Raw genomic sequence first — 57671 nt, 5'->3', positions numbered from 1 at the left:
TCCCAAATGCGCAAAACCATTGCAAGGAGGCTTGCCGAAAGCAAGTTTACCGCACCGCACTTTTACCTTACCATGAGCATCGATATGGATAGTGCTGTGGCAAACCGCGCAAAGCTCAATGAGATATCCAAGGTAAAAATCAGCTTCAACGATATGGTGTTGAAAGCAGTAGCCGTTGCATTAAAACAACATCCAAAAGTAAATAGTAGTTGGTTGGGCGATAAGATCAGGTATAACCACCACGTAAATATCGGGGTTGCGGTCGCTGTTGATGAAGGTCTTCTCGTGCCCGTTATCAGGTTTGCCGATACGAAAGGATTAAGCCAGATAGCAGCCGAAGTAAAAGATTATGCACAGCGCGCCAAAGACAAAAAACTACAACCATCAGATTGGGAAGGCAGCACATTTACCATCAGTAATCTGGGTATGTTTGGAATAGATGAATTCACTGCTATTATCAATCCACCTGATGCATGTATTCTTGCGATCGGCGGTATCTCACAGGTGCCTGTTGTTAAAAACGGCCAGGTGGTACCAGGTAACGTTATGAAAGTTACGCTTAGCTGCGACCATAGGGTTGTAGACGGCGCATCAGGAGCTGCATTCCTGCAAACGGTCAAGAGCTTGCTTGAAGAACCGTTAAGAATGCTGATCTAACAACAAATAAATTAATGATAGAGGCGGGTATTTTACCCGCCTTTTTTTTGTTTATACCAGCGAACCACTGCGATTAGCCAACAAGCAGTAGCGGACATGCAGGTGAGACCTGTCTAAACGCAACCGTATTTGTACAATAAAAAGGACCGTCATTTTCGATGACGGTCCGTTCTTAAGAGGTTTGATGAGGGACTATTTTTCGTAAGGGAAATTACGGGCCACTTTACGCATCATGCGTTCCATTACGGCGTTTGCTGAGCTGGTCACATCTTCATCCATTTCTTTGTAAAAGCGCCATAGCATTTCACCGTCTTTGCCATTGTTGATTTGCATGGTCAGGGCTCCACTTCCAACCTTACCGGTGCCTGCACCAAGTAAAATGGTTTTGGCGATTGCTCCTCCCTCACTGCCTGTTTTGGCATATGCATAGCTCGACTTGATAACAGCATCTACACCCAGGACTTTACAAACTGAGTCCTGTGTTAACTCATTAAACTTGTCGTAAATGCCTTTTTGCTTAAGAAGTGCATTGGTTCTTTCAACATCCTGGAAGGTTACTGTAAAATCTTTTGCCTTGCGAAGCAGGTAGGTATACATTCCACTTTGCATGTTTACCGACATACTTTGTTCTTCGGTTTTGTTTGCTGCCGCATCAAAATTCTTCGGCAACCTTTTATAGCTAACGGTTGCATTAAAAGGCAGGATAGCTACAACTTTGTGTTTTTGAATTTCAGTCTTTAACACTGGTGAATTGAACACCTGTTTGCTTGCTTCAAATTGAGCAGATGATGATTTTGCGAGTGTCAGCGTTATAATTGCTGCGAATAAGCGTTTCATGTTTTTTTTCGTTTTTCTTGATACAAAGCAAATGAAACTTTTGAGTACGTCAAATGCGGAAACGCAGAATCACATGTTTATGTGTCGGGGTCAAGAAACGAAAAACGCAGGCCTTTTCAGGTGCCTGCGCTTAGTTTTTTCTTCACGAAACTTGCTGAAGAATTTCGAAAGAGCGTTATAATTTAAGACCTAATGAAAAGCTTAAAACACGATTTTTGTTCCGGTCATTTGCACGATCGCTTGCACCTGAGTTAAGCTTTGCAAAACCATAACCATAGTTTGCGCCAATGATTACCTTACCAAGATCAAGACCACCGAGAACATTAAGACCGTAGTCGAAACGCTTTAGCTTACCAAAACCTGCATTTTCCTCGTACGAAGTCGTAGGATCGTCATCACTGAAACTGATGTCTGAATCCCTGCTAAAACCAACCCCAAGTATTTTACCCTCGGTTTTGTTTTTACCTGCTATGCCCATTGCGGCATAAGGTCCTGCACCAACGAAAAGGCTCTTGTTACCCAGGGGTATCTTGCCGACAACGTTTACCGGTAGTTCAAGGTAAATTGGGTTTGAGGTAGCCTGCCAGTAGTTCCTGTCATTGCTGGAACCAACACTTGATTTTGTTCCTTTACCGGTAACCAATAGTCCTGGCTGTAACGATAATCCTTCTGATAATGCCAGATCTGCTACTACTCCAGCATGAAAACTAGTCAATGTATTGGCATCATCTACACCACCATTGCTGCTGTTGGTAACATTTGCGAGGTTCACGCCACCTTTGATAATTAATCCACCCGGATTAGCTGAGCGCTTCACCTGCGCAGTAGTACTTAGTGCAACTGCACAAACTAAACTAAGGCTTAGAAAAATTTTCTTCATAGTAATACATTTTATACCTGTTAGGCCAACAGCGTACCAAAAGACCTCTGCATATTCAAAGACTTTGTTAAAGGGGTTCTTACCCCGGGTAAGCTGATCATGTTTAATATTGCCTGAGGGAGGGGTTAATCATCTAGGATCTTGCTTATAACAACGACCCTAAATGCTTGATTAAGATCACCAACCCTGCTTAAGGCGGGAGGTTAAACAGAGGGGAGGATGATGTGGGCATTCGAAGCGTCCACATTAACAAACCTCGGGACCTTTACGAGTGTTACTTTAGGTCGCTCACATTGTTTCCTTCCGGTGTTGGGACGAATCCTCCCCAGTTTGTTTAACAACAGAGTACATAACATTCTACAAGGTTGTCAAATGATGTATCCTCTGCTTGTAATATCCTGATTAATGACAATAAACTTTCAAATGTTATTGAAAGTTCAGAAAACATTTCTATATATGAGTATGAAACTATCCGAGGCTAAAGCACAGTTCATTCAAAGCTGGGGCATTTTGGGAAGCCAGTGGGGCATTAATAGAACCATGGCGCAGGTACATGCCCTCCTACTTGTATCTGCTGTACCGTTGACGACAGAGGACATTATGGAGCAACTCAGCATTAGCCGTGGAAACAGCAATATGAATGTTCGGGAACTCATTGACTGGAACCTCGTTTCCAAGGTTATTGTTGCCGGCGAACGCAAAGAGTATTTCACCGCCGAAAAGGACATCTGGAAAGTGGCAACAAGGATCATGTACCAAAGAAAAAAACGTGAGCTTGATCCGCTGACTGATGTACTTACTCAACTAAGCCAGGTTGATGGAGATCCGGCTGACCCGGAAATGGTAGCCTTCACAACAACTGTGGCCAACCTTCAAAAATTCAGCAACCAGGCGCAAAGCACGTTGAATACAATGATCAAGGCAGAAGAGAATTGGTTTTGGGGAAGTTTTCTTAAGCTGATGAAATAGTGATAAGAACAACTAAATACCATTGCTCAAGTATTATCAATAGCACTTTATGAAACGCATCAAACAAATCGATTGGTGGGTCCAGGTTGGAATGTTAACGGCTATTTGGATCATATTTATTTTTCATCCTGACCTGCTCCTTACTGGCTATACGGTATTGGCGGGATGGCAGGTTTCTGGAATGATTTACCATGAAGTAAAAGGCTGTTATACCGGTAAATCAATGCCCCGGTTTTATTATCATAGAACCGCCCTGATTTTGCTTATTGTGTCAATGTTTCTCTTACCATCACAACCCCATTTTACTTCGGTGCTCTTGATTGTTGTACCGGTTTTGTCATTGTTCTACACGGTTATTTGTTACAAGGAAACATACAGGTATATGATCAGGCCACTTGACCTGATCTGAGTCACAAAATTTTTTTCTGCATTTACGTTTTGATTAACTACTGAAGCTTTAATTGGGCGAGGTATCGTTGATAAAACCCTTCCGTTCGGATTGCACCGGGTTTGCCTGGAAACATCCGATGCGGGCGATAGCATTCCCATAATTGAAAACTTATATCATGAACAATAAACGGGTGATCATAGCTGGTGGTTCCGGCTTTATCGGCAGGTACCTTGCTGAACACTTTGCCAAAAACTTTGAGGTAGTTGTGCTTAGTCGGGCAAAGACGAACGCAGTAAATAATGGTTATAAACAGGGTGCTCAGCAACAAGCATCCAGGCAGAATATCAGAACGGTGAAGTGGGATGGAGAAAGCCAGGGCGGGTGGGCAGATGAGATTGATGGAAGCGAGCTGGTAATTAATCTTTGTGGAAAATCAGTGAACTGCAGGTACACCAGCGCCAACCGCGAAGCCATACTTGAAAGCAGGATCAGGTCTACCCTGGCAATTGGTGAGGCAATTCGCGGATGCAAAAGGCCGCCTGCATTATGGATAAATGCTGCGTCGGCAACAATATACCGACATGCAAACGACCGCCCACAGGACGAAGCAAGCGGTGAAATTGAAAACGACTTTAGCGTTCAGGTATGCAAGCAATGGGAAGCCACCTTTTTTGAACAGGTCACCAATGGTACACGCAAAGTTGCACTTCGAATTGCCGTAACGCTTGGACCCGGGGGTGTAATGATACCCTACTTTAATCTTCTGAAATGGGGCCTTGGTGGAAGGCAGGGCTCAGGCAAACAAATGTACAGTTGGGTACATATAGAAGACGTAGCAGGAGTAATTGAATTTCTGACCGGGAACCCACAGCTCGATGGAGTCTATAATGTTTGTTCGCCAAAGCCCGTAAGCAATGCCACATTTATGAAAACATTGCGGCAAGTTACCGGCCACGCAATTGGGCTGCCGGCTTTCGAATGGATGCTGAAAATAGGGGCAGTATTGATCGGAACAGAAACGGAGTTGCTGCTAAAGAGTAGGTGGGTGGTGCCAACCAGGCTTTTACAAGCAGGTTACCATTTTAAATTCAATGAACTCTCTGCAGCTTTTAAACAAATCGTAAGTCAATCTTGCCGAAAACAATACCACCTTTTTTAGCAGTCCGGCCGGCTTAACACTTACCTACATTCATTTGGTGGTTTAATTGTTGTAGTTTTTTACACTAAATTATTCCATGATGAAAAAGACCATGGTACTGGGTGCATCGGAAAATCCGGGACGATACAGCAATATGGCTGTCAGAAAATTACTCGCGCACCAACATGCTGTAGTAGCCATCGGGCGCCGTCCGGGCACCATCGGAACTGTTGAGATTATAAAGGGCCAGCCCGATCAGGCAGACATTGATACCGTTACACTTTACCTTAACCCTGCAAACCAACGGGAATATTACGACTACATACTTTCACTTTCACCCAAACGTATCATCTTCAATCCGGGTACGGAAAATGACGAGTTATATAAACTTGCTAAACAAAAAGGTATACAAACGATGGAAGCTTGTACCCTTGTAATGCTCAGCACGGGCCAATACTGACGCTTGTGCAAATACGATCGATGCGTTGAGCACTAATCACCTGTATCCTTTCATTATTAAAAATGCAGCAGTAACGTCTGGCCATAAAAGGACGCTCATGAATTTTTAGTTTGATATACAGGAGCGGGTTGCAGGCATGTCTATGTATTCTCGGCTAAATCCCCGACTGGTATTGGTTTTCGCTGCATTCACTTCAAGCAATCGCTGTCCACAGCGGTTAATAAATACTTAACACCAATTTTTGTTGACTTACGGTTTTATGGGTAAATTACAAAAACCCATTTTTATATGCTTTGGAGAAAATTCAGTGGCGAGCCAATTGACCTTCCAATCATTAATGCTGTAGAGTCAGCTATCAAACGGGAGACCGCAAGAGGTTTTAAGCTAAAAGTTTGTATTGGTACCGATAGCCAGGTAAAGGGACACGAAACGGAGTTTGCAACGGTGATCGTGTTTTTGCGCGAGGGCCATGGCGGTTTTATGTACATCCATAATGAAAAGAGCCGCCAGCAGTATACCATTAAAGAAAGAATGCTGGTGGAAGTGGCTAAGAGCATAGAGATTGCCTATGAACTCTGTAACCTGTTTACCACCTATGATGTGGACATGGAAGTACATGCGGACATTAATACCAACCCACAATTTAAAAGCAACGATGCACTAAGGGAAGCTATGGGATACATCCTGGGGATGGGTTTCGCCTTCAAAGCCAAACCAGAAGCCTTTGCAAGCAGCAGCTGCGCCAATAAGGTGGTAAACTAGCTTGTAAACCAGCTTCGCAGTTGTTTGCAGAAAAGCCCTACCGCTTCGATGCGGTCTGCTGCTTTTGCGGTTCCGGGATTCAATTGCAGGTGACAACACCTGCGCCGGCGGAACAATTGCGGAGGCCGACATCATTCCTGCTTATGTCTAATCGCAGGTGACAACACCTGCGAGGGCACCGCTACACTACTCCTGCTTACTCAAGTCGGAGGTGACGACACCTGCGACGGCGGGAACCCCTATACCTCAATACCTAATACCTTATTACCCAATACCCAAGAACTACTTTCCCCTTTCGCAAGTGACAACACCTGCGCCGGCGCGAACCCAATACCTCAATACCCAAGATCTAAAAATACTCCCATCCCAGGTGACAACACCTGCGCCGGCGCGAACCCCATACCTTAATACCCAATACCTCAAAACCCAATACCCAAAAATTACTTCCCTCCTTCCTTCCATTCACTATTACACGTTTCAATAAACCCCAGGATCTTATCCCTGCCCATGTTTTTGACGGCACTGGTTACGAAGTTCTGTGGCAGGAATTGCCATGTTGCCCGCATGGCGGCAAGAAAGGCTTTTACATTTGCCGCCACGGTTCGTTGGTTTTCTTTATCAGCTTTTGTAAATACCAGCGAAAAAGGTGTGTTCCATTTTCCCAGCATATTTACAAAATCGAGATCAATTTTTTGGGGCTCATGACGGCTGTCGATTAATATAAAGACGTTCACGAGGTTTTCTCGTTTGCGTAAGTAGTTTTCAATCATCTGCTCCCAGCGGCGCCTGTTGGTAATGGAAACTTTTGCAAAGCCGTAACCCGGCAGGTCAACTATATACCAGGGGTCTGGCTTTGTATGTGGGGCGTGTTTGTCGGGAAGGCTCTCAATGGTAAAGTGGTTGATCATTTGTGTCTTGCCCGGGGAGCCTGACGTTTTCGCCAGCTTCTGGTTGTTGCAAATACTGTTAATCAGCGACGACTTTCCAACATTACTTCTACCGATAAACGCATATTCAGGTCGGTCTGCGGCGGGGCAGTTTGAAATATCCGGGCTGGAAATAAGGTATTCGGCCGTTTTGATGATCATGGTCGCAAGGTACTAAGGAATATGATTGTGGCAGAACTGCACCTGTTTAAGAGGGATGTTGCACCCGCGGTTTTGTTCAATAGGGCTTTACCGTACAAGCGAGCGTGGCAACGGCAGCTCCATCTCTGCCCGTATGCCGGCTCCAAAAAAAAACACCTTAATGCCCAACCGGTGACCAACTTTTTCCCCATGATCGTGACCAAAAGGGGCTGAATTTCTGTTGTAAGCGTAACTTTTCAGGTGCTATTCCCTTACATTTGCAGCAAAATTGGTAGAGTTAACATAAATACTTGCAATATGGCAAATAACGGGAAGGTTAAACAGGTTATCGGGGCTGTAGTTGACGTACAGTTTTTTGGTAAACTGCCTGAAATTTATAACGCTTTGGAATTGAAGCGGGAAAATGGAGACACCCTGGTAATGGAAGTTCAGCAACACCTCGGGGAAGATAGTGTGCGTTGCATAGCAATGGATGGCACGGAAGGATTGGTGCGCGGGACAGAGGTGATTGATACCGGGATTGCGATTGCAATGCCAATCGGAGAAGGCATTAACGGACGCTTGTTTAATGTTACCGGAGACCCAATCGACGGTTTGCCTCCTGTAAGTAAGGTAAACGGACGACCAATACACAACAAACCACCGTTATTTGAAAACTTAAGTACGGCAACAGAAATACTTTATACAGGTATTAAGGTAATCGACCTGATTGAGCCTTATGCCAAGGGTGGTAAAATCGGCCTGTTTGGTGGTGCCGGGGTTGGAAAAACGGTACTTATCCAGGAGTTGATCAACAACATCGCTAAAGGTTATGGTGGATTGAGCGTATTTGCCGGTGTGGGAGAAAGAACCCGTGAGGGAAATGACCTGATGAGAGAAATGATCGAAGCTGGTATCATGAACTACGGCGACGATTTCAAGCATAGCATGGAAGAAGGTGGTTGGGATCTTGAAAAAGTTAACCTCGACCTGCTTAAAGAAAGTAAGGCAACCTTTGTTTTCGGACAAATGAATGAACCTCCCGGAGCACGTGCGAGGGTGGCCCTAAGTGGTCTTACCATTGCCGAATACTTCCGTGATGGTGATGGAACCGGAAAAGGAAGAGACATCCTGTTTTTCGTTGATAATATCTTCCGTTTTACACAGGCGGGATCAGAAGTATCGGCCCTGTTAGGACGTATGCCATCCGCGGTAGGTTACCAACCAACGCTGGCTACCGAAATGGGATTGATGCAGGAAAGGATTACCTCAACCAAAAATGGTTCAATTACCTCCGTTCAGGCGGTATACGTACCTGCGGATGACCTTACTGACCCGGCGCCGGCAACTACCTTTGCGCACCTCGATGCCACAACGGTATTGAGCCGGAAAATTGCTGACCTTGGTATTTACCCCGCGGTGGATCCTTTGGATAGTACCAGTCGTATTCTTACCCCTGCCATCGTGGGCGATGAACACTACGATTGTGCAAACAGGGTTAAGCTGATATTGCAACGTTACAAGGAGCTTCAGGATATCATTGCGATCCTTGGATTGGATGAGCTTAGTGAAGAAGACAAACTGACAGTATCAAGAGCACGTCGTGTGCAGCGTTTCCTGTCACAACCTTTCCACGTGGCTGAACAATTTACTGGTTTGAAAGGTGTGTTTGTAAGCATTGAAGATACCATCCGTGGTTTTAATGCCATCATGGACGGCGAAGTGGATGAGTATCCGGAAGCAGCCTTCAACCTGGTAGGAACACTCGAAGATGCCGTTGAAAAAGGTAAGAAAATGATTGCTGCAGCTCAGGGCTAATCAGCTGTACAAATCAAACTAGCTAACATCTAAGTACAATTATGACTTTAGAAATTCTTACTCCTGAAAAGAAGCTTTACAGCGGTGAAGTTTACGGTGTGCAGTTACCAGGAATTGATGGTTTATTTGAAGTGCTCGACAGGCACGCGCCAATTGTAAGTGCACTCACAAAGGGTAACTTGAAGGTGCTGAACAGCAAAACGAGTTCATCTAACTATACTATACAAGGCGGCTTTGTTGAAGTAATCAATAACAAAGCAACCGTACTTGTAGAAGGCGCTGTAGCATTGTAGTAATATTTATACGTTTTTACGACCCCGGGCAGTAATGCTCCGGGGTTTTTTGTTTTCAAGCCTTTAGCTTACGCCTAAAACCCTGCGATTGCCACGTATTAGAGGTTTAATTCAAACCCCAATTTTTCAGCTGTAGTTGGCTATGCTTTCAAAAACAGGCATTTAGCGAAACCCTTGTTCAGGCTGTATCTCACCTGGTTTTTTCCAGGCCGGTTTTAAGATTTTGTCAACGTATGCAGGCACCTGTTTTGCGTAAGTATCGTGTACCATCAATTAAACATAAAGAAGAGAACTATGAGAAGCAAATTTGCAATTGTGACCACAGCGCTAAGCATGATGATTGCGTTGGTCAGTTGTTCCAAGGACCCGTTGGCCAACCTGACAGAAGAGGAGTCGAGGATTTATATTACCAACTATGATTCAACAGCGCAATTCAGCGCATATAAAACCTTTAGTATTTCCGACACTGTTGCGGTAATTAATAATGGCCAGGGGTCAAAACAATCAAACGCTACCGACCTGGCTTTTGTGAACGCCGTAAAACAAAACCTGCAGGCACGCGGCTTTACCCAGGTAAGCCGTACCTCTAATCCTGATCTTGCGGTAAACGTAAGCAGGATCTACAACACCAGCGCCGGGGTTGTGCGCTATAACGATTACTACGACTACTATGGTAATTTTTACGATCCTTTCTATTATGGCTACGGTGGTTTCGGCTACTATTCACCGTATAGCTACGCAAGTTATTCTGTAACCGAGGGAGCACTTACCATTGACTTGCTGGACCTTAAAAATGCCCGTTCCTCAAACCGGATCAACGTTATTTTTACCGGCCTGATTCGTGGTTCAGGAATATTTAACAGCAGCACGGCCGGCGAGCAGGTGAAAACCATTTTTGATCAATCTCCTTACTTAAAAACCTTATAAGTTAAACGAACAAGATTATGAAGACAATCCGAATTATAGGTCTGTTGGTTGTTTTTGCTACTGCGGTGAATTTTGCTGTAGCGCAGGCACCTGGCAGGGTTACCATGAAACTTAATTATAACGCCGCTATGCCGGTCGGTAGCCTGAAAAACGATTACATCACCAACACATCGTTTAGGGGCGCATTTGGTGAAATTGGTTATTGGTTTAATCCGAAAGTAAGCCTGGGATTGGGTGTGGGCTATCAATCCTACTACCAGAAGTATGGTCGCCAGGTTTACAAACTTGAAGATAACCAGACTGTTTCTGCTGTGCTTAGCAATACGCTTGAGGTAATGCCCGTAACCATCAACGGTACGTACTTGCCATTAGGTGGCTCGGAAGCAGCAGTTCAACCCTACGTTAGTGTTGGCGCCGGCCTGAACATTGTTAACTACCGCCAATACCTTGGTAAGTTTTCCGATGGCAAGCCAAATACTGCCTTTACAGCTAATGCAGGGGCGGGGGTGTTCATCCCGGTTAATAAAAGTAAAAGCACCAGCATTCAACTTGGTGCAAGCTATAGTATGACCCCATACACCAAAAATGGTCTTACCAGCCTTAACAATGTTGGCGTAAACGCAGGTGTAATTTTCCCGCTTAAATAGGCGCGGGATAGGACAACTGTAATGGAGTTTTAAAAATGTGTGTTTTTAAGTTGAGCGCTCTACCTGCGGGTAGAGCGCTTGCTTTTGAGAGAAGTTTGTCCAAAACACCGTGTGAGTTGATGCACCTTTGCTTTGACCCACTCAATGCTAACTTAATTAAGTTGGGGATCAATAGGATAATTTACCATTTGCTGGTATTCCCCACCAAGTTGTTTAAGTGCTACTTTCCAGGTGTTGTTCACATCAGGTGAAAATATAAGTTCTTCAGTGGCTTTACTGGTAATCCAGCTTTTGGTTTTCATCTCTTCTTCAAGTTGCCCCTCGCTCCACCCGCTGTAACCAATAAAAAAGCGAATATCGTTACGGTTAACCTTACCTTCTTTAAGCAATTCGGTAACTTCTTCGAAATCCCCACCCCAGAAAATTCCGTCAGCTATTTCAAAACCTCCTGTAATCAACCCGGGTAGCCGGTGTAAGAAATGCACCGTATCCAATTGAACCGGCCCGCCATAATAAACAGGAAAGTTAGTATCGGGTATGTCGGCGATTAAATCACCGAGGCCTTGCTCGTACTTTTTATTCAGTACAAAGCCAAAGCTACCCTGTGGCTGGTGTTCACAGATTACGACCACCGAGCGCATAAAGTTTGGATCCTTAAGAAAGGGGTCTGATATCAGAATGTCCCCGGATGCTATATTGTCCATAAATGAAAATTAAGACGAATTGTTTTTTATACATAATAAAATTCTGAATACCCGCTGCAAATGCTCCGTTAAAAAGCAGGAAGATCGGTGAAACACTAAGCAATGCCTCTATATTTGTAACCCGATGAAGAGAATTTTCCCCATCATTGTCATACTGATTTCTTTATCCCTGTTGGGCATCATCATGCTCCAGGTCAGTTGGTTTAAAGACATGATCGAGCTCCGGCAGGGGCAACTGATTTCAAAGGTCGAAGAGGCCGGAACCATGGTTGCAAATGAACTCAGCGCTAAAGCTTCCATCGCACCATCCTTTAAACTTCCAAACAATTCAAAGATCGGTTTAGTTCCGCCCGATGATTTTGCGCTTGGAATGGGCAGGTCAACCATCGCCCAGCATTATGCTTACTTCGAAATCAATGAGAAGCTTCAAAAAGCCTTTGAAGAAAAGGGCCTGAAAGATGTGAAATTCGAATTTGCAATCACATCCAATTCCAACTCCTATAATGTGGAAATGCAATCCAGGAACTTCATCAACGAATTCGAAGATTCTGCACATAATAAAACCAAAATCTTTGCCATTAATCCGGAGTCGGGTTCAGTCATGGAAGGCCTCGTTCCGTTTGAACACCTGTTCGTAATCGTTCCGGATTTTAAGACCCAGGTATGGGAATCGCTGCAATGGATGATTGTTGTTGCACTCTCTTTTACGCTCATCATTATTGCGGCCTTCGCCCTTACTGTACATACGCTGTTGCGACAGAAAAAGTTGAGTGAAATCAAAACCGATTTCATTAATAATATGACGCATGAATTTAAAACACCCCTTGCTACCATATCGCTTGCCGTTGATGCGTTGAAAAACGAAAAAGTGGTTCAGGATGTAGAAAAACGAACCTACTTCAACAACATTATTAAGGAAGAAAACAAGCGGATGAACAAACATGTCGAGACCATCCTGCAGGCTGCGCTGCTCGACAAACAGGAGCTGAAGTTAAATATGCAAAAGGTGCATGCGCACGACCTGGTGCACAAGGCCCTCAACAACCATCAACTACAATTACAGGATAAGCAAGGCCAGGTAGATCTCCAGCTCAATGCAGTAAACGACGTTATTGAAGCAGATGAAGGACACTTTACAAACCTGATTTCAAACCTGATTGATAATGCCATAAAGTATTCACGCGAAAACCTTGTCTTGAGGATCTGCACTTCGGATACGTCAAAAATGCTCGTTATAAGAATCGAGGACAATGGCATTGGTATGAACAAAGAAACCGTAAAACGCGTGTTTGAAAAATTTTACCGGGCACATACCGGTAACGTTCATAATGTAAAAGGTTTTGGGCTCGGCATGAGCTATGTAAAAACCGTTATCGACGTGCATAAAGGAAGAATAAAAGTCGACAGTACACTTGGTAAAGGAAGTTGTTTCACCATAGAAGTTCCATACGCAGAATAATTTTTTGGTGACCAGTTGGATCACTTTGGGCGACATCGTTGCTACGTCCGCCCGGCTGGCCCCGCCCGGATGACGCCGTTCGGACGGGCATTCGGACGGGCTCAGTTCAATGGCAAACCAATGTTCTGCTTTAGCTTCCGTCACCCGCCGCTTTTCTATACACAAGCTTATTCACCCTAGGGTTTCCGTTGGGTATAGCAGGCAACCGTCGCCATAGCTCAAGAACCGGAAGTCATTCTCGAACGCATAGTTATACAAATGTTTCCAACGCTCTCCGGTGATGGCAGCAATAAGCAGCAGCAGGGTAGATTGAGGCTGATGAAAGTTGGTAATTAATGCTTTTGCGACCCGCAGTTTGTAACCGGGAGCAATAAGGATGCTCGTTTTTGTAATAAGCCTTTTCACATTTTTCCGCTCCATCCAGTCCACCACTCTTTGCAGGCTCTCTTTCGCGGGAACATCACTGTGTAGCTCATAAGGGTCCCATTGTGCCACGGCCAATGCTTCAGGGTCGGCGAAACCAGAACCCAGTTTAACCCCGATCCAGTACAAACTTTCCAGTGTTCTGAGCGAAGTTGTACCAACCGCAATAACACCCTCAACCACGCGATCAATAATCTTCGTGATGGTGTCCCGATCTACATCAATGAATTCCGCATGCATAAGATGGTCGGCAATCCGGGAAGCACTTACAGGCTTGAAAGTTCCTGCACTCACATGTAGGGTAACAAATTCGCGGCTGATCCCTTTTTGCTCAAGTGAGTCGAAAATGGCTTCCGTAAAATGTAGGCCGGCGGTGGGAGCAGCCACGGAGCCTTCATGTTTGGCGTAGATGGTTTGGTAGCGCTCGCGATCCGATGTTTCCACGGGCCTGTGCAGGTAAGGTGGTAAAGGCATTGAACCGGCAACTTCAAGAATTTGTGAGAAGCTAAGGTCTTTAGGTTCCCATTCAAATGCAACAACAAAGCAATCTGGTAAACGCTCCGCAATTGAAGCCCGCAAAAGAATGCTCGTATGTGTTACCTGGAGTTCCTTTTCAAGTACGAGACCGTGTTTCCATTTACTTGCACCACCGATCAGGCATTTCCATCGCACAACGCCCACTTCTGCCATTGCGGTGCTTATGTTTGGGTATTCGTCGGCAGGTTCGAGGCAGAACACCTCAATTAACGCACCCGTTTGTTTCTGAAAAAGGAGCCGCGCCTGTACAACCCGGCTGTCGTTAAACACAAGCATGCTTCCTGAAGGGAGAAACTCAGTCAGCGAAGCATAAGTACTGGACTCAATTTGATCGTGCTGATATACCAGCAACTTGCTGGCGTCCCTATTTTCGAGTGGAAACCTGGCAATCCGTTCATCCGGCAGGTGGTAAGTAAAGTCTTTAATCTGGAGTTCTTTCGGGTGCGTCATACGTGAGGCTCAAAGTTAAACGCGTTTGGTAAAAGGTTCGAAGCGCATTTAACTGCCTACGCAGCTAAAATAAATCTAAAGTGTAATGGGTTTTAGAATAATACGGTTTCGACTTTTCGATCATCGTTAAATCCCGTCAAACTTCCGTTCACAGCAACACCAACCAATTTAGCCCGTTATTGTGCAAATGGTTCTCTTTTAAAAGATGTTGAAAATGAATTACTTAGAGCGTCTTTGCACACTATTTTAGGTTTATCCACACCTATTCACAAGCTATCCACTAAAATGTGCACGTAAATTCCATCAAACGCAATGTCAGCACAGGTTTGGGCATAATGGTACCTGTGGATAAAAAGATGCAAATTTCATTTGCATCAAAAGTGGGAAAAAGTGTTATTTTGTGTAGAATAATGGGTTTTTAGGCTCATTTACATAAATGACACACTTCCTCGGCGAATATGAAGCTACAATCGACTCCAAAGGTCGCTTCCTTTTGCCGGCCGGCTTTAAAAAGCAGTTGCCGGAAGGGGAGAACAGATTCGTCATCAGCCGCGGTTTCGAAAAGTGCCTCACCCTCTATCCTCAAAAAAGCTGGGAGCCTCTTATTGCTAAGATTAGCCAGCTCAACGACTTTGATCCAAAGGTAAGAGAATTCAGAAGGCAGTTTTTGGGCGGCGCCACGGAAGTAGAGCTCGACACAGCAGGTAGGATGTTGTTGCCGGCCACGCTCAAAGAATTTGCTGGTCTCAGCAAAGACATCATTTTGGTGGCTGCATTAGATAAGATAGAAATCTGGGATGCAGATAAGTATAAAAAGCTCTTTGAAGATTTTTCACCAGAGGCCTTTAGCATTCTCGCGAAAGACGTGATGGCAGATGGCTCACCTGAAAACTGGAGGGTTTAATGTCAGCCGCCGAAAATAATCCGGGGTCAGGAAGTGCATCCGGTAAACAGGGCGATTACCATGTGCCCGTGTTATTAAAAGAGAGTATCGATGCGCTGATGATTAAACCGGATGGAATTTACGTGGATTGCACGTTTGGCGGTGGCGGACACAGCAGGGCAATCCTGCAGGCGCTGGGGCCATCGGGCAAGTTAGTCGCATTCGACCAGGATGCGGATGCACAGCAGAACCTGCCTGACGACGAGCGGATCATTTTTGTGCCAAACAACTTTCGTCATTTGCAGCGCTTTTTGAAGCTAAACAGGATCGGATTGGTTGATGGGATCCTTGCGGATCTGGGAGTAAGCAGCTTTCAGTTTGATGTGGGTGACCGTGGATTTTCTACGCGTTTCGACGGTCCGCTCGACATGCGCATGGATCAACGCCAGGAAGTTACGGCAGCGCAGGTGGTTAAAAAGTTTAGCGAGCAGCAGTTGCACAAATTGTTTGAGCAATACGGCGAGGTGACCAATTCTAAAACGCTGGCGAAGCATATTGTTGATCACCGAGGTCAGTCACCGCTTACCACAATTGCACACTTTAAAACGATGTTGAGCCCGGTGGTAAAAGGAAATCCAAATAAATACTTCGCCCAGGTTTTTCAGGCGCTCAGGATAGAAGTAAACGATGAAATGGGCTCGCTTAAAGAACTGCTGGAGCAAGTGCCGGGAGTATTATCCACCGGCGGCAGGGTTGCGATCATTACGTTTCACTCACTGGAGGACCGGATCGTAAAGAACTTTTTTAGAAAAGGCACTTTCAATGAAGTTGAGGAAAATCCTTTGCTACAGCAGGACGACAACAATCAACTAAAGATTATAACAAAAAAGCCGATTGCAGCTACCAATGCCGAAACCGGGAGCAATCCAAGGAGCAGGAGTGCAAAGTTGAGGGTTGCGGAAAAGATTTGAGCAGCACGAGCCTGCAGGAGGAGTTAGTTTACCCGGCTCCAATCGGTCAATTTAATTACAACTGATGCAATGCGCGCATGAACACTGAAGAGGAAATACCAAAGCGAAAGACAGGTCTTGGAAAAAGGAGTATACGGCAGTTCTTCAATTACCGCTGGATATTAAAGAACATTAGTTTTTTCATCTTCCTGTCGGTGTTAGCGGTGTTGTACATCGCAAACGGGCATATGGCCGACAACCGGATCAGGAAGATAAACGACACTGCACGCCAGTTAAAAGACCTGCAGTACGAATATAAAACAGTAAAAAGTGAGATGATGTTCAGGAGCAAAGAAACTGAAATTGTTAAAGCAGCTGAACCGCTTGGATTAACAATGGACAGCTTGCCACCGGTCAGGATCAAATCAGTAAGCAGTAAAGAAAACTAATGCTACGGTGGAGGTAAAAAAAGACATACTGTGGAGAGTGAACCTGGGTTTCATTATAATGGCTGTCGTAGGTATGTTAATACTGGGAAAGGCGTTTTATATACAACAGGTACAGGGTGATTACTGGCGTGGTATGAGCGATAGTCTTCACCAGAAAATTGTTGAACTCGATGCTGAGCGTGGTACGATATACAGCGAGGACGGAAGTATGCTCAGCACCAGTATACCACAATTCGATATATACATCGACTTTGTTGCTGATGGTCTACGGGAAAAAAATGGTAAGCGTTTCCGCGAGAATGTGGACTCTTTAAGCATTTGCCTGTCTAAGCTCTTCCAGGATCAAACTGCATCCACCTACCGGAAAATGTTGCAACAGGGTTACCGGGAAAAGGACCGCTATTTTTTACTTAAACGTAAGGTATCGTTTAAGCAATACCAGCAGCTCAGAACGTTTCCGCTGGTCAGGCTGGGAAGAAACAAAAGCGGCTTTGTAGCAGATACGAAAACAATACGGTTAAACCCTTATAAGTTGCTTGCATCCCGTACCATAGGACTGTTGAGAGATAGCAACAAAGTAGGGTTGGAACTTACTTACAACCATTATTTGCGCGGTGTAACTGGTAAACGTTTGGTCAGGTACATATCGGGCGGAGCAAGCGTACCGGTAGATGATCTCGAGATAGAACCACAAAATGGTAAAGATGTTGTAACCACCTTGGATGTGAACATCCAGGACGTTACTGAAAACGCGTTGATGAAGATGATGGAAGGTAATGAGGCGGAGCATGGATGTGCCATTGTGATGGAAGTGAAAACCGGGAAGATCAAGGCAATCGCTAATCTCGGTCGCGACAAAACAGGCAAGTATTGGGAAGACTATAATTATGCAATTACACCTTCAGAACCCGGCAGTACGTTTAAGCTCGCCACCATGCTCGCCGTTCTGGAAGATAAGAAAGCTACCCTAAACACCCAGGTTGACCTGCATGGCGGCGAATGGAAAATTTTTGGCCAGGTTGTATACGACAGCGAAAAACACGGGCTAAATAAGGTAACACTAAAGCAGGCTTTTGAGCATAGCAGTAACGTGGGGATGGCAAAGCTCGCATGGATGCACTATGGTGCATCACCAAAACAATTTCTTTCACACCTGAGCAAGCTGCGTTTAGATACGCTTACAGGTATCGACATCAACGGCGAGATTGGTCCGCGCATTTATCGTCCGGGCAACAGGAGCTGGTCGCGCACAACCCTGCCCTGGATGGGGTTCGGTTATAACCTTATGGTTAGTCCCCTGCAGGTATTGTCGCTCTACAACGCTGTGGCGAACAACGGGGTGATGCTTCGGCCCTACCTGGTAAACGAAATCAGGGAAGATGGCAGCGCCATAAAAACATTTGAACCAGTTGCAGTTAACCCGCAAATCTGCAGTAAACAAACGCTGAAGGCGCTTCAGGCTTGTCTTGAGGGAGTAATGACCAATGGAACAGGTAAGGCACTTGAAAACAGGAATTACAAGATCGCGGGAAAGACAGGAACAGCGCTGGTAGCTAACGGTAAGCGGGGCTATATCGACCGCATTTACCAATCTTCTTTCGCAGGCTACTTTCCGGCTGATCGTCCCGAATACAGCATTATTGTTACGATTAAGAATAAGCCGCGTGCCCTTAAGTTTTACGGTGCAGCAGTTGCCGGGCCGGTGTTCAAGGAAATTGCCGATCAGCTTTTTTCACTAAAGATTGCTCATCAAAATCCGGCATTGCCCTATGCAGCCTTAAAAAAGATGGACAGTGCAAATTATGCTTATGCCGGGTACACAAAGGACATTAAAAAGGTTGTAACAGCATTGAAGCTGGATACCAAAGAAGGAGAAGGAAAAGGAAATTATAGCCGCATGGTAAAGCAGGGGAATGCAAGTGTGATTGCCCCTGCGTCAATCTCGATGAAACAAATGCCTGCCTTGCATGGAATGGGTCTTAAAGACGTGGTTTACCTATGTGAAAACCTGGGTATGAAAGTAAGCGTTACGGGCAGGGGGAAAGTGGTTGAACAATCGGTAGCACCTGGTCGCGCAATCGCAAAAGGTCAAATTATTAGTGTACAGTTAAACTAACGATGCTGCTGTTACAGGTAGCAGTTTTAAATGGCAAAACTACAGGACATACTATACCATGTGCGGTTGCAGTCTGTTCAGGGTTCTACAAACCTTGATGTGCTGGACGTACAGATCGATAGTCGGAAAATCAAACCCGGAGCGTTGTTCATCGCTATCAAAGGAGCGCTGAGTGATGGTCATGCGTTTATTGCGCAATCGATACAATCAGGTGCAGTGGCTGTGGTATGTGAAGACGTGCCTGCTAACATCATTGAAGGTGTAACTTATCTACAGGTAAGCAACTCCAATGAAGCGGTGGCGCATATAGCCCATAATTTTTATGGTCTTCCCTCCAGCCGCTTGAAACTAATTGGGGTAACCGGAACAAATGGAAAAACAACAGTAGCAACGTTATTGTTCAAACTTTTTACAAGGCTGGGATATAATTGTGGATTGATCAGCACGGTGCAAAATCAGTTGGGTAATAAGGTGCTGCCTTCTACCCATACCACCCCAGACGCGGTGAGTTTGAATGCGCTGTTAAACCAAATGCTGGAAGCAGGATGTTCGCACGTATTTATGGAAGTGAGCAGCCACGCCATTCACCAGCATCGAACTACTGCACTGCAGTTTGTCGGTGGCCTGTTCACAAATATTACACATGATCACCTGGACTATCACAAAACGTTTGATGAGTACATCAAAGTAAAGAAGCGGTTTTTCGATGAACTCTCCTCCTCTGCGTTTGCTATCTCTAACCTCGACGATAAGCGTGGTACCGTGATGTTGCAGAATACAGCTGCAAAAAGATTTTATTATAGTCTGAAAGCGATGGCCGAGTTTAAGGGGAAGATTCTTGAGAATAGCCTTACTGGTTTGGTCATGACGGTTAACGACAGGGAGGTTCACCTTAGGTTGATCGGGGAGTTCAATGCTTACAATTTACTGGCAGTGTATGGTGCAGCGATTTGTATGGGAGAAAACGGCGAAGAGGTATTGACAACACTAAGCATTTTAACCGGCGCAGAGGGCCGATTTGATTATATCATAAGTCCGGGTAAGATAATCGGTATCGTCGATTATGCACATACTCCCGATGCTTTGCAAAATGTACTGCAAACCATTAAAAAACTTCGGAAAGGATACGAACAGGTCATTACGGTTGTTGGCTGCGGCGGCGACAGGGACACCACGAAAAGACCTGTGATGGGCGAGGTTGCCTGCGAGTACAGCGACAAGGTGATCTTCACCAGCGATAATCCAAGAAGTGAAGATCCGCAGGAGATACTGACGGATATGCAAACAACACTCGGAAGCGCAGCAAGACGAAAGTCCATTTCAATAGTAGATCGGCGTGAGGCCATCAGAAAAGCGATTAGTCTCGCGCAACCGGAAGACATAATACTGATTGCCGGCAAAGGGCACGAAAAGTACCAGGAGATCAAAGGAGTAAAACAACCCTTTGACGATAAGGAGATTTTGAAACAAGTGTTTGAAGAGTTGGAAAAGTGATTGGGTGAACCAAAGAATAGATAAACATAGACCGTCGTCTATGTGCCAAAGATATTATGCTGTACCACCTTTATGAATGGATGACCAGAGAAGGGCTAAAATTTCCCGGTAGCGGGTTATTACAGTTCATCAGCTTCCGTGTGTTGCTCGCGATTTTTCTGTCGCTGTTTATAACTACAGTATACGGTAAGCGATTGATCAACTACCTGCGCAAAAAGCAGATTGGAGAAACCGTGCGCGACCTGGGTTTGCAGGGTGAACAGGAAAAGAAGGGTACGCCAACTATGGGCGGTATCATCATTTTGCTTGCTATTATCATCCCCACGTTGCTCTTTGCCAACCTCGAAAAAACTTATGTGCGTTTGATGTTGCTAAGTACGGTATGGATGGGTATCATAGGTTTTATAGATGATTACCTGAAGTTGAAAGCCAAAAAAATTGCAAAGGAAAAAGGGATCAATTATAAAAAGACCGACGCTGATGGGCTGGCGGGTATGTTTAAGATTCTTGGACAGGTGGGGCTTGGGATTATTGTCGGAGCAACCCTGTACTTCAGTCCGAGTGTAACCGTTGAGCGCGAAATCATATCACAAAAATCATCGGAGGCCATTCGCCCGGGAGAGCGTAAGAAAGACGAAGTAACACGGGTTCTGAATGGCAAGGTGCACCGGTTTGTTACCGTACAAACCCCCATTACAACCATCCCTTTTGTAAAAAATCACGAGTTCAATTATAGTAAACTGTTGCCCGAAGGATTGCGGCAGTATACATGGGTTCTTTTCATATTGATTGTGACATTTATCATCACCGCGGTTTCAAATGGGTCGAATATCACCGATGGGCTTGATGGCCTGGCGACAGGTGTATCTGCTGTAATTGGGATATGCCTTGGCATTTTTGCTTACGTGAGTGGCAACCTGCGTATGGCGGAATACCTCAACATTATGTTCATCCCGAATCTTGATGAGCTAAGTGTTTTTATTGCGGCATTTATTGGTGCATGTGTAGGCTTCCTATGGTACAACGCTTTTCCAGCGCAGGTATTCATGGGCGACACCGGTAGTTTAGCAATAGGAGGCATCATTGCCGCGCTTGCAATAATTGTTAGAAAGGAATTGTTGATACCGATCATCTGTTTTGTGTTCCTGATAGAGTTGGTAAGTGTGATTTTACAGGTGAGCTATTTTAAATACACCAAGCGCAAATATGGTGAAGGCAGGCGAATCTTCAAGATGAGTCCACTGCATCATCACTATCAGAAAAAAGGATACCATGAGAGTAAAATTGCTGTGCGTTTCTGGATCGTGACCATCCTATGTGTTGTCTTTTCCATCATGAGTTTAAAGATCAGGTAATACCAACGTCGGGCATCAAAAACAATGGCAATAATCAACCAAATGGACAACAGCGCTAATACCTGCAGTACCTCTTCAATTGATCCCAGGCATCAATTGGTGATACTCGGTGGTGGAGAAAGTGGAATTGGGGCCGCTCTCCTGGGTAAGCTAAAAGGCTATGAGGTGTTTGTTAGCGATAAGGGGATAATAGCGGAAAAGTACAAGGCTGAACTCATCAATCACAACATTGCATTTGAAGAAGGTGGTCACAATACAGAACGAATTCTTAGCGCAAGTGAGATTGTAAAAAGCCCTGGAATACCTGACAAAAATGAGCTGATACAGTTAGTACGTGAAAATGGGATCCCGGTAATTAGTGAGATAGAGTTGGCTTACCGGTTTAAGGGAGAAAGCAAGATCATCGCAATAACGGGAAGCAATGGTAAAAGCACCACAACTGCATTAACCTACCATATGTTTAAAACTGCAGGATTTGATTGCGCATTGGTAGGGAACATTGGTTACTCTTTTGCAAAGCAAGTTGCCGAAGACCCAAAGCAGTATTATGTAGCAGAGATTAGTTCTTTCCAATTAGACGATATCGTCGATTTTTCAGCAGATGTAGCCGTGTTGCTCAATATAACGGAAGATCATCTAGACCGCTATGATTACAAGTTTGAAAATTATATCAACAGCAAGTTCAGGATAATTCAGAACCAGGGCCCGGGTGATTATTTCATCTATAACCTGGACGATGAGGTGATCATGGAGCAAATTCAATATCGTAAAATAATATCAACCCAACTGCCATTTAGCATGAAACAGGAAGTAAAAAAAGGAGGCTACATCAAAGCGGATCAGATGATGCTAAGAATTAAAGAAGAGCGTGTAAGCATGAGCATCTATGATTTTGCTTTGAAGGGGAAACACAATCAACACAATACCATGGCCGCCGGGATCGCCGCCTATATACTGGGCATAAGGAAGGAGAAAATAAGAGAGGCAGTAAAAACTTTTGAGAGCCTGGAACATCGCTCTGAACACGTAGCAACGGTCAGGGGGGTTGAATTCATCAATGACAGCAAAGCGACCAATGTGAACAGCACATGGTACGCCTTGGAAAGTTTGAATAAGCGTACTGTTCTGATACTCGGTGGTATTGATAAGGGTAATGATTATTCGCTGATCGAACAACTGGTCAGGGAAAAGGTAAAAGCAATCGTTTGCCTGGGTCTTGATAATAAAAAAATTCACCAGGCCTTTAAAGATGTGGTACCAACAATCATTGATACCGATAATGCCACCGATGCGGTTAAGAGTGCATTCAGGCTGGCTGAAAAAGGTGAGGCAGTGTTGCTTAGCCCTGCTTGTTCAAGCTTCGACCTGTTTAAAAATTATGAGGACCGTGGACAGAAGTTTAAAGCAGCTGTGCGTGAGTTATAAATAGATGTGTATTCATGAGTGATCTTAAAGACATAAAATTTTCAGACATGCCTGCCATGGAAACCTTTGGCAGCGGTTTGCTTAAGCGTACCAAAGGTGATCGCTACATCTGGGGCATTGTAATACTGCTCGCGGTAACATCGTTGCTGGTGGTTTATAGCGCAACCGGATCACTTGCGTACAAGATGTATAAGGGCAACAACGAAGTATATCTTTTCAAGCAGTTTGCCTTTATTGTTACCGGTATCATTGTCATCTATTTCGCACACCGGATTAATTATACCCTGTATTCACGTATCGCCTTATACCTGTTTCTTGCATCCATACCGCTACTCATATTCACGTTTTTCTTTGGTGCGCGTATCAACGAAGGCAGTCGCTGGATCATGCTACCGGTAATCAGGATGACGATACAGACCAGTGACCTTGCAAAGCTTGCCCTGTTTATGTACCTGGCACGCCAGCTTAGCCGTACCCAGGATGTGATCAAAGATTTTAGAAAAGGATTTGTTCCCCTCATTGTTCCGGTGGGGATCATTTGTGCATTGATCGCCCCGGCTAACCTTTCTACGGCATTGTTGGTCGGCGCTACAAGTCTTATCCTGATGTTTATCGGAAGGGTAAATACAAAACACATTTTGGCAACCATCGGTATTGCAATGATACCATTGCTGGTACTGGTGCTGGTTGCGGTGGCTACCTATACCGATAAGGCCGATACGATGGACGGCAGAAATACCGGTGTAGCAGAGCAGGTGAAATCAGTTGGACGCGTAGGCACCTGGATCAAACGCGTACAGGACTTTATCTATGCAAAAGAAGATGAAACACCTTACCAGGTGCAACAGTCGAAGATTGCGATTGCAAAAGGTGGGGTATTTGGAATGGGACCAGGGAACAGCCAGCAAAGAAACTTTCTGCCGCATCCTTATTCAGATTTCATATATGCCATCATTATTGAAGAATATGGCCTGATGGGAGGAGGGGTGATAATATTTATTTACCTCGTTTTCCTCTTGCGATGTATCAGTATTTTCAGGCGGTGCCCTTTTGCATTTGGTGCATTCCTGGCAATGGGTTTAAGTTTTACCCTGGTAATCCAGGCAATGGCTAATATGGCTGTTACGGTTAATCTTGTTCCTGTAACAGGGGTAACGTTACCGTTGGTAAGTATGGGAGGCAGTTCCTTTTTGTTCACATGTGCCGCCATTGGTATCATTTTAAGTGTTGCAAGTAACGTTGAGAAACTTGAGTCGCCGGTTGCTATTGCTCAGGAGGACGAGGGTAAGAAAGAAGACGGGGAGGAAACGCCGGCAATCGCTTAGGTGATCGTAAGATCCCGGAGTTTAGAACAACAATTTGGGCATATAAAAACATGCGGTAAAACATAAAAAGAGGATGCAGGAAAATGATCAACGTAGTATGGTAAACAGCACCGGTGACCCAGAGGCGGAGCTACGGATCATAATAGCTGGTGGTGGTACAGGCGGACATATTTTTCCGGCAATTGCAATTGCAAATGCATTGAAAAAACAACGCCCGGGGATAACCATTTTGTTTGTTGGTGCAAAAGGAAAAATGGAAATGGAAAAGGTTCCGCTGGCAGGCTACCCGATAGAAGGGCTGGATATTGCCGGCTTCAACCGAAGCTCTTTGATAAAAAATATCAGTCTTCCTTTCAAGCTTTTAAAAAGTTTTTGGCAGGTGAGGCAAATATTTAAAGCGTTTAAACCTCATGCAGTAATTGGCGTAGGTGGTTACTCCAGTTTTCCGGTTTTGAAACAAGCACAGTTTAAAGGTGTGCCCACTTTTATTCATGAGAGCAATTCGTTTGCGGGAAAAAGCAACATTATGCTGGGTAGGCTGGCAACCCGGGTTTTTGTGGCGAGTGATGGTATGGAAAAGTTTTTTCCTGCTGCCAGGCTTACCATTACGGGTAACCCTGTACGAAAAAGTATAACTGAACTAAGTGTAAGCAGGCACGATGCGATACAGTCTTTTGGGCTAGACACCAACAAAACTACAGTGTTGATCGTGGGTGGAAGTCTGGGTGCCAAAAGTATTAATGACGCAATTGGTAGCAGCCTGCGTCAGTTGGCCGACGCCGACCTTCAGTTGATGTGGCAAACCGGTAAAACAAATGCCGAGGTGTACAGAACGATGTCAACAGGCTATCATAATGTTTATACCAGTGAATTTATCACCGGTATGGAAACGGCATATGCTGCTGCCGACCTGGTAATCTCACGTGCGGGCGCTATGGCCGTTGCGGAACTATGCGTGGTTAGTAAGCCGGTCATTTTTGTTCCGTATCCCTTTGCGGCCGAAGATCATCAGACCGTAAATGCCAAACACCTGGCGGATCGAAATGCAGCGCTGGTTATTGCCGACAAGGAGGTAAAAGAAAAGCTTGTTCCTCAACTGATCGCCCTTGCAAAAAACAAGGTGCTTCAACAGGAGCTCAAGGAGAACATTGCGAGGCTTGCTATTACAAATGCCGACGAAGTGGTAGCAACACAGGTGTTATCAAACCTGGCTGCAAACACTACAAAAGAACGTAACTCGAATTAAAAGTTGAATAAAGAATGACTGCAATTAAAACGATACAACGCCTCTACTTCATTGGGATTGGTGGCATTGGTATGAGTGCAATTGCACGATATTTTCTTTCCCTTGGGGCAGTGGTAAGCGGTTACGACCGTACGCAAACACCCCTGACTGATGCATTGGTTGCTGAAGGCGCAAGTATTCATTTTACAGAGGACGTTGAACTTATACCAAAGGAAGTAGACCTGGTTGTTTATACACCTGCAGTGCCTGCTCACCATGCTGAATTAATGTATTACTGGGAACATGGTTATAAGGTGGTAAAACGTAGCGACGTATTGCAGATTATTACCGAGAGTTCTTTTAATATCTGCGTGGCAGGCACTCATGGTAAAACAACGATCTCAACCATGATCGCACATGTTCTTCGTCATTCAGGATATGGCTGTAATGCTTTTCTCGGCGGGATATCTACAAACTACCAAACCAATTTCTGGAGCAATGCGCGGAATGTATGTGTGCTTGAGGCAGATGAATATGACCGGTCTTTTCTGAAATTGGTTCCCGATATCGCCGTGATCAGTGCAACGGATCCCGACCACCTCGATATTTATGGTACCCCTGAAGAAGTTGAAAAAGCGTTTGTTGAGTTTGCGGGAAAACTGAAGCCCGGAGGTTGCCTGATCAGTAAACATGGATTGAATAAAGCGGAAGCTTTTCAGGCGGCTGAACACCTTACTTATTCGCTTAACCATGCCGGTGCGACCGTTTATGCCGAAAAGGTAAAGGTTCTGGATGGCGCTTACGTTTTTGATGTTATCAGTAACGACTGGCACCTCAATAATATTGTATTGCAGATGGGAGGATTGCACAACGTAGAGAATATTATTCCTGCAATCACCATAGCGAAAAGGCTTAACATCCGCGATGAGAAGATACGCGCAGCAGTTAAAAGTTTCGAGGGCGTAAAGCGCAGGTTTGAATTCATCATCAAAGAAAGTGGCCGGGTGTTTATCGACGATTACGCACACCATCCCGAGGAATTGAAGGCGTTGATAACTGGTGTAAAAAGCCTTTATCAGCAACCGATGGTGCTCGTATTTCAACCGCACCTGTTTAGTCGCACGAAAGACCTTGCGGTTGAATTTGCACAAAGCCTGGATATGGCAGACGAGGTAATCTTACTGCCCATTTACCCCGCGAGGGAACAACCTGTTGAAGGGGTTACCAGCGAGTTGATTTTACAGAGTATGAAAAATGAAAGCCGGCAGGTATTAAACAAGGCAGCCTTGCAGGATTGGATTAAGGCAAACAAACCCCATTTGCTGGTAACAGCAGGTGCAGGCGATATTGATGCACTGGTGCAACCAATTAAAGCAATGCTGTAAACCGTAATGCTATGAACCAGCTGTGGAAAAAAAGATTGCATATGGGGGGCTGGGTGCTGCTGACGCTTGCCGGACTGGTATTAATGATTGCTGCGGTAACAAAAAAGAACGCAAACATTTGCACCGGGGTTAAGGTAGAACTCAGTGGCAGCAGCAGCAACTTCTTCATCGACGAAAAAGAGGTGACAAGGTTGCTCAATGCAAACGGGAAACTGCAAGGAAAAAATAAAAATGATATCAACCTGCTGGTACTCGAAAACCGAATTGAAAACGACAGTTGGATCCTGAACGCAGAGTTGTTCTTTGATAGTGATGAGGTATTGAACGTGCTGGTGGAAGAGCGTGAACCCGTAGCCCGGGTATTTACGAAATCAGGTTCATCCTTCTACTTGGATACTGCTTGTAAACGTTTGCCAACAAGTGATAAGGTGACTGTTCGGGTACCCATGTTTTCAGGTTTTCCAACAGAAGCGAGAAAACTGAAACCGGTAGACAGTACACTGCTGGTGGCGATTAAAGACCTTGCGGTGTTCATCAGGAAGGATGCGTTTTGGAATGCGCAGGTGGCGCAGGTAGACATAACCCCAAACCGTACGTTTGAAATGATACCAACAATAGGCAGCCATGTGGTGGTACTCGGAAGGCCGGAGGACTATGAAGAGAAGTTTAGCCGGCTGTACACATTCTATCAGGAAGTTTGGACCAAGGTGGGCCTTGAGAAGTATTCGAAAATTGATGTGCAGTTTAATGGGCAGGTGGTTGCAACAAGAAAGGGTGAAGGTTCATCAATGGTGGACAGCGTGAAAGCAAAAGCCGCTTATGAGCGTTTGATGCAGGATAACCGGAACATGCAGCAGGAGGAGCCTGCAAGAAATACAAGGTCGGGAGTTGTGCCGGGTAAGCAGGCATCCCGCAATAGCGATATAGCGGCAGGGGTAAATAATAATAAAGAAGAGCGCGAACCCGCAAGCAGGGAGCGCGATCTCAGCAGCAAAACACCAAAGGCAGTAATGCCGAAGCAAGAACATTAGCAGCGCAGCACAAACATAGCAGGAGATAAAACATAACTAAAAACAACAATTAAAAAAGCACATATATGAGCAACGAATTACCAATCATTGTAGGCCTGGACATTGGTACTACCAAAATTGCTGCCATTGCCGGTCGAAAAAACGAGTTTGGTAAGTTGGAGATTTTGGGTTTCGGTAAGGCCAACAGTACCGGGGTACAACACGGCCAGGTACTCAATATCGAGCAGACCATCAACGCCATTCATATGGCCCTTAAAAACTGTTATGAAAGCAACCCCGATCTTGAAATCAGCGAGGTGTATGTGGGTATTGCCGGTCACCATATAAAAAGTCTTCAAACGCGTGGAGACATTGTTCGCCAGGACTCCGAAAACGAAATATCGCAGCTGGAAATTGAGATGCTCATAGAAAACCAACGGAAAACATTTATACCTGCAGGTGACCAGATCATCGATGTTATTCCACAGGAATTTACTGTCGATAATATTCAGAACATTAGTAACCCCATCGGTTACAACGGGGTTAAAGTCGGCGCTAACTTTCACATTATAACAGGCGATCGAAACGCCATCCGCAACATCAACCGGGCGGTGGATAAGAGCGGGTTGAAAACAAAAGATCTCGTGCTGCAACCCCTCGCTTCAGCTTCGGCGGTAATGCATGAACTGGATATGGAAGCAGGTGTTGCAATCCTTGACATTGGCGGTGGTACCAGTGACCTTGCCGTGTTTTACGAAGGCATCTTAAAGCACACTGCTGTAATTCCATTTGGTGGTGAAAACATTACCAACGATATCAAGACTGGCCTTGGTGTATTGAAGCAACAAGCCGAAGCCATGAAAGTGCAATTTGGAAGTGCACTCGCTGATGAGGCAAAAGCAAATGCCTTTATTACCATTCCGGGTATGAACGGAATGCCTGCAAAAGAGATCAGTGTAAAAAATCTTGCGAACATCATACAAGCGAGAATGGGCGAGATACTTGACTTTGTAACGTATCACCTGAAGCAGGTAGGCCTAGATAGCAGGGTGTTGAACGGGGGCATCATACTTACCGGTGGGGGTTCTCAGCTTAAACACCTGATCCAACTAACAGAGTTTTCAACCGGGCTTTATGCGCGCATCGGTTATCCAAATGCACACCTTGCTCCGAACCACATCGACGAGTTGAACAAGCCAATGTACAGCACTTGTATCGGGCTCATCTTAAAGGGATGCAGCGACTATGAGCACAAGCATAAAGAATTTCAAAAAACGTTCAATCGTGTTGAAGTTCCGGGGCAACTTGTAAAAGAAACGGTGGAGCCAAAGGCTGTTGAGTTTGTAGAAGAAAAGATCAATACCAAAGCAAGAAAAGGAATAAAGTTCTGGGACAAGTTTAAGAATAACCTGCTTGAATTGTTTAAGGAAGAAGGCGACCAGGACCTGAGGTAATCGAATAGCGAATTACGGATTGGCGGATGACGGATTGGAGAACCGCAGAGAAGGGGAGAAAGAGAGGTTGCGCAGAAGGTGATTAGCGAATTACGGATTGGCGGATGACGGATTGGAGAACCGCAGAGAAGGGGAGAAAGAGAGGTTGCGCAGAGGGTGATTAGCGAATTACGGATTAGTGGATGACGGATTGGAGAACCGCAGAGAAGGGGAGGAGCAGAGATTGCGCAGAGGGTGAATAGCGAATTACGGATTAGTGGATTGGGGATTAGAGAACTGCTGACACGGGAGGAGCAGAGGTTGGCGCGGAGGGGAGGTGATTAGCGAAGTGCGGATTAGCGGATTACGGATTGGAGAACCGCAGAGAAGGGGAGAAGCAGAGGTTGCGCAGAGGGTGAATAGCGAATTACGGATTAGTGGATTGGGGATTAGAGAACTGCTGAGGCGGGAGGAGCAGACGTTGGCGCGGAGAGGACGTGATTAGCGAAGTGCGGATTAGCGGATTACGGATTGGAGAACCGCAGAGAAGGGGAGAAGCAGAGGTTGTGCAGAGGGTGACAATTAGCGGATTGCGGATTGGCGGATTGCGGATGGATACACACCGCAGAGAAGGGGAGAAAAAGAGGTTGCGCAGAGGGGAGAATTACCGAATTGTGGATAGGCGGATTGCGGATTGGAGAACCGCAGAGAAGGGGAGGAGCAGAGGGTGATTAGCGAATTGCGGATTGGCGGATTGCGGAAGAACCGCAGAGAAGATGGCGCATCTGGATTGAAGACTAGCGGGTTAGCACTACGCCTTTAGCCCTGTTTAGTTGAAGATTTTTTTGGACCCAACTGCGGTAACTCTTTGGAACATCGTTGCGCCGTGCCCCCAACTTGCTGGCGGTCGCACACTTGTACTACAGCGTTCAACTCGTCGACGTACAATGTAACGGGGTTTGCTCGGCAAGCAAAAAAGATGAATTCATCTGAAGCACCAAACCATTTTTGGTGTGGCTTTCAGTTGAATTTTCACTTTTGAATTTTGACTTTGAAACACAAACAACAACAAACACATACACCCACTTTAAATTCAGATTATGATACATTTTGATCTGCCTAAGCAGAAGTCGTCTATCCTTAAGGTGATAGGCGTTGGTGGTGGCGGTGGCAATGCCGTAAACCACATGTTCCTCCAAAATATAGACAGTGTTGATTTCATCATTTGTAACACCGATGCGCAGGCGTTGGCAAACAGTAAGGTGACCAACAAAATACAACTCGGGCCGCACCTTACGCAAGGTCTTGGAGCGGGAGCAAATCCCGAGATCGGTAAGCAAGCAACAGAAGAGAGCCTGGAAGAAATTAAGCGTATACTCGAAGTGAATACAAAAATGGCGTTTATCACTGCGGGCATGGGTGGTGGTACCGGTACCGGTGGGGCGCCAATCATTTCTAAAATTTGTAAAGACCTGGGTATACTTACCGTTGGTATTGTTACAACACCTTTTAGTAATGAAGGGCCAAAACGGATGCGTCATGCGGAAGCAGGAATACAACAACTCAGGGAAAATGTAGACACCTTACTGGTGATTTCAAACGATAAACTTCGCCACCAATATGGCAATTTGAAAGTGCGCGAGGCTTTTAGCAAAGCGGATAACATTCTTGCGACTGCATCTAAATGTATAACCGATGTAATTACAAGCAATGGCCAGATTAATGTTGACTTTGCAGACGTTTGCACCGTAATGCGCAATGGTGGTGTTGCCATATTGGGCAGTGCAGTTGCAGAAGGTGAAGATCGCGCGCAACGTGCGATTGAAGATGCGGTAAACTCTCCATTGTTGAACGACAGCGAGATCAGGGGTGCAAAATGGATCCTTGTAAACATCACTTCATCGGAAGGTGAACATGAAATCACAATGGATGAAGAAGATACCATTATGAGTTACCTGCGCCAGGAAGCCGGTGAAGATACCGACGTAATAAAAGGCATCGGCTTCGATGAAACCCTTGGTACTAAAATCGGCGTTACCATCATCGCTACCGGTTTTGAAGGTAAAGATCCTTTTCGTGAGCCGCTGGTCGTAAAAGAGGTTAAGCGTGAAGAAAAGATCGTAATGACACTTGGGGTACAGGATGAAGAGAAAAAATTATATAGCAAGGCAACCGCTCCTGCTGTTGAAAAGGACCCGTTTGCACCAAGGCTGAGTGAAGACTCACCTGCACAACCTTTTGCTTCGCAGCCTGCAGCCCCGGCAACGCCTGCACAAGCTGGTGAAGAGCGCATGACTTTGCAAATGCCTTCTGAGCAACCTGCAAGGGAAGAAACCCAGCCCGAAAGCGAGATGGGTATGCGCCTTGAGCTCAGACCCGAAACCGATGAGCCTGCACCAGCGCCACCGCCCGTTCAAAAGATTAAGGTGGTGACTGCAGAAGAAAACAGGGAAGGCAACCAGCGCCGGAATGAGCAGCAACCTGTTCGTCCGGGTACGGGATTTCTTTCAAAGCCATCAAACATTTATACTTCGGCTTCCTCAACTGAGCCGGTAAATAACTTTAGGGAGGTGCCGCCTCCGCCACCAGCTGATGCTCCCGAATTGGAGTTAACCCTGGTGTTGAAAGACGAGCCGCCGGTTGAAGAAGCGAAGCCGGCAGTTATGGTTCAGCCGCAAGCTCCTGAAGAGCAGCCGGCCACCGATGAAGCTGATGACCAAAAGCGCAGGGCAGCGGAGCGTATTCAAAAGTTGCGTAACCTGTCGTTTAACATGAATGCTGCTGATCCTAATAGTGAGTTTGAAGCTGTGCCAGCTTACATTCGCCGTAACATGGAGATGTTTGGCAGTACACTTACATCGGTAGAGAATTTTTACAGTAAGTACACCGTTAAAACGGATGAAAATAATAAGTCGGAAATCAATTCCATCAACACCTTTCTTGATGGAAAAAAACCCGATTAGCTTATGAACTGTAGGGCCCGGTGTTAGCCAGACAGTTTTTCCTTTTATGTGTTTTTAGTTGTTGTCCCCCCGGTTTGCCGGGGGGATTTTTTTATGTCAAAATTTCCTTGGTGTTGTTTATCCCATAGCCTTTATACAAGCTGCTTGCTGACGCATGCCGGGTAACCCTATGGATTATCAGATTACACGATAAGGACTTCCTTCCTACCTGCGGAAAGCCGCTAAACATTTTGCGTAGTTATACCCTTGTACCGGCTTGTAACCGGAGCAAACTTGCATGTATTATTAAACGCAAAAAATTAATACAATGTACACAAGTATCCCGGCTATGCATGTATCATCCAGGTCCCACGCAAAAGGCGGTGGCACCATATTTATTCAGAGCCGCACGGGTTCACCGGCGCCGACAGGTAAATTTGACGTTAGAATCGATGTTGCTTTTGATCCGGCAGTTAACGACTATCCTGTGTTAACAAACCTGACGATCAGGGCGGACCTCACCGATGGTCAGAACGGCATTTTCACCGCAACATCTATTGAACTGATCAACAGCTATGGCAAGCATAACCCCACGATTTATCTTACAGGTCGTTGCAAGTACGACGGACAAACTGCAACACATGCAAAAGGCTTCAAGTATTGGTTGATGATCGCCAATAACAAAGCTGGGCCCAACAAGGCACACCTGATGTGGTTGGCTTTACGATCATTGATAACAAAGGGGATCGGATTGCCTATGGTACTGGTCCGGTGCAGTCAGGAGATTTTGAAGTGGCGCCAAACTAAATCAGTAGCGGGTTATGCAACACGGCAATGGCGAGCGGAATTGTGCAACGTTCTTTATATTTACCCTTATTTGCCATCATGCTCAACCTGAACTTTAGTCCCTTTCCGGAGTTGACCACCCATCGCCTGCACCTGCGTGGCATACTGCCTGGAGATGATGAAAGGCTCTTCTTGCTTCGAACAAATGATGAGGCGATGCGGTACCTCGATCGGTATTCACCAAAGGATTTGAATGATGTGCATGCGTATATTCAAACGATTGAGGATGGCATAGCACGGAACACCGCAATTGTGTGGGCAATAGCGCTGAAGGAAGACCCCCGCCTGATCGGCACGATTGCTTTTCACCAGATAGACAAACAGAACGCCAGGGCGGAACTGGGTTATATGCTCATGCCTGAATTCTGGAACAAAGGGCTTGCTACTGAAGCCTTACAAAAGATCATTGGGGTGGGTTTTAATCAATTTGGCTTTCATAGTATGATTGCAAACATCAACCCGGGAAATGAAGCTTCAAGAAAACTACTGTTGAAGGCCGGTTTTGTTAAAGAAGCCTACTTTCGTGAAGACTTCTATTTCAACGGGCGTTTCATCGACTCTGAGATTTATGCTCTTTTGCAATCAGACCCCCGTGATTACTAACCCAATTTAGCAATCCAAAAGCTCATCTAAACATCAACTTGTGCCAGCATACGTAATCGTGAATGTAAACATCCATAATCCTGAAGGATATGAGGATTACAAAAAGTTAACTCCAGCTTCGCTGCTACCCTTTAACGGTAAGTTTATTGTCAGGGGCGGACAAGCTGAAGTGCTGGAGGGCAACGAAGCACCGGGAAGGGTAGTGGTGCTCGAGTTCCCGGATGTAGCCGCAGCAAAAGCATGGTGGAACTCGCCCGAATATGCAAGAGCCCGTGAAATACGCCAGCGAAATGCAACTACACAAATGATCGTGGTTCCCGGGGTATAAGGCTACTAATCTTTTTGAATTAGCGTTCGTGACTTGTTAGTTGGCCGCTACTGTTTCAGGAAAGATTGTAACAGTGGAAACAGCTTGCCAGGTTCCTCCACGTGGGGGTTGTGGCCCGATTGTTCAAACATGACGAACTGTGCCTGCGGGCAATAGGTTTTATACTTTACCATCATCTCTGGCACTGCAACCCGGTCGTATCGTCCCCCATAAATCAATACCGGCATTTTAAGTGATGCCAGCTGTTTACGAAAATCAAAATTGCCGATATCATTCCCTACGATAAAGTCGCCATCCCTGCCAACCATTTGGTAGTACAGTCTTGTGTTCATTCGGTTCGGGTAGGGTTTTGCTCCTCTTACTTTGAAGTGTTCGGGATTGTAGGCATAGAGAAATCCATATGGTACCAGGCCATAAATATCCTGGTGTAACTGGTCGGCTGACACATAACCTCTTTCCCGTATTTTCATTAGCGAGTCCCATACCTCGGGATAGTTCGTCCTGATTTCATGGTTGCTGTTGTCGTCGTTCTTCTGCCACATTAAAAAACTGTGAAACGTATTTGCAAGCACAAGGTGTTTTACCCTTGATGGATATTTGATGGCATAGCCTTGTGCTACCAGTCCGCCATACGAATGTCCGAGCAGGTTGATCTTATCGAAACGAAGCGCTACGCGTAATCCTTCAATATCTTCTATATCGCGTTCAAGGGTGTATTCGCTTAGCTGCTTTGCGGTGTCAGACTTGCCTCTGCCAAAACCATCAAAGTATATGAGCTGGTGATTTTTAGCCAGGGTATCGAACCGGCGTAGCCCGAGGTGCACGCCTCCAGGGCCGCCGGGCACGAGGATCATCGGGTCGCCCTTACCCACCGTAACGACCCAGAGTTTTGCACCGTTAACGGTTATGTACCGGCCGTCTTTTTCGCTGTCTGGAAAAGGTTGGGCAAAACTGCTGACACCAATCAGCAAAAACACCAGCTCTACAAAAGACCTCATAATTGTTGTTTACGTAAAAATAAGGAACATAGCTTAAGCAGCGATTGTTACGGGGTGGCCCAAAGTGTTTTCGATTGATGTTCTCTTGTTTATAAGCAAGGGTCTGAACTGCCCAATAGCATTACCCAATGTACAAGGGAGTGACACAACCGGAGCCTAAACAAGGATCCAATGCTAGTCTCCAAAAAAAAATAGTTAAACAAAAGATAATTGCTGGTGATGATCGTTGTAAAAATTTAGAGCGGCAAAAGGGATTCGAACCCTCGACCCTTAGCTTGGGAAGCTAATGCTCTACCAACTGAGCTATTGCCGCTGTTAAACCGGGTATTAAGTTAAGGATATGTGCGTAATCAAGCAAGGGTTTTAACGTAGCATTCCATTGCCTTTATTTATTCGGCAATCACATTGAACTACCTTCGTCCAATATTGTTATCTATCCATGCCCCCAATAATTGAGGTTCAAAATCTCTCAAAAAAGTTCCGGGAAATTACTGCAGTCGATCAGTTGTCATTTACGGTTAACGAAGGTGATGTATATGGTTTCCTGGGTCAAAATGGCGCAGGAAAGTCAACCACCATAAGGATGTTGCTTACCCTGATTGAGCCTACCGGTGGAAGCGTTAAAATATTCGGAATGGATCTTCAGTCGCACCGACGCGAGATTCTGCGGCAGGTTGGAGCAGTAATTGAAAAGCCGGACGTTTACAAATACCTTACTGCATTGGAGAACGTGCGGCTTTTTGCCAAAATAAGTGGTATAGGCCGGCTAAGTGAAGCCAAACTGATGGAGGAACTTGAACTAGTGGGACTCGCTGATCGGGCACACAGCAAGGTGAAGACGTTTTCGCAAGGCATGAAACAGCGCCTGGGTGTTGCGATCGCACTGGTGCACGACCCAAAGCTGATTATCTTGGATGAACCAACCAATGGCCTCGACCCGCAGGGAATAGCTGACATTCGAAACCTGATATTACAACTTAGCCGGCAGCGAAACAAAACGGTTGTTGTTTCGTCGCACCTGCTCAGCGAAATTGAGTTGGTTGCAAACCGGCTGCTTATTATTGATCGTGGCAAAAAGATGGTTGAGGGTAGCTCTGCCGAGTTGTTTGATCCTGCACAGACCGTTGTGGAGTTAGAGACCTTGGACAACGATAAAGCACTTGCACAATTACAGGCAAGTGAATGGAATGGATTGTTACAGCCAACGCGCTCAAAGTTGATTGTACTTAAAATGGATCGGAAGCAAATACCCCTGTTTCATCAATCGCTTGCTGCCATGCAGGTGCCTGTAATATCGCTACAGCCACGCCACTCATTAGAAGATTATTTTTTACAGGTAACTACCGGAAAACAACATGTGGAAGCTTTTACAAATTGAACTGTTTAAGATATTTAAACGCCCCCGAACGTACATCAGCTTTGCAGCGATAACAGCCCTTGTGGGTATCATCCAGTTTGGGCTCAAGCTCGACGGTACTGCTTATATGGAATTCATGTTACGCGACCTGTCGATGAGTTTTGATATTGAAGGCAATATTCTAAACGCATACCTGGTATGCTTTATCATCCTGCAATTATTGTTGGTTCACGTTCCATTGCTCATCTCATTGATTGCTGGCGATCTTATTTCGGGCGAAGCAAACATGGGTACGTTGCGGTTACTGCTTACAAAACCCATCAGTCGTACAGAAGTGGTTTTTGCAAAGTTTCTTGCAGCAACCATTTACACGTTGCTACTGCTGCTGTGGATGGCAATACTTGCATTGTTTGTTTCATTGCTGGTTTTTGGCAGTGGCGATATGCTCAACCTGAAGTCGGACTACATTGTGCAACTGAAAAGCAATGATATTATGTGGCGTTATATTGCTGCTTTTGGCTTTGCGGCTATAGCGATGATTACCGTTGCATCGCTCGGCTTTTTACTTTCGATGTTCGCAGAAAATTCAATTGGTCCTATCGTAGCAACAATGAGTGTGATAGTTGTTTTTACCATTTTGAGTACACTCGATATTCCCATTTTCAACGCCATAAAGCCCTACCTTTTTACAACGCATATGATAGGGTGGAAAGGCTTTTTTGATGTTAAAGTAAATGCCGACAACGAGGCTATTGCAGGCACCGTTCAGAACCTTGGTAAGGTAATGCAGGCTGCAGGTATACTGGTGTTGCACATCATTGGATTCCTGACTGCGTCAATACTCGTGTTCAGGAAGAAAGACGTGCTGAGCTAACCTTTTATTAAATTGTTTTTAGAACTGAAAAGAACACATGAAACCATTAGTGATTTTTATAGGATTTGTACTTATCTCTCTAATATCTTCTGCTCAGGATGTAACCGGGCTGGTAAAAAAGGTTAAGACACGATTAGACAGGGTAAACGACTATGTGGCGGAAGGTAGGATGAAAACTGATGTTGCTTTTATTAAGGCGCCTGCGGGCAAGGTGAAGATCTTTTTTAAAAAGCCGAACAAATTCAAGTTGAAGCGGGATGGTGGTATATCTATCTTGCCAAGGGGTGGTGTTTCTGTTAACATGAGCAGCCTGCTTACCAGTGAGTCGTATACAGCATTTAGTGCAGGGGAGAGTCAAATAAATGGTACCACGGTAAAAGTGATAAAACTGTTGCCCTCTGCTGAAAACAGCGACGTTGTTTTAACCACGCTTTATATCGATGAAGCTAATCTCCTGATCAGAAAGGCCAGCACCACCACCCGGGAAAACGGAACTTACGACATGGAGATGAGCTACGGAAAATATGCTGAATATGGCCTGCCGGATAAGGTGGTATTTTCGTTTAACACCAAAGACTATAAAGTTCCAAAAGGAATTACCCTTGAATATGAAACCGGTGAAAAACCGGCAGCGGATAAGTTGAAGAATAAAAAGGGCAGGATAGAAATTAACTATACCGCGTATACGATAAACAAAGGGGTTTCCGATAAGGAATTTCTATAGTAACCATTGTTGAGATAACCATTAATCTCGTTTGATTAATCAATTGTTTTGGACCAAGCTGCAGTCTTTGAATTGTATATCGTTGTACTATATACCATCACTTAGCGAGTCAAGCAATGGCCTTAACTAAACGATGTCGCATTAACAATATGAGAACCGCCTGGCCTTTGCGAATTACCAGGTGTTTATTGTATAGCTCCTGGTAAACGTTTGTCCACTTGCGAGTGTGTTGATCCCTTCTTTCTCCTCGAGTTTTCTGGATGCATTTACACTATCGGCGATACCGCACCAAGGCTCGATACATACGAAGTCTGCCCCCTTTGCTGCCCAGATACCCATATACGGGAAGTCTTCATAAGAAAGCCTGACGCCATGTTCGGCTTTGCTGGTACAAATAGTTATGCTATTTGATTGCAGGTTTTTGAAAACAAGTGCATCTTTTTCGAACAGCGACTTCTTAAGCGGAAGCTGGTTTGTGGAGCTCAAATAAGGCTCAGCAGTAAGTTCGATTAGTCCCTCGGGTGAAAGCGGGAACCTGCCTGCATTTTCTACTTTTTCAAACTGCAGATAATAATCTTCATAGCTCGTGCCGTCAACTAAAGGAACCCGAAAAGCGGGATGAGCGCCAACTGAAAAATACATATTACCAGTTACCTTATTTTCCACCAGGTAGGTAACCTGTACCGCATTGTCGATGATGGTATACGTTATTGAAAAACGAAACTCGAAGGGGTAAACCAAACGGCTTTGTTCATTACTTTCCAACGTGAACGTTACCTGGCCGGATGACTGAGCAGTAACGGTGAACGCCATATCACGGGCGAAGCCGTGGCGACCCAGGTTGTAGGACTTATCATTAAAGGTGTAAGTATTGTTTTTCAGTCCTCCAACAATAGGAAAAAGGACAGGGCTTTTCTTGGGCCAAAATGCCGGGTCGCCACTCCACAGGTATTCTAATCCGGTTTCCTTATTAGCAATACTTTGCAATTCGGCACCTTTCGGCGATACCTGCACCAGCAGGTTTTCGTTTGATATTTGTATCATAAGCGTTGGCGGAGTTGCCGGTAGCAGGGTTTGAACATGGATAGACAACAATAGATTGCACGAGCTTAAGTAAAGCTTTCCTGTTATCAAGGTGCGGGTGCCCGTAACAAGTTGAGTGCGCGAGTAACAATGCTTACATAAATGTCACCTGTGACTTCCAACAGCCGTACTATTAGGGTACCCGGAAGAAGTACTACTCTTCTATGCTTTCATCAACGGCATTGGCGAATACCCGGGCACTTATCTTCTTTAACGGGTTTTTATTGTTCTCGGCATAAACTGCACGTTTCCGGATGATTTCTATACACTCAAAAGTTGCGGCGATCAGTGAAGCTTCAAGCGCAACACCTTTACCTGCGATGTCGAAAGCCGTACCGTGATCAGGACTTGTACGAACAGCGGGCAAACCGGCCGTATAGTTTACCCCTTCACCGTGCGCAAGCGACTTAAACGGTATCAGTCCCTGGTCGTGGTACATCGCCAGTACCGCATCAAACTTTTCATGATGACCCCTTGCGAAAAAGGCATCCGCACTATAGGGGCCAAATGCAAGTATGTTGCTGTTTCTCGCGTCTTTAACTGCTGGTTTGATTATCTGTTCTTCTTCTTTCCCAATCAAACCCTCATCGCCTGCATGCGGGTTTAGACCCAACACTGCAATTTTGGGTTTATCGATCCCAAAATCCCTGATCAGGCTGGTGTTCATGATCTTAAGCTTACTTAAGATGTTTTCTTTGGTAATATGTTGTGCTACTTCGCTGATTGGTAAATGTTCCGTTACCACGCCAACACGCATATTGCTCGCAACCATAAACATCAATACATCAGGCGACTCGAACATGGCCTTCAGGTAAGGTGTATGGCCGCTGTAATTGAACTCCTCTGACTGGATATTGTTTTTATGAATAGGCGCGGTAACAAGCCCATGCACGAGATTTTGCTTTAATGCGTCCACTGCCGCCTCAAGCGATTTGTAAGCGTATTTACCACCTACACTATTTAAAACCCCGGGCGTAATCTGTACCTCTTCTTCCCAGCATGAAAATAGGTTGGTTTGCTTTGGGTTCAGGCGGTTGAGTTCTTTCACTGCCGCAAAATTCAGGCTGATATCGCCGAGGGACTTACGATAGAAGTTGATCGCTTTCGCATTTCCAAATATAACGGGTGTGCAAAATTCCAATATCCTGTTATCGCTTAAAGCTTTTATGATCAGTTCCAGGCCAATTCCGTTGATGTCGCCACAACTGAAACCGATAACCGGCTTTTGCAGTTCATTTGTCATGTTGTACTATTGAAGAACTCAAAAATACAGAATAATGACTGAGCCAGAGTGTATTTGCTGCAATCGCTTACTTTTGACAACGCATGCAGTACACCCTCAAAAAATCGTTAGGTCAGCACTTTTTAAAGGATGAAGCAATTTGTAAAAGAATTGTCGACGAACTGCAACAGGATACTTTTACCCAGCTGGTTGAAGTTGGGCCGGGTGGGGGTGCACTAACGAAGTACCTTTTGCATATTCCGAACGTTGACTTCAGGGCTGTCGAGCTGGACCGCGAGAAAGTTCAATTTCTTGACCAGGCGTATCCTTCTATCCGGGGCAAGCTGATCAATGAAGACTTCCTGCAGATGGAGCCTCCTTTTGAAGGGGCATTTACGGTAGTTGGTAACTTTCCTTACAATATTTCTACCCAGATTTTATTTAAGATATTGGACTGGAAGGAGCAGGTCCCGGTTGTGATTGGCATGTTTCAGAAAGAAGTTGCTGAGCGTGCAGCGTCAAAATCGGGCAGTAAAGTTTATGGCGTGCTAAGTGTATTGATACAGGCATACTATAATGTTGATTACCTGTTTGATGTGCCGCCGGAGTCTTTTAACCCACCTCCAAAAGTAATGAGTGGGGTGATCCGGTTGACTCGAAGGGACGATGTACCTGCTATGAGTAGTGAACGGCAGTTCAACCTGCTGGTAAAAACAGCCTTTAATCAACGTCGGAAAACTTTGCGCAACGCTATCAGGTCGCTGTTTGAACCAGAGGTGCTGGAAGATGCCTTTTTTAATAAACGGGCAGAGGTGCTAACGGTCGGTGATTTTGCTGCGCTCACTTTTAAAATGCGGTAACCAGATTTCAGGTGCGCTTATGTAAGGTTGCGCCGGTTGACCAGCACTACTTATAAAGCGTAAAATTGATATCACTTCAAATTGCCTCGGATATCAGGACCACATCAAACAGGGCTTGATCATGCAGGGTGTAAAAACAAACTTCCGCGATACAAATCAATAATGGATAAGGTAATTATCACTGCAAGAACACACGAACACTTGATGGAAACCCTCAGCCGGAACGGCTACGAGGTTGACTACAGGCCCGACATCAACTATGAGCAGTTGTATTCGTCGATTGGCGATGCTGTTGGGCTCGTGGTAACAACACGGATATCAATTGATAAACCTTTAATCGAACAAGCAAGCCGTTTAAAATGGATTGGCCGCCTTGGCAGTGGGATGGAGAAGATTGATGTTCCCTATGCTGAAATTAGGGGTATAAAATGTGTCAGTAGTCCTGAAGGCAACCGGAATGCCGTTGCGGAACAAGCACTGGGGATGTTACTCGCCCTGATGAACCGTATTGTTACCAGCCACAACGAAGTTGTAACAGGCAAGTGGCTCAGGGATGAAAACCGCGGTACTGAGCTCTCGGGTAAAACGGTCGGAATTATAGGCTATGGCAATACCGGCAGTTCGTTTGCAAAACTGCTGCAGCCATTTGGTGTTACAATACTTGCTTACGATAAATATAAACACAGCTTTTCGAACAGCTATGTGCGGGAAGCTAACCTCGAACAGGTTTGCAGGTACGCCGACGTGATCAGCATGCACCTGCCCCTGACAGAAGAAACATTACACCTTGCTGATGAAGCTTTCTTCGCCGCACTTTCACGTCAGCCTTACTATATGAGTACCTGCCGTGGTAAAGTGACCAATACAGATGCACTTATTGCAGCACTGGATAGTGGACATATTAAGGGAGCGGCACTTGATGTTTTGGAAAACGAACGGCCTTCTGCTTTTGACGAACGGGAAAAGGAACAAATGCGACGTTTGTTTCAACATCCTGATGTGATCATTACCCCACACATTGCAGGATATACCCATGAAGCATTTTATAAGATGGCTGCTGTGTTGTTGGACAAATTATCGATCAGGTAAATCGTCTATTGATGTATAGCTTAAGCGCAGGCATTTAGCTTGCCTCAATCTGCGCCTCAAAGGCAAGGTCAAAATCTTTGTGAAAATATCCCTCTGTTTGCAGCGACGATCCGATCCATTCTTCCCCATCAGGATAAGGGTTCATTTGCGACCATGGGCATTCAGCAATGGCAAGCATGCCTTTGCCTTCACAATTCAGGCGAAAGGCATAGGTTTGACCCTGCCGTACATTAAACTCAGGTAGTTCAAAGCTGGCCCACTGCCCTTCCATCTGCTTGGTGATGGTTGCATCGCATCCCGCCTTTTTCTCCTTCCAGGTGTGGTTGTTCGTATCAAACTCGTAAACCCCAAGATGCGCTTTTGAGTCGCCGTAAACGATGGAAGGAAACAGTTTAATTCTCTTTAACCTACCGGTAGCCGTGGACTTGAATGTTTGTCCGGCGTAATAATGTATACCATTTAAACATTGCCCTACCCAGTAATAGGGGCCGATGTCTTTAATCCCGATGGACACCGTTGCCGGCAAGTCTGGCTGAGGAGAATATGCTGAATACATTAGGGTTGATTTATATACTCAAACAACGAATATTACGCCATTTACTGCGTTTTAATTGTTAAAAGCCGGGGGTTCTTTTGGCTCGCAGGAACCCCGCAAAACAAACATTTTTGCCATACAAAAAACTGTGATTGATCTTTTCATTTTCTTACTTTTGTTCACTGCAACGCTGCATTTACATGTGGCGTTGTATTTTTTTTACCTCTTCAAAACAAAAGAAAATGAGTGAGACCAATTATGTAACCCAGGAGACATTCGAAAGAATGAAGGAAGAGCTTCATCTTTTGAAAAGTGTGGAAAGACCGGCGGCTTCTAAAGCAATTGCCGAAGCGCGGGAAAAGGGTGACCTTAAAGAGAATGCGGAGTATGATGCGGCAAAAGAAGCACAAGGTATGCTTGAAGCAAAGATCAAACAACTTGAAGGCGTTATCGCCACCTCTAAGATAGTGGATACCAGCACAATTGATACCAGCAAAGTATCTGTGCTTACCAAAGTCACGATTACCAACATAGCTACAAAAAAGACAGTCACCTACCAGATTGTCGGCGAAAAAGAGGCAGATCTTAAGGCCGGTAAAATTTCGGCAACATCGCCCATAGGTAAAGGCCTGATTGGAAAGCAAAAAGGCGAAATCGCCGAAGTTCAGGCACCGAATGGCCTGCTTAAGTTCCAGGTAGTAGATATTACCATCTAAAAACAATCCCTACTTTAAGGCCGGCCTATGCCGGCCTTTTTTATGGGTTTACATCACAACTGCCAGCCCAATTACCACACCATGACAATTTTTTCAAAGATTATTGCAGGCCAGGTGCCCTCCTATAAGATTGCAGAAAACGACCGCTTTTTCGCGTTTCTCGATATCGCCCCTGTAAAAAAAGGACATACACTGGTAATCCCAAAAATTGAGGTTGATAAGCTTTTTGATGTTCCCGACGAATACCTGGCCGACCTACTTGTTTTTGCACGACCTATAGCAAAGTCAATCGAGCGAAATTTCCACTGCAACCGCGTGAGTATTATTACAGTGGGTCTCGAAGTTCCGCATGCGCACGTGCACCTTATACCTATGAACCGTACGCAAGACATGGATCTCACGGCCAGGAAGCTGTCGTTTTCCCCTGAAGAATTTAAAGAAATTCAGCAAGCTATTATTGCAGGTTTATCGTAGTAGATCGGGGTATGTGCAGCGGTGTTAATTCAGCAACAGACATTCTACTTTTTTACCCGGGCGGGGTTTTTTGCAAGGAATTCTTCCCATCCCTTCAGGCCTTTTGTCAACTTACCCAATACCGAATTTGATTGGTAATGGTGGCAGAGTGCAACGGCGAGCGCATCCGTAGCATCGAAATATTGCGGTTTCTCTTCGAGTGTCAGTACTTGCTGGAGCATTTTCCAAACCTGCTCTTTATCGGCATTACCATTACCCGTAATAGATTGCTTAACTTTTTTAGGTGAATACTCCGCAATCGGTAGGCCTGCTTGCATCGCCGCAGCAATTGCAACGCCTTGTGCCCTTCCCAGCTTAAGCATGCTTTGCACATTTTTGCCAAAGAAAGGCGCTTCGATGGCAAACGTATTTGGCCGATGTAGCCTGATGAGGGTGGCAACCTTTTCATGAATAAGCTGTAGTCGCTCATATGCGTCTTTTTTGCCTGAAAGTTTAAGCACATCCATGGTGATCATTGTAGGGTTCGACGAAGCATGTATGATAGCATATCCCATCACGATCGTGCCAGGATCGATACCCAATATAATGTTCACTGGCTTATTCATATTGCCGTGAAAATAGTCCATCTCCGGCGCATAACAGGGGGATTTTATAAGCTTCAGGGGTTTTTGTGTAGGTTTGCGCAAAATTGAATTTCTGCAGAAGCGCTTAAAAATATTTCTCAATTATTTTCTTGGTCCTGTTCTTTTTGTCTGGCTATCATATTCTATTTACAATCACATTTCCAACCAGGAAAACTGGGAGCAATCGTGGCAGGCAATCAAGGGTTCTTTTTATGGCCCTGAAGCCTGGAGGATAATTGTAGTTGTAATACTTATGTTATTGAACTGGGGATTGGAAGCTGCTAAGTGGCAGGTGCTCGTAGAACACATTCAGCGGCTAAGTTTCTGGAGGTCGTTCAAAGCCGTTCTTTCGGGTGTATCGTTTGCGTTAAATACACCTAACAGGGTAGGCGAATATTTCGGAAGGGTACTTTACATCAATGAAGGAAACAGGTTAAGAGCAATTTCGCTAACCCTCGTTGGTAGTATCAGCCAGATGATTATTACCTTCTTATTTGGTTTTTTTGGCTTGCTGGTACTTAGGCATGAACTACTTGCCAGCACACTAAACACCACAAATGGTTTATCGTCATTTTGGTTTGATGCAGTTATCTACGGTGCCTTTGTAATTTCCGCAGGGCTGTTGTTGTTGTACTACAAGCTCAGTTGGATCATCAAATTAATGGAAAAGATACCCTTTGTTGAACGGTACTCTTATTTCATTCAGAAGCTAGAAGATTTTGAATGGCGCGAACTAACAAAAGTGTTGATTTATTCGTTGTGCAGGTATTGCGTCTTTATCTTTCAATACGCATTACTGCTAAACGTCTTCGATGTTGATATCGACTTTATGCACGTTTGGTGGCTTACAACCGTTATGTTTTTTGTAATGGCAATTGTTCCCACCATTGCACTTGCCGAATTGGGACTTCGTGGAAAGGTTAGTATATTACTTTTTGGCTTATTTAGTAACAACACTTTAGGGATTGTACTTACAGCTACAGGGATTTGGTTAATTAACTTAGTGGTTCCCGCCCTGGCCGGAAGTTTGTTAATTCTCGGAATTAAATTATTTAGAAAAAAGAGTGAAAAAGCTAGCACTGATTTTACTGCTGTTCCTGACAACGATAAGGCTGAACGCCGGGGATGACTTTTGTGGCATTCGTAACAGGTGCTTCGACCCAGGCGAACAGATAAACTACGTTGTCTTCTATTCAGTAGTCGGTCTGTTTGTTAATGCGGGAAACGTATCTTTTACAACTTACCTCGAACGCCTGAATAATAAACCGGTGTACCACGTTGTAGGCGATGGTAAAACAAACGCGAAATACGATTGGATCTTTAAGGTACGCGACCGTTACGAAAGTTATTTTGATACCGCAACCCTGCAACCATTTAAATTCATCAGGAACGTCGATGAAGGTGGCTACAAAAAATACGAGAACGTAACCTTTAACCAGGGGGCAAATACCGCCATTACTACCAATGGCATCTTTAAAGTACCCAATTGCATCCAGGATGTGTTAAGCATTTTGTATTATGCCCGCAACATCGACTTCAACCGTTATCATACCGGCGATAAAATTCCTTTCAACTTATTTCTCGATAACGAAGTTTATAACCTTCATATACGCTACCTCGGCAAAGAGGTAATTAAAACCAAATACGGAAAGTTCCGGACCATCAAGTTTAAGCCCCTGCTGGTAAAAGGAACCATGTTCGAAGGTGGAGAAAGGATGACCGTTTGGGTAAGCGACGACGCCAACCATGTACCGTTGCGTATCGAAAGTCCGATTACCGTTGGGTCCGTCAAGGTAGATATGATGGGGTACAGGAACCTTCGTTATCCACTTTCTTCGATGGTCAACTTCAGGTAGAGCCTGTAAAAAAACATGTTTACAAATCTGCTAAGGTGAAGGTTTCTTTCACCCTGATCCCCTTCTCCGTTTGTTGTAGCGTGCAGCATTCAACCTGGGGGTCATGTTCAAAAAACAATACATAATCCTGCTCCAGGGCTTCTTCTAAAAAAGCCTTCTTTTCCTTGAGGGTCGTCAGTGGAAACATATCGTAAGCCATTACGTATGGAAGCGGAATGTGCCCGGTAGATGGTAGCAGGTCGGTCATATAAACAATCGTACGATCTTTATAATTGATTTGAGGCAGCATCATCGATTCTGTATGGCCGTTAGCAAACCTGAAAAGGATGTTCCTGTTAATTTCAAACGGCGAAAGCATGCTGTCGTCTGCAATAAATTTCAATCGTCCGCTTTCTGCTATTGGTAATATGTTTTCTTTTAAAAACGATGCTTTCTCCCGGTCATTTGGTTCCGTTGCCCATTTCCAGTGTTTTTCGTTGCTCCAGTAAGTAGCATTCGCAAATGCTGGTACCAGCTTGTCGCCCTGGCGAACAATACTGCCTCCGCAATGGTCAAAGTGAAGATGGGTCAATAGGACATCCGTGATGTCGCCCCGTTCAAAGCCATGAGTCGCCAGGGAGCGGTCAAGGGTATCTTCGCCATGCAAGTAATAGTGCGAAAAAAAGCGCGGGTCCTGTTTGTCTCCCATGCCATTATCAACCAAAATCAATTGGTCTCCATCTTCAATCAGCAGGCATCGAAGTGCCCAACTACACATATTGTTGTCGTCTGCCGGGTTAATCTTGTTCCAGATACTCTTCGGAACCACGCCAAACATTGCCCCACCATCGAGCTTGAAATACCCTGCATTAACCGAATACAACTTCATATAAAAGCTATTGAATTTAAACCCGCCCTGTCGATTCTTGTGGACCCGGCGGCAGTCCTTTAATGAGGCATCCTTGCGTCGCACTCTTGTACTGAAGTAGCGCTATTCAGCAATAAACTTTATCAAATCAAACTGAAGCAGTACTTGCACTTCCAGGATACTTGCCTTAAGCTAAGAGATATGCCGTCAGGACAGCACTTGTACCTTTGGTATTGCAAGGTTCTTATTTCTTTACTTCCAACCTGTTTTCACTTACTACCGGAACAAATGCCAGCTCCCGTTTTTGCTTTAGCAGAGCCGATAGAAGCCAACCAAGGCCTATGATAAAAAAGATAATCAGCGAGAGTACAGAATGCTTCATACTTCCGGTGAGCTCCTCTATATATCCAAAGCTGAACATGCCGATTACTATGGCTATTTTTTCCGTCAGGTCATAATAACTAAAATACGAAGCCGTGTCTTTTGTTTCTGGCATCAACTTCGAATAAGTCGACCGGCTTAGCGATTGAATCCCACCCATTACAAGTCCTACCGCAACTGCCAATCCATAAAAGCCATATTCAACCGGCATTTGTTTAGGCGAGAGCTCTTCGGAAACCCGGGCAAGTTCGGCGTCTACCCCGGCCAACCGGGTTTCGTAGCCAGCTGCTTTAGCTTCGATCAGGTCGGCTCTGTGATTTTTTAATACATCTATCTGCTCATGATACGCTCTTAGGGGTTCTGCCAGGGTTGCTGTTTGGTAGGCGGCAACACAGATAACAATCCAGAAGATTACAACCCCCATCAAAACCTTTATGTTGCCATGGCGTGCGGATAAACGGCTCATGATAATAGCGCCAGCAATTGCAACCAGTTGAATGATCACTACTGTAATAATAAGTTTGGTATCCTCGAGCCCTAACAGCTTACTTCCAAAGAGCGTTGCTGCTAACATAACGGTTTGCACTCCCATGCTGTAAAAGAAGAATCCCCGCAGGAATCGCTTAAGTACAGGCATGGTCTTGATCTCGTCGTAAACTTTTTTTACTTCCTCAAAGCCACTTTTGAACACATTTTTTCCAGGTGCTTTAATCCGGTCAACTTTCGGCAGTCCGGCAAATGTGATCTGGGCAAACCCCGCCCACCATAAACCAACAATTAAAAAGGTGATGCGTATCGCGAGCAGTGGATTGTCGGTCATTGTAACTACAAGGGCAAAACCGATAATTTGCATCAGCACGCTGCCTACATAACCATAGGAGAAACCTTTGGCGCTTATCCTGTCCTGGTCTTGTGGGGCCGCTAGCTCTGGCAGGTAAGCATTGTAGAATACAATACTTCCTACATAACCCATACAGGCCAGCATAAAACATAAAATGCCAAACCAGAGATTTGATCCGTTGAAGAAGAAAAGCAATGTGCAGCCAAGGGAACCCATGTAGCAAAAGAATCGCATAAAGTTTTTCTTGTTGCCCCTGGTGTCAGCTATCGAGGTCAGGATGGGATACGATACGGCAATCAGCAAATACGCTACGGCAAGGGTATAGTCGTAAAGGGATGAATTAACAAAACTTCTCCCAAGAAAAGGGATCATGTTGCTTCCAAATTCCTTTTTGGTAACTGCTGTAAAGTAAATCGGGAAAAAAGTTGTTGTGATCACCAGGTTGTAAACTGAGTTTGCCCAGTCGTACATTGCCCATGAGTTAATGACTTTCTTTGATGCAGTTTGCATTAGCTGGCTTTTGGTATTTTAAAGATAGCATAATGCTCAGGATTATACCAAAGCGTGCCGACACACGCTGCCCTTATAATCAACGGGTTTGTGCAAAAACAATCAGGAGATATAGCCCGAAGAAATCATCGCCAGCAGTATCGCGCCACCAATGATCCTGTACCATCCAAATAACTTAAAGCCATACTTCTGCAGGTAGCCGATAAAAAACTTGATGGCGAGCATAGCTACCACAAAGGCAACCACGTTCCCTATTGCGAGCATCCCAAGGTTCTGTGTATTTGAAAGTACTTCAGGATGTTCTTTGTAAGTTTTCAGCAATTTATAGCCCGTTGCTGCTGCCATAGTAGGCACAGCAAGAAAGAAAGAGAATTCCGCCGCAAGCTTGCGTGTCAGACTTTGTTGCATACCCCCGATAATAGAAGCAGCACTCCGGCTAACACCAGGTACCATGGCGACACACTGCCATAACCCGATTACCAGTGCCTTAGTGTAGGTGATATCCTTTTCATGTTCGACCACCGGGTTCTTAAATGCACGATCAATAAACAATAACACTATTCCACCCAGCAACATAGTGATTGCTACTGTCAGCGGGCTGTCCAGCAGCTCATCTATTTTATCGGAGAGCACGAAACCAATTGCAAGTGCAGGTAAAACAGCAACAACCAGCTTCAGGTAAAACTGCCATTTTGAAAAATCAAAGAATTTACGCCAGTAGAGTACCACCACGCTAAGTATAGCTCCCAGCTGAATAGCTACCGTAAAAAGTTGGATAAAGGTGTCCTCTTTCGGAAGCCTGAGTAAACGCTCGGCAATGATCATGTGGCCGGTAGAAGAAATCGGAAGAAACTCGGTAAGTCCTTCAACTATGGCAATAATAATACTCTCAACAGTGCTCATTCCGAAAGCAGTTAGGTTTGGAAGTAAAAAAAAGGCGATGAAATTTCACCGCCAAAACTTATTGAAACCATTATTTATTGTTGATGAACTTTTGGTTTTTTGAAAATCGCATAAATTTCAATCAAAAGTCCGGCGAGGATCAGGATAGGAGCAATTGTAATACGCCGGGTGCTGTAAACAAGGTTATAGTCAAATTGGTTAACGTCGGGATTTTTTCCGCCCGACATCAACAACATTCCAAGGGCAATTACAGCCGCGCCAATCCCCATCCAAATATAATTGTCCCTGTAAAACAAAGGTGTGCGTAAAGGCTGTTTTGCTAGTGGATCTTTAACCTGGGCAGTTCTGGGAACAACCACTTTTTTCTCAACCATGTTCAAATTTTAAGAGGTGCAATATACATAATTCCGGTGCTTGCTGCTTAGCCGCAGCGCCCAGGGTTAATAAAGGTCGTCGAGGCTCATCTTCAGGTACTTGATTACACTCCTGTTTGTACTAAACAGCGAGATGCCAACACCGGTGAGTATCATTCCACCAAAAAGTATTATGGTCAGCCGGGTATCCCTGATGGTACCCAATTGTGGAAATTGCCCTTCGGCCCATTGTATCAGGATGAAAAGCAGCAGGATTGCAATACCGGCACTAATCAGGCCGTTGATTACTGCCCTGATGTTCATTGGGCGGGCAATGAAGCCGCGGGTAGCGCCAACCATTTGCATGGTCTTAATCAAAAACCGGTTGCTAAACATGGCAAGGCGTATGGTATTGTCGATACTTACAATTACAATGGCAATTAAAATAACCGCGACCACCAGGAAAATCAACCCAAGCCTGGAGGCCCTTTCATTTAAGTTATTCACCAGCATCCGGGGATACTGAAGCTCGTCAATGTTATTTCCATAAGCCGCCATGATATTCGTCATGATTTTATCCAGGCTGTCTTTGTTAACGTAGTCGGCTTTGGCGTAAAAGTCTATGCTTTCAGGAAGAGGATTGTGATCAAGTATCTTCGCCCAGTCGTCGCTGCTGCCATCTTTGCTCCAGATGTTCTTTGCCGCGTCCTTATTGATGTACTCAACGTTCTTGGCATATGGCTGTGCCGAAAGATATTGTTGAATAAGGTTTATCGTGTCTTTATTCTCAGTTTTCAAATAAGCGCTGATACGGATATCCTCTTTAAAGGAGTTTCCCATCGACTTGAAATTTAAAAAGATCCAACCAAGAATGCCCATGATAAACAGGACCAGGGCCACCCCAACAATACTGTAGATGTAGCTGGGTTTGCTGCGTTTGCTGGATGCTTTTCCGAATTGCGCCATGCTGAATAGGGTTTTTACAATGCGTGCAAATGTAGCGTTTTGGGGTCTAAAACCTTACATTTGCAACACTCTTAACGATTGTTTGAAAAACTAAATTATCCAATTGCTGCTGCTATCGGGTTAAAGATTTGTTAGTGTTTTCACATCTTTTTGGGTGCAACCACATCCTTGTTCAGCATAGTTGATCAACGCATCAATTGCAGGTCTTACGAACTCACCACAGCACACCGCATCAAGTGCAGCAAACAATCTGGGATTAAAAGAACCGAAATTATGGAATACGACTTCAGGCATATAGAAAAGAAGTGGCAACAATTCTGGAGAGACTCCGGTGCTTATAAAGTGAGCAACGACAGCGGCAAGCCAAAGTTTTATGTGCTGGATATGTTTCCTTATCCCAGCGGTGCTGGCCTGCATGTGGGTCATCCGCTCGGGTATATTGCAAGCGACATCTACAGCCGTTTTAAAAGGCTGAACGGTTATAATGTGCTCCATCCTATGGGCTTCGACAGCTTTGGACTACCTGCCGAGCAGTATGCAATTGAAACCGGTCAGCACCCGGCTGTGACCACCGAAAAAAACATACATCGGTACCACGAACAACTCGATAACATTGGATTTTGCTACGACTGGAGCCGCGAAGTACGCACCAGTGATCCGGGTTACTATAAATGGACCCAATACATCTTTTTACAACTTTTTAATAGCTGGTACAACCGGCATAACGACCGGACTGAAAACATTCAAACACTCGTTGACATCTTTGAACGGGAAGGAAGCCAGTTAGTAGTCAGGGGACCACGCGACACTATATTTAGTGCTGAAGATTGGAGGTCTTATCACGAGGTGCAACAGCAGGAGATCTTAATGCAATACCGGGTTGCATACTCTGCTTTTGGAGAGGTAAACTGGTGCGAGGCACTGGGTACGGTACTCGCCAATGATGAGGTGGTTAATGGCGTGAGTGAGAGAGGTGGGCACCTTGTTGTAAAAAAGAAGATGCGGCAATGGTACCTGCGGATTACCGAATACGCCGATCGTTTGTTGCAGGGGCTTGAACGCGTCGATTACAGCGATGCGATGAAGGAAATGCAGCGCAACTGGATCGGTAAAAGCCAGGGAGCCGAAATCGATTTTAAAATTAACGGCGAAACGGCAGGTGAACACGGGTTTATCAAGGTTTATACAACCCGCCCCGACACTATCTTCGGCGTGGATTTTATGGTGATCGCTCCCGAACACGAATTGGTGAAGTTTATTACTACACCTGCACAAAAAAATGAAATTGAGAAATACCTGGGCTATGTAAAAAGCCGTAGTGAGCGTGAGCGGATGGCTGAGGTTAAACAAATAACCGGTGCTTTTACCGGCGCTTATGTTTCGAACCCCTTTGATGGTCGCGCAATTCCTGTGTGGATCAGTGAATACGTACTTGCCGGTTATGGTACGGGTGCGATCATGGCGGTACCCTGTGGCGATCAGCGAGATTTTAGTTTCGCGAAGCATTTCAACATACCCATCACCAATATAATTGGTAATTTTTACAACGGTGAAGAGGCGAACCCAACCAAAGACGCGACTCTGCAAAATTCGGGTTTTCTCGATGGCATCGTCATGCGTGAAGCTATTGACATCGTAATCAATAAACTTGAGGAGCAGGGCATCGGTAAACGGCAGATCAACTACCGGATGCGCGATGCCGGGTTTAGCCGCCAGCGTTATTGGGGTGAACCATTTCCAATCGTTTACAAAGGCGGGGTAGCATACGCACTGGACGAAAAAGAGCTGCCACTGGAACTTCCATACCTGGATACCTATGGGCCGGGTCCCGAAGGTGAAGGACCATTAGCCAATGTGCTCGACTGGGAAATTGCTCCCGGCGGCGGTCGCCGCGAAACGAATACAATGCCTGGATACGCCGGTTCATCCTGGTACTTTCTCCGCTACATGGATCCCCACAATCAAACTGAGCTGGTAGACCGTAAAGTTGCGGACTACTGGGGCCAGGTTGACCTTTATATTGGCGGAACCGAACACGCTGTTGGCCATTTATTGTATAGCCGGATGTGGACAAAAGCCTTGTACGACCTTGGTTTTATTGGTTTTGATGAACCCTACAAAAAGCTCGTTAACCAGGGCATGATACAAGGAAGTTCAAGATTGTTATACCGGTTGAACTTCCGGCAGAATGCTGTAGACGCCGACCAGGAGCAGCAAGCTAAACAGGGGGCTGGCAGCAACCCGGTTTATGTATCGCACTCACATTATAAAGCGCTGATCAACATAAAAGATAAGACTAGTGAGATCCTGGAATACTTACGCCCTTTCAACCTTGAGCTGCCTTCCAATACGGGCGAAATAACAGTTGATCTGAACCCGATCCATGTGGACGTTGCGCTGGTGGATGGTGTTGAACTGGATATACCGGCTTTCAGGCAATCAAAACCTGAATATGAGTCAGCTATCCTGGTGCTTGAAGAAGGGCAGGTGTTACTACCCGGCAAAAGTTTGCCCGAAGCTGCCGACAGGTACATCTGCGGTGCCGAGACAGAGAAAATGTCGAAGTCGAAATACAATGTGGTAAACCCCGATGAAATCGTCAACAGGTATGGAGCAGATACTTTTCGTATGTACGAAATGTTCCTGGGCCCGGTAGAACAAAGTAAGCCCTGGGACACAAAAGGAATAGAAGGGGTGCACCGTTTCCTGCGTAAGTTTTGGAAGTTATTTATCGATGAACAAAAGGGACTCGTCTTGACAAACGATGCTGCAACTCCTGCCGAGTTAAAGGTGTTGCACAAAACCATAAAGAAGATTGCTGACGATACCGAACGTTTTAGTTTTAATACGGCGGTAAGTGCATTTATGGTTTGCGTAAATGAACTTAACGACCTTCGCTGCCACAAAGTTGAAGTGCTTGAGCCGCTGCTTATTTTGCTCACACCTTATGCGCCACACATTAGTGAAGAACTGTATTACGCCCTGAACGCTTTCCGGGGCATAGGTGACCAACGCTCAATACTGGATGCGGCATTCCCTCCTGTGGAGGAGAAGTACCTGGTTGAAAGCAGTAAAGAATACCCCGTTAGCGTCAACGGTAAGGTACGTACCAACCTCACACTATCGCTCGATGCTTCACAACAGGAAGTTGAGGAATTGATTACCGCCAACGAAACTATTCAAAAGTGGCTTGAGGGACGTGCACCAAAAAAGGTGATTTACGTAAAGAACAAGATGATCAACGTGGTTATTTAGCCCTGCACAGTCCTGAAGTTAACGAATACGACAAAACTTAAAGCATTCGCATATGCCATCCCGGCTTTCAGACTTACTCTCTGCACATGCAGGTACTTTTGGCCGGGTCGTGCCGTTTGAACAGCAACAGGATAGGTTGTTGTTGCTTGATTTTACCGCAAACAACAGTTCGCTTAGCAGCGCAATACTTAACGATAATGATGCTTTTAGTCAATACGTGGATCGGTTGTTACAATCCGGCGGGTACACCTATGGCATTGGCGGATACAATGAACATCGAACAGTATACAGCAGAAGTCCGATATTCAACGATGAGCAGGAGCCACGGCGGTTACACCTGGGCATCGACATATGGGGAGCTGTAGACACGCCGGTATATGCACCATTGGACGGTATCGTTCACAGCTTTGCTTTTAATAACCAGTCTGGTGATTATGGGGCAACAATCATCTTGAAACACCAGATTGAGGGTGTTGAATTTCATACGCTGTATGGTCACCTGGGGTTGAAAGATCTCAATAGTTTAAATCAGGGGCGGCAGATTTGCCAGGGACAGGAATTTGCACACTTTGGTAACGCTGAGGAAAATGGTGTCTGGCCCCCGCACCTGCACTTTCAGTTAGTTGAAAGTATGCACGGTTATCAAGGAGATTATCCTGGTGTTTGCCGGCGCTTCCAACAGGATCAGTACCTTGCAAATTCACCCGATCCCGACCTGGTACTGGGCATGATGAAGTATGCTATTCCGGGCAGATGAATATATGGGTACGCCACCTAGAGCTGTGCAGCAAGCAGCTTTGTGAGTTCTTTTTGCGTAGAAACGCCATCATCTTTGGCGTACCACAAATGCAGTTGCCCCTTCATTTCTTCAAAAGGTTGTTCTTCTGCTACCCAAACGTTCATTAGCTCCTGCAAGGCTGCGGGCCTGGGTCCCCAATTGAAGAGTTCTTCCATGTTAAAAGAATTGGCTACGATGAGTTTTGGTATACTCCGGCTTTTGCCATGGGTAAGGTAAAGATCCATGAGCACCAGGTTTTCATCTCTGAGAAACAGCTTCAGTTCTATTTTGTCGGTTTGCCGGGTGAAAGCATTGATGATGGGCACAATTTGCGCTGCGTCGCCGCACCAACTCTCGGTAAGCACCATCCAGGTTTGTGGTAGCTCGATCTTTTTTAGAACAGAAATGGTTTCGGGTAAAAGTTTGACAGAACTATCGAGGCGTTGCATGCGATGACCGTGCAGGCGCGCATATTGGGTTAATTCGTCCGACTGTTGAGTTCCGGTAACTTTACCCTCGTTTACCAGGTCATCTGATAGCTTTCTGTATTCTGAATAGCTCATGCCATTGGCAACGAGCTGAGGGTCGATGATGTTTCTCATAGAATTGAATTAGTTGTCCACTGGTAACTTACCCTTTCTAACTAAGGAGCCCGCGCTCCCGGGTTATTCAGCTATGCAACCAGTTTTCGCGAGCCCGCCGGGGCCACTCATAAACTTTTGTGTTCCGTATTCTTTTGTCTGAAAGTTATCTAAACATATTTCGCTGCAACAATGCCTGCCGTCACTTAAACTCATTTACACCTTCAATTATTGCAATCTGTTACCAGGATCCATTTAAAAGCTTCAATCAAATGTATTGTCTTAAGCCGAAATATCCCAATCGTGTGATTGGGAGCTGCTTCAACTTCGATTATATTGTAACAGCCGCCCGGTGAAAGGTGCAAACTACCAAAGAATTGTACTTGTCAGGTATTTGACCGGTAGTGGACAAAAAATATCGGTAGGTGTCCACTTATCCGCATGAACAGTGCTGGTTCAATTGATTAATTTTACGTTATGGCCAATCCCAACCTGAATAATTTGAAAGCCGGTCCCGAAACGGGCGAAGCTGATTTCGAAAATAATATCCGGCCAAAAGAAATAGAAGAATTTGCCGGGCAGCCACAATTGATCGAAAACCTGAGAATCTTCATACAAGCCGCAAAACAGCGTGGTGAGGCGCTTGATCACGTATTGTTTCATGGCCCTCCAGGCCTCGGAAAAACAACTTTGAGCCGGATTGTAGCAAACGAACTGGGTGTTAAAATCAAGGAAACCTCCGGCCCTGTGATCGAGAAGCCGGGTGACCTTGCAGGACTGCTTACCAATCTTGAAACCAACGACGTTTTATTTATCGATGAGATACACCGGCTGAGCACAGTGGTAGAGGAGTACCTGTATGCGGCAATGGAAGACTTTAGAATCGACATTATGATCGATACGGGTCCCAATGCAAGGAGCATCCAGCTGACACTAAATCCCTTTACCCTTGTTGGTGCCACAACCCGTAGTGGGCTTTTAACCGCACCCCTTTTATCGCGCTTTGGTATAAAGTCGCGACTCGAATACTACAATGCCGACGTACTTAAAGGTATAGTTGAAAGAAGTGCTGCTATTCTTAATACCCAGATCACCGGCGAAGCAGCCTATGAAATTGCGCGCCGGAGCCGTGGCACTCCGCGTATCGCGAATGGCTTACTGCGCAGGGTACGCGACTTTGCACAGGTTTTGAGCAACGGTAAAATTGAACTTGCAATTGCACAGCATGCCCTGAGGGCCCTTAATGTTGATGAGCATGGACTTGATGAAATGGACAATCGCATATTGCTGGCGATAATACAAAAGTTCAAAGGCGGTCCCGTTGGGTTAACAACGATTGCAACAGCAGTAGGTGAAGAACCCGGCACGCTTGAAGAAGTTTATGAACCCTTCCTGATACAGGAAGGTTTTTTACAACGCACCCCGCGTGGACGCGAAGTAACCATTAAAGCTTATGAACACCTCGGTAAGAAGGTTGATGCTAAGCCGGGAACTTTGCTGTTTTAAAGGTGATCAGGCTGACATTATTTGACATAAAAAAAAGAGGCTGTCTCAAAAGGGCAGCCTCTTTCGTTATATTAATCTAATAAATATGTGTTTTCTGAAGAATCGTTTGGAATCTCATAGTTGTCTTCATTTTTATGAAGAAGCGTAACGA

At 45.2% G+C, this 57671-nt stretch carries 55 protein-coding genes and 1 tRNA gene (1 of these 56 running past the window's edge); 39 read left to right on the top strand and 17 right to left on the bottom strand.

Going from position 1 to position 57671, the window contains the following annotated elements:
- Positions 1–657: the final stretch of a pyruvate dehydrogenase complex dihydrolipoamide acetyltransferase gene (locus EXU57_RS18260; RefSeq protein ID WP_133269684.1), read on the top strand. 1065 nt of this gene lie to the left of the window's left edge; 657 of the gene's 1722 nt are visible here — the last part of the coding sequence; its start codon lies beyond the left edge, outside the window; its stop codon occupies positions 655–657.
- A 192-nt stretch (positions 658–849) separates the two neighbouring features.
- Here EXU57_RS18260 and EXU57_RS18255 read toward each other — a convergent pair whose 3' ends face one another.
- Both EXU57_RS18255 and EXU57_RS18250 read right to left on the bottom strand, forming a co-directional pair.
- On the bottom strand, positions 850–1494 hold the full coding sequence (locus tag EXU57_RS18255; RefSeq protein WP_133269683.1) for a hypothetical protein: 645 nt from the start codon (positions 1492–1494) through the stop codon (positions 850–852).
- A gap of 175 nt (positions 1495–1669) precedes the next feature.
- On the bottom strand, positions 1670–2374 hold the full coding sequence (locus EXU57_RS18250) for an outer membrane beta-barrel protein (protein ID WP_133269682.1): 705 nt from the start codon (positions 2372–2374) through the stop codon (positions 1670–1672).
- A 456-nt stretch (positions 2375–2830) separates the two neighbouring features.
- On the opposite strand from EXU57_RS18250, the gene EXU57_RS18245 reads away from it, so the two are divergent.
- From EXU57_RS18245 to EXU57_RS18225, 5 genes are all read left to right on the top strand, one after another.
- Entirely contained in the window at positions 2831–3343 is a 513-nt protein-coding gene (locus tag EXU57_RS18245; protein ID WP_243745645.1) for a GbsR/MarR family transcriptional regulator, read from the top strand.
- 49 nt (positions 3344–3392) lie between these two features.
- Positions 3393–3752 carry a hypothetical protein gene (locus EXU57_RS18240; protein WP_133269681.1) on the top strand — a complete coding sequence of 120 codons (360 nt, stop codon included), beginning with the start codon at positions 3393–3395 and terminating at the stop codon, positions 3750–3752.
- Positions 3753–3909: 157 nt separating this feature from the next.
- Positions 3910–4893 carry a TIGR01777 family oxidoreductase gene (locus tag EXU57_RS18235; RefSeq protein ID WP_133269680.1) on the top strand — a complete coding sequence of 328 codons (984 nt, stop codon included), beginning with the start codon at positions 3910–3912 and terminating at the stop codon, positions 4891–4893.
- Positions 4894–4969: 76 nt separating this feature from the next.
- Complete coding sequence (locus EXU57_RS18230; RefSeq protein WP_133269679.1) at positions 4970–5332, top strand: CoA-binding protein; 363 nt, start codon at positions 4970–4972, stop codon at positions 5330–5332.
- Between the two features lie 288 nt (positions 5333–5620).
- Positions 5621–6094, top strand: coding sequence for a ribonuclease H-like YkuK family protein (locus tag EXU57_RS18225; protein ID WP_133269678.1), 474 nt, complete (start codon positions 5621–5623; stop codon positions 6092–6094).
- 440 nt (positions 6095–6534) lie between these two features.
- Here EXU57_RS18225 and yihA read toward each other — a convergent pair whose 3' ends face one another.
- Positions 6535–7182, bottom strand: coding sequence for a ribosome biogenesis GTP-binding protein YihA/YsxC (gene yihA, locus EXU57_RS18220; protein ID WP_133269677.1), 648 nt, complete (start codon positions 7180–7182; stop codon positions 6535–6537).
- 297 nt (positions 7183–7479) lie between these two features.
- Here yihA and atpD point away from each other — a divergent pair, with 297 nt between their 5' ends.
- The 4 genes from atpD to EXU57_RS18200 all read left to right on the top strand — a co-directional run bounded on the left by atpD (position 7480) and on the right by EXU57_RS18200 (position 10846).
- Positions 7480–8979, top strand: a complete 1500-nt coding sequence (gene atpD, locus EXU57_RS18215) for a F0F1 ATP synthase subunit beta (RefSeq protein WP_133269676.1) — start codon at positions 7480–7482, stop codon at positions 8977–8979.
- 41 nt (positions 8980–9020) lie between these two features.
- Positions 9021–9272 (top strand): ATP synthase F1 subunit epsilon, encoded by a 252-nt coding sequence (gene atpC, locus EXU57_RS18210; protein WP_133269675.1) that lies wholly within the window; start codon positions 9021–9023, stop codon positions 9270–9272.
- A gap of 294 nt (positions 9273–9566) precedes the next feature.
- Positions 9567–10199: a DUF4136 domain-containing protein gene (locus tag EXU57_RS18205; protein ID WP_133269674.1), complete on the top strand. Its 633-nt coding sequence runs from the start codon at positions 9567–9569 to the stop codon at positions 10197–10199.
- Positions 10200–10216: 17 nt separating this feature from the next.
- Positions 10217–10846 (top strand): outer membrane beta-barrel protein, encoded by a 630-nt coding sequence (locus EXU57_RS18200; protein ID WP_133269673.1) that lies wholly within the window; start codon positions 10217–10219, stop codon positions 10844–10846.
- Positions 10847–10998: 152 nt separating this feature from the next.
- Here EXU57_RS18200 and EXU57_RS18195 read toward each other — a convergent pair whose 3' ends face one another.
- Positions 10999–11550, bottom strand: a complete 552-nt coding sequence (locus EXU57_RS18195; RefSeq protein WP_133269672.1) for a YqgE/AlgH family protein — start codon at positions 11548–11550, stop codon at positions 10999–11001.
- Between the two features lie 124 nt (positions 11551–11674).
- Here EXU57_RS18195 and EXU57_RS18190 point away from each other — a divergent pair, with 124 nt between their 5' ends.
- Positions 11675–13009 (top strand): sensor histidine kinase, encoded by a 1335-nt coding sequence (locus EXU57_RS18190; protein WP_133269671.1) that lies wholly within the window; start codon positions 11675–11677, stop codon positions 13007–13009.
- Between the two features lie 171 nt (positions 13010–13180).
- Here EXU57_RS18190 and EXU57_RS18185 read toward each other — a convergent pair whose 3' ends face one another.
- Positions 13181–14419: an S-adenosylmethionine:tRNA ribosyltransferase-isomerase gene (locus EXU57_RS18185; protein WP_133269670.1), complete on the bottom strand. Its 1239-nt coding sequence runs from the start codon at positions 14417–14419 to the stop codon at positions 13181–13183.
- Positions 14420–14855: 436 nt separating this feature from the next.
- On the opposite strand from EXU57_RS18185, the gene mraZ reads away from it, so the two are divergent.
- From mraZ to EXU57_RS18105, 16 genes are all read left to right on the top strand, one after another.
- Positions 14856–15323: a division/cell wall cluster transcriptional repressor MraZ gene (gene mraZ, locus EXU57_RS18180; protein WP_133269669.1), complete on the top strand. Its 468-nt coding sequence runs from the start codon at positions 14856–14858 to the stop codon at positions 15321–15323.
- Positions 15323–16273, top strand: coding sequence for a 16S rRNA (cytosine(1402)-N(4))-methyltransferase RsmH (gene rsmH / locus EXU57_RS18175; RefSeq protein ID WP_133269668.1), 951 nt, complete (start codon positions 15323–15325; stop codon positions 16271–16273). The genes mraZ and rsmH overlap by 1 nt, the downstream gene beginning before the upstream one ends.
- A 77-nt stretch (positions 16274–16350) precedes the next feature.
- Complete coding sequence (locus EXU57_RS18170) at positions 16351–16701, top strand: FtsL-like putative cell division protein (protein ID WP_207955523.1); 351 nt, start codon at positions 16351–16353, stop codon at positions 16699–16701.
- A gap of 7 nt (positions 16702–16708) precedes the next feature.
- Positions 16709–18817, top strand: a complete 2109-nt coding sequence (locus EXU57_RS18165) for a penicillin-binding protein (RefSeq protein WP_133269667.1) — start codon at positions 16709–16711, stop codon at positions 18815–18817.
- Positions 18818–18847: 30 nt separating this feature from the next.
- Positions 18848–20311, top strand: a complete 1464-nt coding sequence (locus tag EXU57_RS18160; protein WP_133269666.1) for a UDP-N-acetylmuramoyl-L-alanyl-D-glutamate--2,6-diaminopimelate ligase — start codon at positions 18848–18850, stop codon at positions 20309–20311.
- Between the two features lie 56 nt (positions 20312–20367).
- Entirely contained in the window at positions 20368–21666 is a 1299-nt protein-coding gene (gene mraY / locus EXU57_RS18155; RefSeq protein ID WP_133269665.1) for a phospho-N-acetylmuramoyl-pentapeptide-transferase, read from the top strand.
- Between the two features lie 24 nt (positions 21667–21690).
- Positions 21691–23091 (top strand): UDP-N-acetylmuramoyl-L-alanine--D-glutamate ligase, encoded by a 1401-nt coding sequence (gene murD / locus EXU57_RS18150; RefSeq protein WP_243745644.1) that lies wholly within the window; start codon positions 21691–21693, stop codon positions 23089–23091.
- A 14-nt stretch (positions 23092–23105) separates the two neighbouring features.
- A complete protein-coding gene (locus EXU57_RS18145; RefSeq protein ID WP_133269664.1) occupies positions 23106–24416 on the top strand; it encodes an FtsW/RodA/SpoVE family cell cycle protein in 1311 nt (436 codons plus the stop codon).
- Positions 24417–24489: 73 nt separating this feature from the next.
- Complete coding sequence (gene murG, locus EXU57_RS18140; protein WP_243745643.1) at positions 24490–25662, top strand: undecaprenyldiphospho-muramoylpentapeptide beta-N-acetylglucosaminyltransferase; 1173 nt, start codon at positions 24490–24492, stop codon at positions 25660–25662.
- A gap of 14 nt (positions 25663–25676) precedes the next feature.
- Positions 25677–27026 carry a UDP-N-acetylmuramate--L-alanine ligase gene (gene murC, locus EXU57_RS18135; RefSeq protein ID WP_133269663.1) on the top strand — a complete coding sequence of 450 codons (1350 nt, stop codon included), beginning with the start codon at positions 25677–25679 and terminating at the stop codon, positions 27024–27026.
- 11 nt (positions 27027–27037) lie between these two features.
- Complete coding sequence (locus tag EXU57_RS18130; RefSeq protein ID WP_133269662.1) at positions 27038–28057, top strand: cell division protein FtsQ/DivIB; 1020 nt, start codon at positions 27038–27040, stop codon at positions 28055–28057.
- 65 nt (positions 28058–28122) lie between these two features.
- Entirely contained in the window at positions 28123–29490 is a 1368-nt protein-coding gene (gene ftsA, locus EXU57_RS18125; RefSeq protein WP_133269661.1) for a cell division protein FtsA, read from the top strand.
- A gap of 1079 nt (positions 29491–30569) precedes the next feature.
- Positions 30570–32432, top strand: a complete 1863-nt coding sequence (gene ftsZ, locus EXU57_RS18120; protein ID WP_133269660.1) for a cell division protein FtsZ — start codon at positions 30570–30572, stop codon at positions 32430–32432.
- 307 nt (positions 32433–32739) lie between these two features.
- The gene (locus EXU57_RS18115) at positions 32740–33309 is read left to right on the top strand and encodes a hypothetical protein (RefSeq protein ID WP_133269659.1); all 570 of its coding nucleotides are present in this window, start codon (positions 32740–32742) and stop codon (positions 33307–33309) included.
- Positions 33297–33860 (top strand): GNAT family N-acetyltransferase, encoded by a 564-nt coding sequence (locus tag EXU57_RS18110; protein ID WP_165958199.1) that lies wholly within the window; start codon positions 33297–33299, stop codon positions 33858–33860. The genes EXU57_RS18115 and EXU57_RS18110 overlap by 13 nt, the downstream gene beginning before the upstream one ends.
- A gap of 40 nt (positions 33861–33900) precedes the next feature.
- Complete coding sequence (locus tag EXU57_RS18105) at positions 33901–34188, top strand: DUF1330 domain-containing protein (RefSeq protein ID WP_133269657.1); 288 nt, start codon at positions 33901–33903, stop codon at positions 34186–34188.
- 47 nt (positions 34189–34235) lie between these two features.
- On the opposite strand, the gene EXU57_RS18100 is transcribed toward EXU57_RS18105, so the two are convergent.
- Together EXU57_RS18100 and EXU57_RS18095 are read right to left on the bottom strand one after the other, a co-directional pair.
- Positions 34236–35186, bottom strand: a complete 951-nt coding sequence (locus EXU57_RS18100; protein ID WP_133269656.1) for an alpha/beta fold hydrolase — start codon at positions 35184–35186, stop codon at positions 34236–34238.
- Positions 35187–35426: 240 nt separating this feature from the next.
- Positions 35427–35499: transfer RNA gene (locus EXU57_RS18095), tRNA-Gly, on the bottom strand.
- Between the two features lie 126 nt (positions 35500–35625).
- Between EXU57_RS18095 and EXU57_RS18090 the strand changes: the two genes are divergently transcribed.
- Genes EXU57_RS18090 through EXU57_RS18080 form a run of 3 tightly spaced genes read left to right on the top strand, consistent with a single transcriptional unit; the run spans position 35626 to position 38141 of the window.
- Positions 35626–36564 (top strand): ABC transporter ATP-binding protein, encoded by a 939-nt coding sequence (locus EXU57_RS18090; RefSeq protein WP_133269655.1) that lies wholly within the window; start codon positions 35626–35628, stop codon positions 36562–36564.
- On the top strand, positions 36542–37417 hold the full coding sequence (locus tag EXU57_RS18085) for an ABC transporter permease (protein ID WP_133269654.1): 876 nt from the start codon (positions 36542–36544) through the stop codon (positions 37415–37417). Before EXU57_RS18090 ends, EXU57_RS18085 begins: the two co-directional genes overlap by 23 nt.
- A 37-nt stretch (positions 37418–37454) precedes the next feature.
- Entirely contained in the window at positions 37455–38141 is a 687-nt protein-coding gene (locus EXU57_RS18080) for a LolA family protein (RefSeq protein WP_133269653.1), read from the top strand.
- A gap of 174 nt (positions 38142–38315) precedes the next feature.
- Here EXU57_RS18080 and EXU57_RS18075 read toward each other — a convergent pair whose 3' ends face one another.
- Both EXU57_RS18075 and pdxA read right to left on the bottom strand, forming a co-directional pair.
- On the bottom strand, positions 38316–39185 hold the full coding sequence (locus EXU57_RS18075) for an aldose 1-epimerase family protein (RefSeq protein WP_133269652.1): 870 nt from the start codon (positions 39183–39185) through the stop codon (positions 38316–38318).
- A 193-nt stretch (positions 39186–39378) separates the two neighbouring features.
- Entirely contained in the window at positions 39379–40467 is a 1089-nt protein-coding gene (gene pdxA, locus EXU57_RS18070; RefSeq protein ID WP_133269651.1) for a 4-hydroxythreonine-4-phosphate dehydrogenase PdxA, read from the bottom strand.
- 83 nt (positions 40468–40550) lie between these two features.
- Here pdxA and rsmA point away from each other — a divergent pair, with 83 nt between their 5' ends.
- Positions 40551–41306 carry a 16S rRNA (adenine(1518)-N(6)/adenine(1519)-N(6))-dimethyltransferase RsmA gene (gene rsmA / locus EXU57_RS18065; protein WP_133269650.1) on the top strand — a complete coding sequence of 252 codons (756 nt, stop codon included), beginning with the start codon at positions 40551–40553 and terminating at the stop codon, positions 41304–41306.
- A gap of 162 nt (positions 41307–41468) precedes the next feature.
- Positions 41469–42395 (top strand): NAD(P)-dependent oxidoreductase, encoded by a 927-nt coding sequence (locus tag EXU57_RS18060; protein WP_243745642.1) that lies wholly within the window; start codon positions 41469–41471, stop codon positions 42393–42395.
- Positions 42396–42429: 34 nt separating this feature from the next.
- On the opposite strand, the gene EXU57_RS18055 is transcribed toward EXU57_RS18060, so the two are convergent.
- A complete protein-coding gene (locus EXU57_RS18055) occupies positions 42430–42951 on the bottom strand; it encodes a hypothetical protein (protein WP_133269649.1) in 522 nt (173 codons plus the stop codon).
- A gap of 221 nt (positions 42952–43172) precedes the next feature.
- Between EXU57_RS18055 and greA the strand changes: the two genes are divergently transcribed.
- Together greA and EXU57_RS18045 are read left to right on the top strand one after the other, a co-directional pair.
- Positions 43173–43646, top strand: coding sequence for a transcription elongation factor GreA (gene greA, locus EXU57_RS18050; protein ID WP_133269648.1), 474 nt, complete (start codon positions 43173–43175; stop codon positions 43644–43646).
- Positions 43647–43727: 81 nt separating this feature from the next.
- Entirely contained in the window at positions 43728–44120 is a 393-nt protein-coding gene (locus tag EXU57_RS18045) for an HIT family protein (RefSeq protein WP_133269647.1), read from the top strand.
- Positions 44121–44164: 44 nt separating this feature from the next.
- On the opposite strand, the gene ruvC is transcribed toward EXU57_RS18045, so the two are convergent.
- Positions 44165–44725 carry a crossover junction endodeoxyribonuclease RuvC gene (gene ruvC / locus EXU57_RS18040; protein ID WP_133269646.1) on the bottom strand — a complete coding sequence of 187 codons (561 nt, stop codon included), beginning with the start codon at positions 44723–44725 and terminating at the stop codon, positions 44165–44167.
- A 73-nt stretch (positions 44726–44798) separates the two neighbouring features.
- Between ruvC and EXU57_RS18035 the strand changes: the two genes are divergently transcribed.
- Positions 44799–45872 carry a lysylphosphatidylglycerol synthase transmembrane domain-containing protein gene (locus tag EXU57_RS18035; RefSeq protein ID WP_165958198.1) on the top strand — a complete coding sequence of 358 codons (1074 nt, stop codon included), beginning with the start codon at positions 44799–44801 and terminating at the stop codon, positions 45870–45872.
- Positions 45808–46599 carry a DUF3108 domain-containing protein gene (locus EXU57_RS18030; RefSeq protein ID WP_243745641.1) on the top strand — a complete coding sequence of 264 codons (792 nt, stop codon included), beginning with the start codon at positions 45808–45810 and terminating at the stop codon, positions 46597–46599. Before EXU57_RS18035 ends, EXU57_RS18030 begins: the two co-directional genes overlap by 65 nt.
- 19 nt (positions 46600–46618) lie before the next feature.
- On the opposite strand, the gene EXU57_RS18025 is transcribed toward EXU57_RS18030, so the two are convergent.
- The 5 genes from EXU57_RS18025 to EXU57_RS18000 form a co-directional block, all read right to left on the bottom strand.
- Positions 46619–47467, bottom strand: a complete 849-nt coding sequence (locus tag EXU57_RS18025; protein ID WP_133269644.1) for an MBL fold metallo-hydrolase — start codon at positions 47465–47467, stop codon at positions 46619–46621.
- A gap of 223 nt (positions 47468–47690) precedes the next feature.
- Positions 47691–49178, bottom strand: a complete 1488-nt coding sequence (locus tag EXU57_RS18015; RefSeq protein WP_243745640.1) for an MFS transporter — start codon at positions 49176–49178, stop codon at positions 47691–47693.
- Between the two features lie 102 nt (positions 49179–49280).
- Positions 49281–50081, bottom strand: coding sequence for an undecaprenyl-diphosphate phosphatase (locus EXU57_RS18010; protein ID WP_133269643.1), 801 nt, complete (start codon positions 50079–50081; stop codon positions 49281–49283).
- A gap of 74 nt (positions 50082–50155) precedes the next feature.
- Positions 50156–50455, bottom strand: coding sequence for a DUF3098 domain-containing protein (locus EXU57_RS18005; RefSeq protein ID WP_133269642.1), 300 nt, complete (start codon positions 50453–50455; stop codon positions 50156–50158).
- A 66-nt stretch (positions 50456–50521) separates the two neighbouring features.
- Complete coding sequence (locus tag EXU57_RS18000; RefSeq protein WP_133269641.1) at positions 50522–51400, bottom strand: cell division protein FtsX; 879 nt, start codon at positions 51398–51400, stop codon at positions 50522–50524.
- 273 nt (positions 51401–51673) lie between these two features.
- Here EXU57_RS18000 and EXU57_RS17995 point away from each other — a divergent pair, with 273 nt between their 5' ends.
- Both EXU57_RS17995 and EXU57_RS17990 read left to right on the top strand, forming a co-directional pair.
- Positions 51674–54655: a leucine--tRNA ligase gene (locus EXU57_RS17995; protein ID WP_133269640.1), complete on the top strand. Its 2982-nt coding sequence runs from the start codon at positions 51674–51676 to the stop codon at positions 54653–54655.
- Between the two features lie 52 nt (positions 54656–54707).
- Positions 54708–55412, top strand: a complete 705-nt coding sequence (locus tag EXU57_RS17990) for a peptidoglycan DD-metalloendopeptidase family protein (RefSeq protein ID WP_133269639.1) — start codon at positions 54708–54710, stop codon at positions 55410–55412.
- Positions 55413–55429: 17 nt separating this feature from the next.
- Here EXU57_RS17990 and EXU57_RS17985 read toward each other — a convergent pair whose 3' ends face one another.
- Positions 55430–56035 (bottom strand): thioredoxin family protein, encoded by a 606-nt coding sequence (locus EXU57_RS17985; protein WP_133269638.1) that lies wholly within the window; start codon positions 56033–56035, stop codon positions 55430–55432.
- A gap of 456 nt (positions 56036–56491) precedes the next feature.
- Here EXU57_RS17985 and ruvB point away from each other — a divergent pair, with 456 nt between their 5' ends.
- On the top strand, positions 56492–57520 hold the full coding sequence (gene ruvB / locus EXU57_RS17980; protein WP_133269637.1) for a Holliday junction branch migration DNA helicase RuvB: 1029 nt from the start codon (positions 56492–56494) through the stop codon (positions 57518–57520).
- Positions 57521–57671: the final 151 nt, after the last annotated feature.

The sequence above is a fragment of the Segetibacter sp. 3557_3 genome (assembly GCF_004354985.1).
In the GTDB taxonomy this organism is placed as follows: domain Bacteria; phylum Bacteroidota; class Bacteroidia; order Chitinophagales; family Chitinophagaceae; genus Segetibacter.
This window is presented reverse-complemented; position numbering and strand designations above follow the sequence as displayed.

Excerpts from the sequence above, each read along its gene's own strand:
- EXU57_RS18110 (WP_165958199.1), top strand. The coding sequence starts at position 33,297 with ATGCTCAACCTGAACTTTAGTCCCTTTCCGGAGTTGACCACCCATCGC.
- EXU57_RS17985 (WP_133269638.1), bottom strand. The coding sequence starts at position 56,035 with ATGAGAAACATCATCGACCCTCAGCTCGTTGCCAATGGCATGAGCTAT.
- ruvC (WP_133269646.1), bottom strand. The coding sequence starts at position 44,725 with ATGAATAAGCCAGTGAACATTATATTGGGTATCGATCCTGGCACGATC.
- EXU57_RS18160 (WP_133269666.1), top strand. The coding sequence starts at position 18,848 with ATGGCAAAACTACAGGACATACTATACCATGTGCGGTTGCAGTCTGTT.
- ftsZ (WP_133269660.1), top strand. The coding sequence starts at position 30,570 with ATGATACATTTTGATCTGCCTAAGCAGAAGTCGTCTATCCTTAAGGTG.
- EXU57_RS18250 (WP_133269682.1), bottom strand. The coding sequence starts at position 2,374 with ATGAAGAAAATTTTTCTAAGCCTTAGTTTAGTTTGTGCAGTTGCACTA.
- EXU57_RS18225 (WP_133269678.1), top strand. The coding sequence starts at position 5,621 with ATGCTTTGGAGAAAATTCAGTGGCGAGCCAATTGACCTTCCAATCATT.
- EXU57_RS18100 (WP_133269656.1), bottom strand. The coding sequence starts at position 35,186 with ATGAGGTCTTTTGTAGAGCTGGTGTTTTTGCTGATTGGTGTCAGCAGT.
- EXU57_RS18205 (WP_133269674.1), top strand. The coding sequence starts at position 9,567 with ATGAGAAGCAAATTTGCAATTGTGACCACAGCGCTAAGCATGATGATT.
- EXU57_RS18080 (WP_133269653.1), top strand. The coding sequence starts at position 37,455 with ATGAAACCATTAGTGATTTTTATAGGATTTGTACTTATCTCTCTAATA.
- rsmA (WP_133269650.1), top strand. The coding sequence starts at position 40,551 with ATGCAGTACACCCTCAAAAAATCGTTAGGTCAGCACTTTTTAAAGGAT.
- EXU57_RS18145 (WP_133269664.1), top strand. The coding sequence starts at position 23,106 with ATGAGTGATCTTAAAGACATAAAATTTTCAGACATGCCTGCCATGGAA.
- ruvB (WP_133269637.1), top strand. The coding sequence starts at position 56,492 with ATGGCCAATCCCAACCTGAATAATTTGAAAGCCGGTCCCGAAACGGGC.
- EXU57_RS18245 (WP_243745645.1), top strand. The coding sequence starts at position 2,831 with ATGAGTATGAAACTATCCGAGGCTAAAGCACAGTTCATTCAAAGCTGG.
- EXU57_RS18255 (WP_133269683.1), bottom strand. The coding sequence starts at position 1,494 with ATGAAACGCTTATTCGCAGCAATTATAACGCTGACACTCGCAAAATCA.
- rsmH (WP_133269668.1), top strand. The coding sequence starts at position 15,323 with ATGTCAGCCGCCGAAAATAATCCGGGGTCAGGAAGTGCATCCGGTAAA.
- murG (WP_243745643.1), top strand. The coding sequence starts at position 24,490 with ATGCAGGAAAATGATCAACGTAGTATGGTAAACAGCACCGGTGACCCA.
- EXU57_RS18075 (WP_133269652.1), bottom strand. The coding sequence starts at position 39,185 with ATGATACAAATATCAAACGAAAACCTGCTGGTGCAGGTATCGCCGAAA.
- EXU57_RS18045 (WP_133269647.1), top strand. The coding sequence starts at position 43,728 with ATGACAATTTTTTCAAAGATTATTGCAGGCCAGGTGCCCTCCTATAAG.
- EXU57_RS18010 (WP_133269643.1), bottom strand. The coding sequence starts at position 50,081 with ATGAGCACTGTTGAGAGTATTATTATTGCCATAGTTGAAGGACTTACC.
- EXU57_RS18195 (WP_133269672.1), bottom strand. The coding sequence starts at position 11,550 with ATGGACAATATAGCATCCGGGGACATTCTGATATCAGACCCCTTTCTT.
- murC (WP_133269663.1), top strand. The coding sequence starts at position 25,677 with ATGACTGCAATTAAAACGATACAACGCCTCTACTTCATTGGGATTGGT.
- mraY (WP_133269665.1), top strand. The coding sequence starts at position 20,368 with ATGCTGTACCACCTTTATGAATGGATGACCAGAGAAGGGCTAAAATTT.
- EXU57_RS18005 (WP_133269642.1), bottom strand. The coding sequence starts at position 50,455 with ATGGTTGAGAAAAAAGTGGTTGTTCCCAGAACTGCCCAGGTTAAAGAT.
- EXU57_RS18000 (WP_133269641.1), bottom strand. The coding sequence starts at position 51,400 with ATGGCGCAATTCGGAAAAGCATCCAGCAAACGCAGCAAACCCAGCTAC.
- EXU57_RS17990 (WP_133269639.1), top strand. The coding sequence starts at position 54,708 with ATGCCATCCCGGCTTTCAGACTTACTCTCTGCACATGCAGGTACTTTT.
- mraZ (WP_133269669.1), top strand. The coding sequence starts at position 14,856 with ATGACACACTTCCTCGGCGAATATGAAGCTACAATCGACTCCAAAGGT.
- EXU57_RS18235 (WP_133269680.1), top strand. The coding sequence starts at position 3,910 with ATGAACAATAAACGGGTGATCATAGCTGGTGGTTCCGGCTTTATCGGC.
- EXU57_RS18060 (WP_243745642.1), top strand. The coding sequence starts at position 41,469 with ATGGATAAGGTAATTATCACTGCAAGAACACACGAACACTTGATGGAA.
- EXU57_RS17995 (WP_133269640.1), top strand. The coding sequence starts at position 51,674 with ATGGAATACGACTTCAGGCATATAGAAAAGAAGTGGCAACAATTCTGG.
- EXU57_RS18090 (WP_133269655.1), top strand. The coding sequence starts at position 35,626 with ATGCCCCCAATAATTGAGGTTCAAAATCTCTCAAAAAAGTTCCGGGAA.
- atpD (WP_133269676.1), top strand. The coding sequence starts at position 7,480 with ATGGCAAATAACGGGAAGGTTAAACAGGTTATCGGGGCTGTAGTTGAC.
- EXU57_RS18230 (WP_133269679.1), top strand. The coding sequence starts at position 4,970 with ATGATGAAAAAGACCATGGTACTGGGTGCATCGGAAAATCCGGGACGA.
- ftsA (WP_133269661.1), top strand. The coding sequence starts at position 28,123 with ATGAGCAACGAATTACCAATCATTGTAGGCCTGGACATTGGTACTACC.
- EXU57_RS18115 (WP_133269659.1), top strand. The coding sequence starts at position 32,740 with ATGTACACAAGTATCCCGGCTATGCATGTATCATCCAGGTCCCACGCA.
- murD (WP_243745644.1), top strand. The coding sequence starts at position 21,691 with ATGGCAATAATCAACCAAATGGACAACAGCGCTAATACCTGCAGTACC.
- EXU57_RS18015 (WP_243745640.1), bottom strand. The coding sequence starts at position 49,178 with ATGCAAACTGCATCAAAGAAAGTCATTAACTCATGGGCAATGTACGAC.
- EXU57_RS18085 (WP_133269654.1), top strand. The coding sequence starts at position 36,542 with ATGTGGAAGCTTTTACAAATTGAACTGTTTAAGATATTTAAACGCCCC.
- EXU57_RS18025 (WP_133269644.1), bottom strand. The coding sequence starts at position 47,467 with ATGAAGTTGTATTCGGTTAATGCAGGGTATTTCAAGCTCGATGGTGGG.
- atpC (WP_133269675.1), top strand. The coding sequence starts at position 9,021 with ATGACTTTAGAAATTCTTACTCCTGAAAAGAAGCTTTACAGCGGTGAA.
- EXU57_RS18055 (WP_133269649.1), bottom strand. The coding sequence starts at position 42,951 with ATGTATTCAGCATATTCTCCTCAGCCAGACTTGCCGGCAACGGTGTCC.
- greA (WP_133269648.1), top strand. The coding sequence starts at position 43,173 with ATGAGTGAGACCAATTATGTAACCCAGGAGACATTCGAAAGAATGAAG.
- EXU57_RS18240 (WP_133269681.1), top strand. The coding sequence starts at position 3,393 with ATGAAACGCATCAAACAAATCGATTGGTGGGTCCAGGTTGGAATGTTA.
- EXU57_RS18190 (WP_133269671.1), top strand. The coding sequence starts at position 11,675 with ATGAAGAGAATTTTCCCCATCATTGTCATACTGATTTCTTTATCCCTG.
- pdxA (WP_133269651.1), bottom strand. The coding sequence starts at position 40,467 with ATGACAAATGAACTGCAAAAGCCGGTTATCGGTTTCAGTTGTGGCGAC.
- EXU57_RS18170 (WP_207955523.1), top strand. The coding sequence starts at position 16,351 with ATGAACACTGAAGAGGAAATACCAAAGCGAAAGACAGGTCTTGGAAAA.
- EXU57_RS18200 (WP_133269673.1), top strand. The coding sequence starts at position 10,217 with ATGAAGACAATCCGAATTATAGGTCTGTTGGTTGTTTTTGCTACTGCG.
- yihA (WP_133269677.1), bottom strand. The coding sequence starts at position 7,182 with ATGATCATCAAAACGGCCGAATACCTTATTTCCAGCCCGGATATTTCA.
- EXU57_RS18130 (WP_133269662.1), top strand. The coding sequence starts at position 27,038 with ATGAACCAGCTGTGGAAAAAAAGATTGCATATGGGGGGCTGGGTGCTG.
- EXU57_RS18185 (WP_133269670.1), bottom strand. The coding sequence starts at position 14,419 with ATGACGCACCCGAAAGAACTCCAGATTAAAGACTTTACTTACCACCTG.